At 44.9% G+C, this 47,352-nt stretch carries 48 protein-coding genes and 1 tRNA gene; 29 read left to right on the forward strand and 20 right to left on the reverse strand.

Translation table 11 applies throughout. The features are described from left to right. Nucleotides 1-59: 59 nt before the first annotated feature. From DLD82_RS16485 to DLD82_RS16495, 3 genes are all read right to left on the reverse strand, one after another. Nucleotides 60-1,088, reverse strand: coding sequence for an alpha/beta fold hydrolase (locus tag DLD82_RS16485; protein ID WP_109942229.1), 1,029 nt, complete (start codon nt 1,086-1,088; stop codon nt 60-62). Between the two features lie 173 nt (nt 1,089-1,261). Then, nucleotides 1,262-3,028, reverse strand: a complete 1,767-nt coding sequence (locus DLD82_RS16490; RefSeq protein ID WP_109942230.1) for a ribosome biogenesis/translation initiation ATPase RLI — start codon at nt 3,026-3,028, stop codon at nt 1,262-1,264. Between the two features lie 6 nt (nt 3,029-3,034). Next, entirely contained in the window at nt 3,035-3,403 is a 369-nt protein-coding gene (locus DLD82_RS16495; protein ID WP_109942231.1) for an EMC6-like membrane protein, read from the reverse strand. A gap of 55 nt (nt 3,404-3,458) precedes the next feature. Here DLD82_RS16495 and rqcH point away from each other — a divergent pair, with 55 nt between their 5' ends. The 3 genes from rqcH (at nt 3,459) to DLD82_RS16510 (ending at nt 8,602) form a co-directional block, all read left to right on the forward strand. After that, complete coding sequence (gene rqcH, locus DLD82_RS16500) at nt 3,459-5,339, forward strand: ribosome rescue protein RqcH (RefSeq protein WP_109942232.1); 1,881 nt, start codon at nt 3,459-3,461, stop codon at nt 5,337-5,339. Beyond that, a complete protein-coding gene (locus tag DLD82_RS16505) occupies nt 5,336-6,361 on the forward strand; it encodes an mRNA surveillance protein pelota (RefSeq protein ID WP_109942233.1) in 1,026 nt (341 codons plus the stop codon). Before rqcH ends, DLD82_RS16505 begins: the two co-directional genes overlap by 4 nt. Before the next feature lie 111 nt (nt 6,362-6,472). Then, nucleotides 6,473-8,602 (forward strand): PAS domain-containing protein, encoded by a 2,130-nt coding sequence (locus DLD82_RS16510; RefSeq protein ID WP_109942234.1) that lies wholly within the window; start codon nt 6,473-6,475, stop codon nt 8,600-8,602. Nucleotides 8,603-8,615: 13 nt separating this feature from the next. Here the strand turns inward: DLD82_RS16510 and DLD82_RS16515 are convergent, their stop codons facing one another. Together DLD82_RS16515 and DLD82_RS16520 are read right to left on the reverse strand one after the other, a co-directional pair. Continuing rightward, on the reverse strand, nt 8,616-9,410 hold the full coding sequence (locus DLD82_RS16515; RefSeq protein WP_109942235.1) for an exodeoxyribonuclease III: 795 nt from the start codon (nt 9,408-9,410) through the stop codon (nt 8,616-8,618). A gap of 9 nt (nt 9,411-9,419) precedes the next feature. Then, nucleotides 9,420-10,142 (reverse strand): sugar phosphate isomerase/epimerase family protein, encoded by a 723-nt coding sequence (locus DLD82_RS16520; RefSeq protein ID WP_109942236.1) that lies wholly within the window; start codon nt 10,140-10,142, stop codon nt 9,420-9,422. Nucleotides 10,143-10,278: 136 nt separating this feature from the next. Between DLD82_RS16520 and DLD82_RS16525 the strand changes: the two genes are divergently transcribed. Beyond that, a complete protein-coding gene (locus tag DLD82_RS16525; RefSeq protein ID WP_109942275.1) occupies nt 10,279-10,470 on the forward strand; it encodes a DUF1858 domain-containing protein in 192 nt (63 codons plus the stop codon). Nucleotides 10,471-10,513: 43 nt separating this feature from the next. Here DLD82_RS16525 and mch read toward each other — a convergent pair whose 3' ends face one another. The 4 genes from mch to DLD82_RS16545 all read right to left on the reverse strand — a co-directional run bounded on the left by mch (nt 10,514) and on the right by DLD82_RS16545 (nt 14,855). After that, nucleotides 10,514-11,461, reverse strand: coding sequence for a methenyltetrahydromethanopterin cyclohydrolase (gene mch / locus DLD82_RS16530; protein WP_109942237.1), 948 nt, complete (start codon nt 11,459-11,461; stop codon nt 10,514-10,516). Nucleotides 11,462-11,539: 78 nt separating this feature from the next. Continuing rightward, nucleotides 11,540-12,664: an ORC1-type DNA replication protein gene (locus DLD82_RS16535; protein WP_109942238.1), complete on the reverse strand. Its 1,125-nt coding sequence runs from the start codon at nt 12,662-12,664 to the stop codon at nt 11,540-11,542. A 104-nt stretch (nt 12,665-12,768) separates the two neighbouring features. After that, nucleotides 12,769-13,926, reverse strand: a complete 1,158-nt coding sequence (locus DLD82_RS16540; RefSeq protein ID WP_109942239.1) for a cofactor-independent phosphoglycerate mutase — start codon at nt 13,924-13,926, stop codon at nt 12,769-12,771. Then, complete coding sequence (locus DLD82_RS16545; RefSeq protein ID WP_109942240.1) at nt 13,923-14,855, reverse strand: NAD-dependent epimerase/dehydratase family protein; 933 nt, start codon at nt 14,853-14,855, stop codon at nt 13,923-13,925. Before DLD82_RS16545 ends, DLD82_RS16540 begins: the two co-directional genes overlap by 4 nt. 43 nt (nt 14,856-14,898) lie before the next feature. Between DLD82_RS16545 and DLD82_RS16550 the strand changes: the two genes are divergently transcribed. The 11 genes from DLD82_RS16550 to DLD82_RS16600 all read left to right on the forward strand — a co-directional run bounded on the left by DLD82_RS16550 (nt 14,899) and on the right by DLD82_RS16600 (nt 23,638). After that, nucleotides 14,899-15,774 carry a methanogenesis marker 12 protein gene (locus DLD82_RS16550; RefSeq protein WP_109942241.1) on the forward strand — a complete coding sequence of 292 codons (876 nt, stop codon included), beginning with the start codon at nt 14,899-14,901 and terminating at the stop codon, nt 15,772-15,774. Between the two features lie 40 nt (nt 15,775-15,814). Further along, nucleotides 15,815-16,357: a pyruvate ferredoxin oxidoreductase subunit gamma gene (locus DLD82_RS16555; RefSeq protein ID WP_109942242.1), complete on the forward strand. Its 543-nt coding sequence runs from the start codon at nt 15,815-15,817 to the stop codon at nt 16,355-16,357. A gap of 2 nt (nt 16,358-16,359) precedes the next feature. Continuing rightward, nucleotides 16,360-16,617, forward strand: a complete 258-nt coding sequence (locus DLD82_RS16560; protein WP_109942243.1) for a 4Fe-4S binding protein — start codon at nt 16,360-16,362, stop codon at nt 16,615-16,617. Beyond that, nucleotides 16,617-17,777, forward strand: a complete 1,161-nt coding sequence (locus DLD82_RS16565; RefSeq protein ID WP_109942244.1) for a transketolase C-terminal domain-containing protein — start codon at nt 16,617-16,619, stop codon at nt 17,775-17,777. The genes DLD82_RS16560 and DLD82_RS16565 overlap by 1 nt, the downstream gene beginning before the upstream one ends. Nucleotide 17,778: 1 nt before the next feature. After that, on the forward strand, nt 17,779-18,666 hold the full coding sequence (locus DLD82_RS16570; RefSeq protein WP_109942245.1) for a thiamine pyrophosphate-dependent enzyme: 888 nt from the start codon (nt 17,779-17,781) through the stop codon (nt 18,664-18,666). A gap of 138 nt (nt 18,667-18,804) precedes the next feature. Further along, a complete protein-coding gene (locus DLD82_RS16575) occupies nt 18,805-20,757 on the forward strand; it encodes a histidine kinase dimerization/phosphoacceptor domain -containing protein (RefSeq protein WP_109942246.1) in 1,953 nt (650 codons plus the stop codon). 19 nt (nt 20,758-20,776) lie between these two features. Further along, the gene (locus tag DLD82_RS16580; protein WP_109942247.1) at nt 20,777-21,496 is read left to right on the forward strand and encodes a response regulator; all 720 of its coding nucleotides are present in this window, start codon (nt 20,777-20,779) and stop codon (nt 21,494-21,496) included. Further along, the gene (locus DLD82_RS16585) at nt 21,483-21,905 is read left to right on the forward strand and encodes a GNAT family N-acetyltransferase (protein ID WP_245920485.1); all 423 of its coding nucleotides are present in this window, start codon (nt 21,483-21,485) and stop codon (nt 21,903-21,905) included. The genes DLD82_RS16580 and DLD82_RS16585 overlap by 14 nt, the downstream gene beginning before the upstream one ends. 41 nt (nt 21,906-21,946) lie before the next feature. Continuing rightward, complete coding sequence (locus DLD82_RS16590; RefSeq protein WP_109942249.1) at nt 21,947-22,954, forward strand: DUF1848 domain-containing protein; 1,008 nt, start codon at nt 21,947-21,949, stop codon at nt 22,952-22,954. Further along, complete coding sequence (locus tag DLD82_RS16595; RefSeq protein ID WP_109942250.1) at nt 22,951-23,316, forward strand: type II toxin-antitoxin system MqsA family antitoxin; 366 nt, start codon at nt 22,951-22,953, stop codon at nt 23,314-23,316. Before DLD82_RS16590 ends, DLD82_RS16595 begins: the two co-directional genes overlap by 4 nt. Nucleotides 23,317-23,359: 43 nt before the next feature. Next, entirely contained in the window at nt 23,360-23,638 is a 279-nt protein-coding gene (locus DLD82_RS16600; protein WP_109942251.1) for an AN1-type zinc finger domain-containing protein, read from the forward strand. Here DLD82_RS16600 and DLD82_RS16605 read toward each other — a convergent pair. Genes DLD82_RS16605 through DLD82_RS16620 form a run of 4 tightly spaced genes read right to left on the reverse strand, consistent with a single transcriptional unit; the run spans nt 23,630 to nt 27,573 of the window. After that, nucleotides 23,630-24,586, reverse strand: a complete 957-nt coding sequence (locus DLD82_RS16605; protein ID WP_109942252.1) for an ADP-ribosylglycohydrolase family protein — start codon at nt 24,584-24,586, stop codon at nt 23,630-23,632. The two genes, DLD82_RS16600 and DLD82_RS16605, sit on opposite strands and share 9 nt — an antisense overlap. A gap of 9 nt (nt 24,587-24,595) precedes the next feature. Continuing rightward, complete coding sequence (locus DLD82_RS16610) at nt 24,596-25,333, reverse strand: ABC transporter ATP-binding protein (RefSeq protein ID WP_109942253.1); 738 nt, start codon at nt 25,331-25,333, stop codon at nt 24,596-24,598. Nucleotides 25,334-25,379: 46 nt separating this feature from the next. Next, nucleotides 25,380-25,784, reverse strand: a complete 405-nt coding sequence (locus DLD82_RS16615; RefSeq protein ID WP_109942254.1) for a pyridoxamine 5'-phosphate oxidase family protein — start codon at nt 25,782-25,784, stop codon at nt 25,380-25,382. Between the two features lie 52 nt (nt 25,785-25,836). Then, nucleotides 25,837-27,573, reverse strand: coding sequence for a PAS domain-containing sensor histidine kinase (locus DLD82_RS16620; protein WP_109942255.1), 1,737 nt, complete (start codon nt 27,571-27,573; stop codon nt 25,837-25,839). A gap of 63 nt (nt 27,574-27,636) precedes the next feature. Between DLD82_RS16620 and DLD82_RS16625 the strand changes: the two genes are divergently transcribed. Further along, the gene (locus DLD82_RS16625) at nt 27,637-29,043 is read left to right on the forward strand and encodes an MFS transporter (RefSeq protein WP_146199843.1); all 1,407 of its coding nucleotides are present in this window, start codon (nt 27,637-27,639) and stop codon (nt 29,041-29,043) included. Further along, complete coding sequence (locus DLD82_RS16630; protein WP_109942257.1) at nt 29,040-29,252, forward strand: hypothetical protein; 213 nt, start codon at nt 29,040-29,042, stop codon at nt 29,250-29,252. Before DLD82_RS16625 ends, DLD82_RS16630 begins: the two co-directional genes overlap by 4 nt. An 11-nt stretch (nt 29,253-29,263) precedes the next feature. Here DLD82_RS16630 and pyk read toward each other — a convergent pair whose 3' ends face one another. After that, nucleotides 29,264-30,715, reverse strand: a complete 1,452-nt coding sequence (gene pyk / locus DLD82_RS16635; protein WP_109942258.1) for a pyruvate kinase — start codon at nt 30,713-30,715, stop codon at nt 29,264-29,266. Nucleotides 30,716-30,829: 114 nt separating this feature from the next. Here pyk and DLD82_RS16640 point away from each other — a divergent pair, with 114 nt between their 5' ends. From DLD82_RS16640 to DLD82_RS16665, 6 genes are all read left to right on the forward strand, one after another. Next, on the forward strand, nt 30,830-31,516 hold the full coding sequence (locus tag DLD82_RS16640) for a metal-dependent transcriptional regulator (protein WP_109942259.1): 687 nt from the start codon (nt 30,830-30,832) through the stop codon (nt 31,514-31,516). Beyond that, nucleotides 31,513-33,369, forward strand: a complete 1,857-nt coding sequence (gene feoB / locus DLD82_RS16645; protein ID WP_109942260.1) for a ferrous iron transport protein B — start codon at nt 31,513-31,515, stop codon at nt 33,367-33,369. The genes DLD82_RS16640 and feoB overlap by 4 nt, the downstream gene beginning before the upstream one ends. A gap of 37 nt (nt 33,370-33,406) precedes the next feature. Continuing rightward, nucleotides 33,407-34,825, forward strand: coding sequence for an aldehyde dehydrogenase family protein (locus DLD82_RS16650; protein WP_109942261.1), 1,419 nt, complete (start codon nt 33,407-33,409; stop codon nt 34,823-34,825). 109 nt (nt 34,826-34,934) lie between these two features. Beyond that, nucleotides 34,935-35,969, forward strand: a complete 1,035-nt coding sequence (locus DLD82_RS16655; RefSeq protein ID WP_109942262.1) for a hypothetical protein — start codon at nt 34,935-34,937, stop codon at nt 35,967-35,969. 56 nt (nt 35,970-36,025) lie between these two features. Continuing rightward, complete coding sequence (locus DLD82_RS16660; protein ID WP_109942263.1) at nt 36,026-36,955, forward strand: CAP domain-containing protein; 930 nt, start codon at nt 36,026-36,028, stop codon at nt 36,953-36,955. Between the two features lie 60 nt (nt 36,956-37,015). Further along, nucleotides 37,016-38,080 carry a sensor histidine kinase gene (locus tag DLD82_RS16665; protein ID WP_219968495.1) on the forward strand — a complete coding sequence of 355 codons (1,065 nt, stop codon included), beginning with the start codon at nt 37,016-37,018 and terminating at the stop codon, nt 38,078-38,080. Here the strand turns inward: DLD82_RS16665 and DLD82_RS16670 are convergent, their stop codons facing one another. Then, the gene (locus tag DLD82_RS16670) at nt 38,081-38,761 is read right to left on the reverse strand and encodes an HAD family hydrolase (protein ID WP_109942265.1); all 681 of its coding nucleotides are present in this window, start codon (nt 38,759-38,761) and stop codon (nt 38,081-38,083) included. Nucleotides 38,762-38,978: 217 nt separating this feature from the next. Between DLD82_RS16670 and DLD82_RS16675 the strand changes: the two genes are divergently transcribed. The 6 genes from DLD82_RS16675 (at nt 38,979) to DLD82_RS16700 (ending at nt 43,575) form a co-directional block, all read left to right on the forward strand. Continuing rightward, nucleotides 38,979-39,626, forward strand: a complete 648-nt coding sequence (locus DLD82_RS16675) for a helix-turn-helix domain-containing protein (protein WP_181391499.1) — start codon at nt 38,979-38,981, stop codon at nt 39,624-39,626. A 119-nt stretch (nt 39,627-39,745) separates the two neighbouring features. Beyond that, a complete protein-coding gene (locus tag DLD82_RS16680; protein WP_181391500.1) occupies nt 39,746-40,198 on the forward strand; it encodes a hypothetical protein in 453 nt (150 codons plus the stop codon). 52 nt (nt 40,199-40,250) lie between these two features. Further along, nucleotides 40,251-40,324 (forward strand) — tRNA-Val (locus DLD82_RS16685). 106 nt (nt 40,325-40,430) lie between these two features. Continuing rightward, nucleotides 40,431-40,955, forward strand: coding sequence for a tetratricopeptide repeat protein (locus DLD82_RS16690; RefSeq protein WP_109942268.1), 525 nt, complete (start codon nt 40,431-40,433; stop codon nt 40,953-40,955). 143 nt (nt 40,956-41,098) lie between these two features. Beyond that, complete coding sequence (locus tag DLD82_RS16695) at nt 41,099-41,788, forward strand: hypothetical protein (protein WP_146199844.1); 690 nt, start codon at nt 41,099-41,101, stop codon at nt 41,786-41,788. 263 nt (nt 41,789-42,051) lie between these two features. Continuing rightward, nucleotides 42,052-43,575 carry an AAA family ATPase gene (locus tag DLD82_RS16700; protein WP_245920486.1) on the forward strand — a complete coding sequence of 508 codons (1,524 nt, stop codon included), beginning with the start codon at nt 42,052-42,054 and terminating at the stop codon, nt 43,573-43,575. 201 nt (nt 43,576-43,776) lie between these two features. Here the strand turns inward: DLD82_RS16700 and DLD82_RS16705 are convergent, their stop codons facing one another. The 5 genes from DLD82_RS16705 to DLD82_RS16725 all read right to left on the reverse strand — a co-directional run bounded on the left by DLD82_RS16705 (nt 43,777) and on the right by DLD82_RS16725 (nt 46,697). Beyond that, a complete protein-coding gene (locus DLD82_RS16705; protein ID WP_109942271.1) occupies nt 43,777-43,992 on the reverse strand; it encodes a hypothetical protein in 216 nt (71 codons plus the stop codon). A 177-nt stretch (nt 43,993-44,169) separates the two neighbouring features. After that, nucleotides 44,170-44,454, reverse strand: a complete 285-nt coding sequence (locus tag DLD82_RS16710; protein ID WP_109942272.1) for a hypothetical protein — start codon at nt 44,452-44,454, stop codon at nt 44,170-44,172. Nucleotides 44,455-45,037: 583 nt separating this feature from the next. After that, a complete protein-coding gene (locus DLD82_RS16715; RefSeq protein ID WP_109942273.1) occupies nt 45,038-45,409 on the reverse strand; it encodes a HEPN domain-containing protein in 372 nt (123 codons plus the stop codon). Further along, nucleotides 45,396-45,725 carry a nucleotidyltransferase domain-containing protein gene (locus tag DLD82_RS16720; protein WP_245920487.1) on the reverse strand — a complete coding sequence of 110 codons (330 nt, stop codon included), beginning with the start codon at nt 45,723-45,725 and terminating at the stop codon, nt 45,396-45,398. The genes DLD82_RS16715 and DLD82_RS16720 overlap by 14 nt, the downstream gene beginning before the upstream one ends. A gap of 579 nt (nt 45,726-46,304) precedes the next feature. Continuing rightward, nucleotides 46,305-46,697, reverse strand: coding sequence for a type II toxin-antitoxin system VapC family toxin (locus tag DLD82_RS16725; protein ID WP_181391501.1), 393 nt, complete (start codon nt 46,695-46,697; stop codon nt 46,305-46,307). Between the last annotated feature and the right edge of the window lie 655 nt (nt 46,698-47,352).

Here is a 47,352-nt window from a genome sequence, read left to right on the forward strand (position 1 = left end):
GACTGGAGGTTACAGTTTTTCATGAGTTAAGCATGAGGCGGAGCCTCATGGGTGTTTTTTTATGATATCCCTTCTAAAAACTCTCCGATAATCCCGGATATCTCCTCAGGCTCCACAAAAATCATCCCATGTCCCAGTCCTTTCCTGATTTCGAGAGTAGCATTCGGAATGAGGTTAGCGATCATCATTGAATTCTCCGGAGGTATGACAATATCCTGGTCCCCGGAGATGACGAGGGTTCTGCTTTGGATAGCAGGCAGGTCAGCATACACACCCTCCCATGAGAGAAAGGCACGGTACTGGTCTTGCACTGTAGTGGGATCTGCGACCTCTCCAAAATCCACAAACCAGGTCAGAGGGTCCGGATGGGTGTTCCGGAATTCCTCCGTAAGGAGAAGTCTTCCGGCCCTATCAAGCGCTTCTTCCGGGTTTTTTGGTGTCTGACCCATCTCTTCAATCACCGAGTTTTTCGCAGGCACTTTTTGAGCACCCCCGCAATCGGTGCTTATGAGAACGAGATTCTCTACCGAATCGGGATACATTTTCACATATTCAAGGGCAACCATCCCTCCCATTGAGTACCCGATGATATCAACCGGGAGAGGAGAGCATCTCCCTTTATCAAGCATTGTCCGGTTGTCAGAATATAATCCATTGTTAGTAACTCCACATCCATCTTGATCTTTTGCCAGTTGAGAAATCACATCATGCAGATCCATAGCTGCTTGCGAAATACTGAATGGAACATCCGGGTTTTGGACCCCTGATATTCCCCGGTGGTTGTAGACGATGACTGTGTGGTTTCGTGCAAGATTCAATATCATCTGGTGCGGCCATTCATCGATGGTCATCCCGTACCCCAGGATAAAGATTACCGGAGGGCCTTGTCCATGAATGGTATACCGAAGGGGAATGCCGTCCCTTGTTATTACAAATGATGATTCATTCATGGTAGAAGAGAAATTATTCTTATCAAAAGAATTTTCCAAGTTAGTTTCGTGGGTAATATTGTTATCGATACAACCTGACATACAGATGAAGATGATGTATGATACAATGAAGAGAATAGTGATGATAACTTTTTTCATGGAGAATTATCAATCTGAATAATAATTTATTAATTCTTCCGATATAGAAAAAAATGAGAATAATTACCCTGTCTGATGTTCACGAATATGGGGTGTTATTATTATCTGTTCTGGATACTATCAAAAATTTAGTCAAACAGATAAAAGAAGCGAAAAAAATAAACTGAATATTTTTATTCAACATCCTGATAGTAATATTCTCCTTTGCTCTTCTGTTCACGATCCAGGTATGATTCAGGCTTATTTATTCTCGGCCTGCCACTCATATCTCTCCGGAAGGTCACACCGAGTTGTGAGAGGAACATATTCATCCCGGTCCTCATGTCAAAGGGTCCTTTGGCTTCTCCTCTGACACCCGGATCACCATCAAAGACCAGGAGTCGTTCGCTGATGATATCAATCACATAGATATCATGATCAATAACCAGGATTGCTGCTTCTTTTCCTTCGACCTGGTTTCTGAATACCTTGGTTAGTCTGACCCGCTGCTCTACATCCAGGTGGGCACTTGGTTCATCAAGCACATAGAGATCGGCAGGCTGCGAAAGACATGCAGCGATAGCGACCCTTTGCAGTTCTCCGCCGGAAAGGGTATTTACCGGAAGCTGCAGGATTGGAGCCAGTGTCAGCCCCTCAATAATATCATGCTGGTACTGGGGTGAATCAAAGTTTCTGGCAATCTGCCTAAGGAAAAATTCTACAGTGTCTGAACTCTCCGCTTTCAGATACTGAGGTTTATATGAAATTCTGACGGAAGTTTCCATGGCTCCGGAATCAGGTTTTTCAACGCCTGCCAGGAGTTTTGCAAAGGTTGATTTTCCAATACCATTCTGACCAACAATACCGATTACTTCACCTGCAAAAATTTCTCCGGGCAGAACGGTAAGTGAGAACCGGTCAAAGGAACGTTTCATCTCAGGGATTACAAGAAGCGGGCTTCGTTCTGCGCCATCCTTGTGAGCCCTGACTTCAAATGTCACCTGGTAATCTCTGAACCTGACATTCTCTTCCGGAAGGAATCCGTCAAGATACTGGTTTATTCCAATCCTGACTCCCTTGGGCCTGGTAATGATACCAAATACGGCCGGCTTTCCATATGCAACATGCACGGTATCGGCAAGCATATCCAGGATCGCAATGTCGTGCTCGATGAGAACCACCGGCTTTTCATTTGCAAGTTCCCTGATAGCCTTTGCTGCAGCCATCCTTTGGTAAATATCAAGATACGGGGTTACTTCATCAAGGAAGTAAAAGTCTGCATTTCGTGCGAGTGCTGCAGCAAGAGCCACCCTTTGTAGTTCTCCACCGGAGAGGTTTTTAATATCCTGGTCAAGGATCTGCCTGATTGAGAGAATATCGAGGTATTTATCTAATGATCCCCGTTCATCAGTTGTTTTCAGGAGGTCCCAGACATTTCCCTGGAATACTTTCGGGATAACGTCAATGTATTGTGGTTTGACCGAAGCTTTGATGGAACCTTTCGATAATCGCTGCAGGTAATCAAACAGTTCGGTTCCGGTATATTTCTTTAAGATCTCCTCCCATCGAACTTCTTCGGTAAAAATTCCAATGTTCGGACTTATCTGTCCGGAAAGGATCTTCATTGAGGTGGATTTTCCTATACCGTTTGCCCCGATAACGCCGGTGACTTTTCCCTCGACAGGTGCCGGAAGACCGTATAGAACAAAAGTGTTCGGACCATACCGGTGGGTCGGATATTCAAGTTCCTCCGGTAGAGTGATGATATCTATTGCTTCAAAGGGACATTTTTTTACACAGATGCCGCATCCGACACAGAGTTCTTCAGATATGACTGCTTTTCCATTTTCATCAAGGTGAACCGTCTCATCACCGGTTCGAACCCTCGGACAATAGAGAATACATTCAGTTCCACATTTGCGTGAATGACAGAGATCTTTATGTACGACGGCTATTCGCATGGTCTATCAGAACGTGATGGTAGTTTCGGAAAGCAGGATAGTCCAGGATACGTACCAGAACGCAAATGTCATAAAACCCTGGTAAAACCAGTCTTTTTTCTCCAGTTTTGCAGTATCAATTCTGATGAGCATGAACACATGTTTCTGGATTACTATTGCCGCGAGCATCACAAGGATGGGAAAGAGGAAGGTGTTCCCTGCCCCGGCTGTGGATGCTGCCTGTTCAGTAAAATAGCAAATAATTCCGGCGATACACCCTGCACCGATTGCGATGAGCGTGCGCGTAATGCGCTTTGTATATTCTGCCGCTTCATCAACGGGGGCAGGTGCGGGTTTTTCTTCTTCAGGAATATTGGGGACCGGTTCTTCTGTCATTAGGGCACCAGTTGTCTTATTTTTTTAGTCATGAGGCCATATCTAATTTGGTATTATGGCAACTGCACAGGGGATGAGTGGACTTGACCTCATCACGGTAACTGACGAGATTACACGGCTGCTCCCCCTCTGGGTTCATAAAATATACCTGGATGAAAAACGGCTCTGTGTTATCAGGCTCAATAGTAAAGAGCAGGGAAAAAGCAATCTTCTGATAGAACCAGGAAGGCGGCTCCATCTGATTCCTGTTCTTCCGGAAATGCCGCAGATTCCTCCGGCCTTTGCAATGTTTCTCCGGAAGTACTTGGGTGGCGGAAGAGTTACTGCTATCCGACAGCAGGGACTTCAGAGAACGGTAATTATTGACATCCAGAAATCCGAGCAGCTCTTTCACCTTATCGCGGAAATTTTTGATGAAGGAAATATCATTCTCTGCGGGGAAGATATGAAAATCATCCAGCCACTGACCAGGCAGCGGTTCAAAGACCGGGATGTTCTTCCTGGGTCTGATTACGTGTTCCCCCCGCCTGATGTCAGTATGATAACCGCGAATGAGTTTGCTGAGCGGCTGTCTGCCGATGATCGCGATATTGTCAGGTCACTTGCAGTCGGTTCATTTCTTGGCGGACGGTACGCAGAATACATATGTACACAAACCGGCGTTGACAAGGAAACTCTTGCAAAAGACACCAATGCCTCTGAGATATATGTTGCCATTCATAATCTGCTGAATAGTGCACGAATTCCCGTTTCGGTTCTTGCAAAGAGCGGGTGTCATCCGGTAGCAACGGGTGATGAACCAAAAGCACCCTATGACCTTTTTAATGATGCCCTTGCAGCATTTTATCCCATTGCTCCTCCGGCCAAAAAACGCGAAGAGAAGGTACGCGAATCCAGAGAAGACCGGATTCGCCACCAGCAGGAAGAAGCGATAAAGAAATTTGAGAAAAATATTACCAGAAATGAAGAACTTGCCGCAATAATTTATGAAAATTACGGATTTGTCACTGAAATAATCACTACTCTTTCAAAAGCTGCAGAAAACCACTCATGGCAGGAGATTACCGACATTTTACAGAAAGATAACTCTGGTGCAGGAAACAATATAATCCGGGTATTTCCTGCTGATGCAGCGGTTGAACTTTCTCTCTCACATCCGGTGAAAATTTTTGTTCACGATAGCATTGACCAGAATGCCGGCAGGTACTATGACCAGGTGAAGAAGTTTAAGAAGAAACTTGCTGGTGCAAAAGCAGCGATGGAACGTGAAGTTCATCAGGCCAGGCATAAGAAAGTTTTGTACCAGCGTCCCAAAAAACGGTGGTTTGACCGGTTCCGCTGGTTTTATACCTCAGATCAGGTGCTTGTGATTGGTGGCAGAGACGCCGGACAGAACGAGGAACTTATCCGGAAATATCTGGAAGGGGGAGATACCTTTGTTCATGCCGATGTCCACGGAGCCAGTGTCGTTGTGGTGAAAGGAAAGACCAGTGCCATGGATGAGGTAGCACAGTTTGCAGCAGCATATTCCGGAGCATGGCGTGCAGGGTTTGCCTCTGCTGATGTCTATGCTGCCCGTCCGGATCAGGTTTCAAAAACTGCCGAGTCAGGAGAGTATCTCTCACGAGGTTCATTCGTAGTCAGAGGAGAGCGTCAGTGGTTTCACGATGTCCCTCTGGCTGTAACGATAGGTCTTATGAAAACTCCGCAAACCCGAATCATCGGGGGACCTTCCTTGACCATACCGAAGGCATGCGAGCTTTACGTAACATTAAAGCCTGGAACTTTTGAACCTAATGATATTGCAAAAAAAGTTGTCCGGGCTTTACGAGACAGACTCTCACCAGATGATCAGAAGGCTCTTAAGTTTGCTCTTAATACCGAGGCCGTTGCAGGATTTGTTCCTCCCGGAGGGTCTGACCTGGTGGAAGGATGAAAGCAGAAATAGGGGAATTACAACGTTCATACGGAGAAATTCATCTCTTTCCGGAAAATTCTGATGATCTCTGGCACCTGCATCATCTCATCAACCCCGGTTGTCTGGTTTTTGCAACAACCCTCCGGAGTGTTGAAGGGACGCAGGATAAAATTCGTCCGGAAAAACAGGAAAAAAGACCGGTACGGCTTGGTATCCGGGTTGAGGATGTTGAATTCCATGAATACTCCATCCGTCTTCGTGTTTTTGGAGTGATTGAGTCCGGGGTGGATACCGGATCACACCACACTCTTAACCTGGAGCCCGGATTTGAAATATCAGTTATAAAGGCATGGTCTGCAAACGATCTTGAACGGATCGAACGGGCGGTAAAAGGATCGAACGCCGAGGCTATTCATATTCTGGTTATCGAAGAAGGAGAAGCAGAACTCTACCGGGTTCACAGTTTTGGACCAAAGCAGATATGGTCACTTGCTGCAGGCAGCGGAAAAACTGCAGAGCTGAGCAGCCGTGAGGTTTTTTCAGAGACGGTAATCTCGCAGATATCTGCAATAACAGGCCCGCTTGTCATAGCAGGACCGGGTTTTGTAAAAGAAGAAATAATTGCAAAATACAGAAGGAATAATCCTTCAAGAACTGCCCCGCTTGTTATTGGAGATACCCGTACCGGGGGGAGGCGGGCAGTTCAGGAAATTATCGGACAGGGCATTTTAGAAAAGCTGAACGGGGATCTGCAGCTGGCAAGAGAAGTCACCTGTCTTGATGAACTTATGAGAAGGATAGGCAAAGATGAACCGGTGGCTTATGGTTCTGCCGATGTCAGGGAAGCTATCTCATGTGGGGCCGTTCAGACGCTGTTAGTTACCGACTCACTTCTCCGGGAACCGGAGATTGCAGGGATTATCCGTCAGGCTGAAGAGATGCGTTCGGAAGTTGTCATCTTTTCTTCCAGGTTTGAACCAGGTGAACGACTTTCAGGTCTTGGCGGTGTTGCAGCTCTTCTCAGGTATAATATCCGGTAAACCCGGAATACCGGTTTTCTGGCTAACAAGAACATGGGGATGTACTGATTCCGGTGAGCGTAAGATGTATAAACCGGTTGATGTTTAACCCGGCATTTCTAATATATCTGTATGCGTCGGCTGGTGACAGGTAACGATGACCAGAATCGCTGGATTTGTTTCATACTGGCTATTACTATCATTGTTTTTTCAATCGTCTGGTATGCTTTGTCCAGGGATATTCATGTTGTCATATCTCACCTGCTCTATATTCCGGTTATTTTAGCCTGTTACCGGTTTCCCATCCCAGGTCTTATTTTCACTCTCGTAATAATTGGTGGTTATCTGGGTTTTGAAGCGAATATTTCTGATAATTACCAGATTACTCTTGACGCTCTCTTACGCGGGGTAATGATCTTCATCATCGGCGGGGTTGTAACCTACCTTTCATTGTATCTCCGGTTTCGGGAGAAAAGTTATCTGCGCCTTCTTTCCAATGTCGATACCGGGGTTCTGGTAACAAATAAGGATGGCATCATCCTGTACGCAAATCCCTATGCTCATGGTGTACTGGACCGCAGAGACAGTAGTGTTGTCGGGATGTCACTTGAAAATTTTGCACAGGATAAAAAAGAGCTGGCCGATTATCTCTTGTCATGCCTCTCATCTGATACCCGTGCATCTGTCACAGAATTAAACCTGAAAAGAAAAGACGGTTTTTTTGTTCCGGTTATGATTGTTGGGTATTGTGAAAAGCAGGAGGACGTCATTCTCACCATCACTGATCTTTCTGAAGAGAAATGGATGGCCCATGAACTGGCTACCGGAAAGGTGGTCCTAAAAACACTTCTTGATGCCATTTCTGAAGGAGTATTCCTGTCTGATACCTTTGGAAAAATTATCAGTATTAATAAATCATGTCGGGAAATTGCCGGATGGGAAGAGGGCATGGATATCAGTCAGAAGACCGGATTTTTCGAAGACCGTGTCTATGAGGAACTAAAAAAGGCTGTTTCCCGGTGTGTTCTTGAAAAAATTCCCCTGACTCTCTATCTGGATTCTGATACCAGTCCATCTAATCGTTACTATGAATTAATCCTGACTCCGGTTCCTGATGATGGGGGTGCAACAACCCGGGTTGCCGGAGTCATCCATGATATCACTGATCAGGAAAATTACCTGAACAAGATAAAGGAACGAGAGGAGTATCTTCGCCTGGTTCTGGACGGCCTTCCACTTGCAACGATTGTAATCGATCCTTCACACAAGGTCATGTCTGTAAACCAGGCACTTTCCATGCTTTTTGAACAGGATGTTCTGAACCTCATTGGAACATCTGATCATGGCAATCTTCTTTATCCGGCAAAAGAACGTCCCATGCTTGCAGACCTTCTGGTGAATGAGGATGTGGACATTTTGCTTGAAGAAAATTATGGGGGTCTTTTTTCATCTTCTCCAACCGTGCCCGGAGCATACGAAGTCATTGATTTTTATCCTCACATCGGTGATGAGGGTAAATGGATCCGGAGCACTGCAGCCCGGCTGGTTGATGAAAACGGGGTGACTATTGGTGCAATTGAGACATTTGAAGATTTTTCAACCCAGAAACAGGCAGAAGAAATAATCCGGATAAGCGAGGAACGGTTTAAGATTGCATCTCATATCGCAACAGATCTCATATTTGAATATGAACAGGTCACTGACAGGATTTCCTGGTTTGGAGATATCGACAAATGGCTTGGCCTTGAATCACCCGGAAGGGTTAGTACTCTTACCGGCTGGGTCACGCTTATCCATCAGGATGATGTCGACCGTATCAGGAATTCATTTATCCAGCATGTTCTCTCCGGAGATCCAATCAGTGAAGAACTTCGGATAAAACACCGGAATGGTCAGTACCAGACCTGGGTGATAAAAGCAGTTGCACTCTATAATGCCCAGTTCCAGCAGATAAAAACGATTGGAGTTGTATCAGACATCAGTGAGATGCGGGCAAATGAGGAGGCAAAAAAGAAAGCTCTTGTTGCCATAGAAAAATATATCGAGCAGTTTGCAATCCTTGGTGATCATATCCGAAATCCTCTGCAGGTGATTGCCGGGTATAATGATCTTCAGAGTGGAGAATACAAGGAAAAAATAGCACTCCAGATATCCCATGTGAACCGGATTGTTGATCAGCTTGACAGGGGATGGATTGAATCAGAAAGTATCAGGGATTTTCTTCGCAGGCATTATGGTATTTCAGAAAACGAAAAATTCTAAGGTGTTCTGATATCTATGGAAATTTTAACGTCAGGGTTACCGGACAGTGATCAGAACCTCCTATATCACTGCGAATTCCTGCCATTGAAATATTGTCTCGCAATTTTGAACTGACAAAGAAGTAGTCGATTCTCCATCCGACATTTCTCATTCTCGCCCTGGTTTTATAATCCCACCAGCTGTACTGGTTTCCTTCCTTTGAAAAAAGTCTGAAACTGTCAATAAATCCGGCCGCGATAACCTTATCAATCCAGTCCCGTTCAATCTGCAAAAATCCGGATACCTGTTCATTCTCTTTTGGTCGTGCAAGGTCTAAGGGCATGTGAGCGGTATTGACATCCCCACAGAAAATAACCTTTTCACCTTTATCTTCTATCTCGAGAATTTTCTTCAGGAATGCATCATAAAATTTTAGTTTAAATGATAGTCTCTCTTCTGATGCACCGCCATTTGGAAAATAGACGTTCAGAAGGGTGAATTCAGGGTATCGTGCAGTAATTATTCTGCCTTCCCTGTCAAACTCAGGTTCAAGGCCACCAAACTCCAATGAATCCGGTTCAGTTTTTGTATAGATGGCAACCCCGCTGTATCCTTTCCGTTCAGCTGGGTTGATGTAAAAAAAGTAACCGGGGATTCGCGATACTGCAGGTGTCAGGGTTTTGACATCCGCTTTTGTCTCCTGCAGACAGAGGATATCCGGATTTTCTTTTGATAAAAATTCATGAAACGGGACACCGGGAAGGACTTCTTTTCCACTGACTGCCCGGATGCCATTGACATTCCACGAGAAAAGATGAAGCTCTTTCATGTTATCCGATTATCCGATTCCAAATCTCCTGAGAGCAATCAGGGTGTTATGAGCTGACCTGAATGAAGGAACATCAATGATACCCCGTGCTCCGTTAGCAAACATCCCTGTAGCAACCTGGTCAAAATGTATGGACCCCCGTCCGATTTCCAAGTGTTCCTCTGAAAACTCCCTGCAGTCATACAGGTAAAAAGCCCTGCTGGCCGCCTCATGCAAAAATTTCGGAAGACATCCGTTTACATGGGCATGACCGATATCAAGAGCAAGCGGGATCTGGGACATACGATTCAGATCTTCTGGATGTCGGACCATGTTTCCTGAATAACGTCCCATATTCCTGAACAGGAATCGTATCCCGTATTCATCCGCCGATCGAAGGAGGTCAGTACATGACCGTGCAAGTTGCCGTTTTGCATGTAAGAGATCAGATCCTGCTGACACAAATCCCGGATCCACGACAACTTCAGCATTTATCTCTGATGCCAGTTGAAACCGTTCATTGATAACGGAAACAGCAGCCTGCCGTACTGGTTCCAGAATGCTGGCCAGGTTAATATCCCGGTGTGGCAGCCTTATCATGTACTGATATGGGAATGATTCAAGGAGGCTAACCGCTGGAATCCGGTGAGCACCCATGTCAACTATCTCTACCCCCCTGGTTAGTGAACCAAGGCTTTCAAGAGCAATTTCTAGCGGTGTATCCCGCATACAGGTTGTGGAAATCCAGAGCATAGTATCATCAAACTGAATTATTGAGGTTCTTTTCTGGTATACATATAAGGAAGGCTTTATCGGTTATAATGTGTTCCGGAATGTCTATGGAGAAAATCCATATCCTTTATACGTCCCCCTCTGTAACATATGTGATATGGCATTGTCCAAAGATTCTACAATTCTTGAAGTACTGCAGGAAAACCCTGATGCAGCAGCAATATTTGCCCGGTTTGGAATGGGGTGTGTAGGTTGTGCAATTAGCAGAGGAGAAACCGTTGCAGAAGCAGCAGCAGCTCATGGAATCCCTCTGGAAGACCTGATTTCCGCTCTTGGAATTCCTGCATAAACTCTTTTTGATCTTTTCGATCTTTTTTTATCGCGAAAAAAAGTTAGATATATCCGAATGATTTTAAGGTAACATCCGGGTTTACTTCACCGACGTGGTACACTTTACCCTCGGCTAATTCATTAATGGTAACTTCTGCAGGGGAGAAAAGTGATGTGTCAATCTGGTAAAAGTCAAAGTTTGCCTCTTTGAAAATTTCATAGAATGGCTTTCCATATCCTTTTGACTTGTTACTCGGGATCTTTTCAAGGTAGTCCTTGATCTCGGGGGCTTTCATAGTCAGGTTTATCTGGCCGTGATAAATGGTTGCATCATTGGTAGTTCCCATTGCCTTGGTGGCATCAGCCTTTACCGGTGGAATTGGAGCTGATCCAATTGCTGCAGAGATCTTGGTGGTGTCAAATCCAAGTTCATTGAGTTTGTAGATGGCGGTCTCAACACACCGGCCACAAACCTGAATGGAGCCTACAAGGGATGCTGTGGGTGCAACAACTGCACAGAGGTTCTCAACATCTATGCCACAGTCTTTTGCAATCTTATCCATGACCTCACCATTTGGAAGGTGGTCTGATTCAAGGGCAATGACTGCATCATCGCTTTCATCTTCGTATCCGATAACTTCGAAGGTGTGCTTGGGTTTTAAGGCAAGGGCACGTGCCGGACCGGATCCCATCGCAAAATAATTCCCTACCTTGACGGTCCACCCTGCCTTTTGTGCTCCAAGACAGGAGATGGCCGGATAATCGGTGCATACCTCAATGAACGGCAAGGGGACGTGCTTTATCTGACCCATACGGAAGTTTACTTCACCAAGGCCGCCCATACAAATTTCTGTGAATGCCCGTCCTGCTGCGTATCCGCCCGGAACTGAAACTCCACAATCAACGATTTTCGCGCCATTATCAAGTTCATGGTAGGCGACATTGAAATCTTCAGAATAGTTTGCTAAATTATCGAATATCTCAAGAGCTAATTCATTTACGCTAATCATGTTCGAACCCCCGTAGAGTACCTTATCATCTCTGATGCACGGGTATTGAATTCTTCGTTTTGCTTTACAAACTGATTTTTATAGATATAATTTGATTTTATCAGGATCGTAGCGAAGGTTAATAAGACGTGTCCTTCCCCTTCCATCCCTGAATTGAAGGTTTATGAGTCGTAGATTGTCCAGTTTTCTGAGCGCTTCATAATATACCGTATAGCCGAGTTTGAGTTTCTTTTTTACAATGAGGTATACTTCACCCGAAGTGAGCTGTTCATCACTTTGGGATAATTCTATCAATATCTTCAGGAGCTCTTTCTCCTCGCGGCGCAGGGATAGTACGGAATATTTCAGATGCAAAAACCGTGAGATCTTATATGCTTCATGGATATGTTCCTGACTTATCTCACGCATGGCGTCTTTCTCAGCATTCATCGTCGCCCGTTTTATCATATCAATGCCCACCCGCATATCTCCGGTGCGGAGGGTATGATCAACGACCACTTCCAGAAGTGCCTCTGAGAGGACTCCCGGATAAAGCCCCTGCATGACCCGCTCTTTTAGGATCTGGAATGTTTCATCATGAGAATAAGGGGGGAAATAGACCTCTGTTGGGGAAAACACAGAAGTAACCCTGACATCAAGTTCCCGTGACAGGTCGACATCCATGTCAGAGATGATGACCATGACCCCTATCCTGGTGCCCGGATATGTTTCATGGGATCTAAGAAGCAGATAGAGAACTTTATTCAGTTCATTCTCAAAGAGGAGATAGTTTGCATCGTCAAGAGCAACAAGAAGAACACGGTCCTCAGCAAGCAGTATTTCAGCAATGGAATCCAGAACCCGTTTATATGAATTTCCTGCAGCTGATGGATTGTGTCCTTTTATCTGTCTGTATATCTGGGAAAGGATCATGAAACGGGAATTTTCCACCTGACAGTTGATGTGAATGGGAATCATTTTTGATGGGATGTCCCTGATGTCAGAGAAGATCTTCCTGACCGAGGTTGTCTTCCCTGTTCCGGGTGTTCCCTTAAGGAGAGCGTTGAGAGGCCGGGATCCTTTTATTCCCGGACGAAGGAGAAAGGCGAGTTCCCGCATCTGGCCCTCGCGGTAATTGAACTGGTCCGGGATATAATCTATCTCAAAAATATCCGGGTCCCGAAACAGCGTCTCATCCCACATCAACATGTTTTTCAGGGTCATCCGGTTATCCTTTTTTTATATTATGATAAATTGCAATGGTCACAGCTTTCAGTTCATAAGTTCAGGTGAAAACTCAAAAACATTTCGCTATTTACGAAAAAAGACTATGAGATAAGGAGGGGAATAAGAGACGGGCCCTGCAGTAGTCCATACATTCCTGTTTTTCCTTCCTGCTCTGAGAATCTGGATGTGGTATCCTTATCCTTTCCCAGAATCGCAAAGGGAACCGGTTCTGCCGTATGGGTCTTTAGTCTGATTGGGGTTGGATGGTCCGGGAGCACGGTTATTCGTCCGGAAAACCCTTTTATGATGGTGCCAATCATCTCGTCCACCCGCTCTATTGCAAGAATCTTCTCTTTCAGGTCTCCCATGTGACCTGCCTCATCCGGTGCTTCCACATGAACAAATAAAAAGTCCAGGTGTTTCAATGCTTCAATGGCATATCTGGCCTTTGCCTGGTAGTCGGTGTCGATAAATCCGGTAGCACCCGGAACCCTGACAATCTCCATTCCTGCATAGATTCCGATACCGTTCAGGAGATCTACCGCTGATATAATCCCTCCGGAGAGCCCGGTTAATTCTATAAATGGCTTTATTGCAGGACGCATTCCTCCGGACCAGGGCCAGATGGTTGTAGCCGGATTTTTTCCCTGGTCGAGCCTTGCAAGGTTGACCGGATGGTGAGCAAAAACCTCCTCACTTATCTTCATGGCCTTAAGGAGTATTCCGGCATCAGGGCCGTCAGGCAGGTATGATGCGACAGGTTCCCCGGTAATATCGTGTGGGGGTGTGGAGGTGCATCCTTTACCCCCGTCAATGGTGAGAAGATTCCGGTAACTGATTCCGGGGTGAAAGACCATGCCGGAGAGTTTTTCATTCAGGCTTTTGAGTAATGCCGCTCCTTCTTCGCTGGTGATATGCCCGGCATTAAAGTCCTCCAGTATTTCATTCCTGACGGTGACAAGGTTACACCGATAGGCAATCTCTTCCGGACCAAGTGAAATACCCATGCTGGCAGCTTCAAGAGCTCCTCTCCCGGTGTAGCAGGTAGTCGGGTCATACCCGAGAACAGAAAGATTTGCAACGTCACTACCTGGGGTAAAGCCATCAGGAACCGTTTTTAACAGCCCCATCGCACCTTCCCTGGCGATATAATCCATATTCGGAGTATGAGCAGCTTCCAGGGGTGTTTTTCCGGAGAGTTCTGCGATTGGTTCATCTGCCATTCCATCCCCGAGGATAATGCAATATTTCTGTCTCATGACGACTCCAGGGCAGCCCGTACTGCAACCCTGACACTCTCGCGGCTTGAGATCTGTGGGATATATCCCGATTCTTTTAGTTTGGTAACATCAAGCTGCATCTTTGGAACATCGCCGACCCAGCCCCTGCTTCCCCCGGTATATCTGTACTTTGGGTTTAGTCCCATCTCGCTGGTGAGAATGTCTGCTATCTCGGTGACTGATATCCAGTCTTCAGAACCGACATTAAAGGTATTTACGGTATTTGTTGAATGAGAGGCGGCATACAATATTGCCCGGATACATTCGGTAATCTCAAGGTACGACTTAGTCTGTTTCCCATCACCGAGTATCTCCAGTTCATTTGGATTTTCACGGAGTTTTCTGATGAAATCGGTAATTACTCCATGACCTGATCTGGCACCGATGATATTTGCAAACCGGAATATCCAGGCCTTCATAGAAAAACTGTGAGCATATGCAGAAATGAGCGCTTCACAGGCAAGCTTTGCTGCACCATAGACCGAAACCGGTTCCATCGGGGTGTAGGATTCCGGGGTGGGAATTGCCGTTGCTTCCCCGTATACCGTTGATGTTGAGGTGAAGACGATCTCTGGCACACCATATTTTCGCATCGCTTCAAGAACCCGGTGTGTTGCAATGATGGTATTATTCAGTTGTTTATCTGGCGATACCGCACTTTCCCTGACATCCGGATCTGCTGCAAGATGGTAGACCCGTCCTGCTCCGGCAAGGTGGTGCTGCCAGCTATCTGACAGGAGATCTGCGCTTACAAGGGTCACTTTTTTAGAATCAAGGTGATCCCTGATAGAATTAATATCGCCAGAAACAAGGGAGTCAATGACAATTACGTCGTCACCGGCACTGACCAGATGGTCCACCAGGTGCGACCCGATAAACCCGGCCCCGCCGGTCACTATACTGCGCATCCATATTCATATCCCTCTCCATCTACCTAAATGTATAATAGCAATGTTTGTTGGTATAGATCACGGAACCACTGCCATGCGTTTTGCCGGAGGAGGACGACTTTTTAAAATCCCCCGGGCTGAAGCGGTTTCGTTCTCTCTCTCTGACCTTGATTCATTGACTCAGGGAGAAAAAATCGAGGGTTTTGCCATTACGTATTCAATGGGTGACAATTTTTCAGACATTACTTCTATTCATAATCTGAAAAACCGTGGTCTTATCAGCCAGGAGGGTGCAGGTGAACATACCGGAGGGGGCACCCGGGTTTTTGATGTGGTGAAGGAGAGTCGCATTCCGGCAATTGCAATCCCCGGACTGCACCGTGGTTCACCCACCGACCCACGATTCAAGGTATATTCACACCAGGCGAGCCCGGAAAAGATCGGTCTTGCCTATGAAGTCGCTGCACGCCTTGGTCCGGACTTTATCGTTTCAGATATCAGTTCCAATACCGTATCTCTGCTTATTCGTGATGGAGTAATCATCGGCGGGTTTGACGCCTGTGTTTTTGCTCCTGGCTGGGTGCATGGTGCCCTTGACCTTGACGCCATCCGTGCCATTGATGCAGGAGTGATAACTGCAAATGATGCGTTTCTCAGGGCTGGAGTGCGGGACAATCTTGATGAACCCATTCAAATGTCTACACTGGCGATGTTTGCAGCGATGGAATGTGCCTCTCTTCGGATTTTAGCGCCAGATGTTCCGATCGCATTGTGCGGAAGCCGGGCAGCTCTGGTTTCTGGTGAAATATCCTCTCTTCTTGGGTGTGATGTCCTGATCCTTGATGAATGGACCGCTGCAAATGGCCTATCCAGGATTGCAACGGATGTATTTTCCAAAAATATTAACAATATACTCGGCATTCCTGTCAGACTGTAATTTTATATGATTAATCGTGTAAAATATTCTGGGAATTTTCTTGAGAGAGTTACGGATCCATGGGAGAGGTGGTCAGGGCTCAGTGACTGCAGCTGAGCTGATTGCCGTTGCTGCCTTTAAAAGCGGAGTATTCTCGCAGGCTTTTCCGGCATTTGGTGTCGAAAGAAGGGGTGCACCGGTTCAGGCATTTGTCAGATTTTCAGATGAAAAAGTACGGCTTCGAAGTCAGGTCTATGAGCCGGATTATGTGATTGTGCAGGACAGCTCCCTGATTAAAGATGTTGATGTTTTTTCCGGCCTGAAAAAGGGTGGAATCATCATCATCAATACCAGTGGAGAAATAAGCGGCAACATTCCGGACGGTGTCAGATACATACCGATTGATGCAACCAGGCTTGCGCTTGAGATATTGGGTGTTCCGATTACAAACACAACGCTGATGGGAGCATTTGCGGCAGCATCAGGTGAAATCAGTCTTGATGCACTGGAAGAAGCCGTCCGGGAGCGTTTCTCCGGTTCACTTGCCGATAAAAATGTCGCAGCATCAAGGGCCGCGTATGAAATGGTTAAAGGGGGTGTCTGAATATGGCACTTCGAATCGGGTGCGCATCTGCCCCCGGCCAGGCCAGGGATAATAAGACCGGGTCATGGCGGGTTTTCAAACCGATCTTTGACCATGAAAAATGTACATCCTGTGGGATGTGTCAGCTTATCTGTCCTGAAGGATGTGTCCTGACGGATGATGGGAAGTTTATTCCTGACTATGATTTTTGTAAAGGATGCGGGCTCTGTGCCTATGAATGCCCGGCAAAAGCCATCACCATGGAAACGGAGGAGAAATAATGAAAGCTATCCTTGAAGGCTCTCATGCAATCGCTGAGGCAGTTCGACTGGCAAAGCCGGAAGTTATATCTGCTTACCCTATTACTCCACAGACACATATTGTAGAGCGCCTTGCTGAAATGGTGGCAAATGGTGAACTCGAGAGTGAATATATCTGCGTGGAAAGTGAATTTTCAGCACTTTCTGCAGCTCTTGGTGCATCCTGTGCCGGTTCCCGTGTCTATTCTGCAACATCTTCCCAGGGACTATTGTTCATGGCTGAAGTCTGTTTTAATGTAGCCGGAATGAGGCAGCCGATTGTTATGTCCATTGCAAACCGGGCAGTGAGTGCTCCGCTTTCTATCTGGAATGACCAGCAGGATTCCATTGCGCTTCGGGATGCAGGATGGATTCAACTCTATGCCGAGGATGTACAGGAGAGTTTTGATCTGCATCTCCTTGCGTACCGTGCCTGTGAGGATCACCGGGTTCTGCTTCCGGCCTTTGTCTGTTTTGACGGATTTATCATCTCTCATACCTATGAACCGGTGGATATTCCGGAAGAAAAGGAGGTGCAGGCATATCTCCCACCCTATAATCCGCTAAACAAACTGGATGCAGACGATCCCCTGAGCATGGGCATGTATGCCACACCGGATTATTACATGGAGTTCAGATATGAGATGGACCGGGCAATGGACCGTTCTCTTGCAGTTCTGAAAGAGGCCGGAAAAGAGTTCAAAAAAATATTTGGTCGTGACTACAGCGAACTTATCGAATCTTACAAACTTGAGGATGCAGAAGTTGCCATAGTGGCTCTTGGCTCTATTTGTGGTACCATCAAGGATGCCGTGGACGAGATGCGGGCAGAAGGTAAAAAAGTCGGACTATTAAAGATCCGTGCCCTTCGTCCTTTCCCTGCAGAAGACATTAAAAAAGCCCTCTCCGGAATTAAGAAGGTAGGAATATTTGAAAAGAATATCTCAATCGGTTCCCGGATGAAAGGTGCTGTCGGATATGAAGTCAAGGATGCAATTAATGATTCATCCGTTCAGGTCCTGAGTTATGTTGCCGGACTTGGCGGTCGTGATATCCGCATCCGTGATATCAAGAAAATAACTGAGGAAATTGAAAAAGGTAAAGGCGATTGCTTCTATGGTATCCGGGAGGAGTTGATCTGAAATGGCAGACAAAAGCCTTGAAATGGTAGAGTGTGGTCACCGTGCCTGTGGCGGGTGTGGTCCTGCATTGGCAGCTCGCCTTATCCTTAAAGGGGCCGGCGAGCGGACTATTATCTGTGCCGCAACCGGATGCATGGAGGTATTCTCAACTCCCTATCCCCAGACTGCCTGGAAAGTTCCCTGGGTCCATTCACTCTTCCAGAACAGTGCAGCAGTCGCTTCTGGTATTGAAGCATCCCTGAAAAGACAGGGACGGGATGAACATGTTATCTGTATCTGTGGTGATGGAGCAACCTTTGATATCGGTGTGCTTTGCATCAGTGGAGCATTTGAACGTGGACACAATATCACGTACATCTGTTATGATAATGAGGCGTACATGAACACTGGTATCCAGCGTTCCGGTGCAACGCCGTTTGATGCAAGCACCACCACCTCACCTGCCGGAAAGAATAGCCTTGGAAACAGCCGGCCAAAAAAGGACATGCCTCAGATCCTTGCAGCTCATGGTGCACCCTATGTTGCAACCTGTTCGATTGCCTACCCCAATGATATCATCAAAAAGGTTGAGCGTGCGGTAAATATTGATGGTCCATGTTATATTCAGATCCATACTCCGTGTTGTACCGGATGGGGTTTTGACGGATCAAAGACCATTGAACTTGGAAAACTTGCCATTGAAACCGGACTCTGGGTAAACTTTGAGATTGTCAATGGCAAACTTGAGAAAGTGAAAAAAGTGAAACGAAAACCGGTCGAAGATTATCTAAAGGTCCAGAAACGGTTTGCCCATCTCTTTAAACCGTCTCTCAATACTACAGAGATTGCTAAGATCCAGGCGATTGCCGATGCAAATGCAGAAAAATACGGCATTGATCTGAAGATTTAATCTCTTTTTTAAGGTTTTAGTATTAGCCATGACCTGATGGAAAGGGGCTGATAATTCCTGAAAATGTTTCTGACCGGATGTCACGATAAAAGGTTAGGTATTTATAGCGAACAGGAATAATCATAGCATTCTATTCGGGTGGTCACAATAATACCTGTCCTCTTTGTCGATGACAACAGGGAACTCAGTAATATTTTCCAATTTTACCTGGAAGAGACAGGTCTTTTCACCGTACATGTATGTCTGGACGGAGAAGATGCCCTCCGGTATATTGCAGAAAATCCTGTTGAGGCCGTCATTTCTGATTTTGATATGCCTGATATGGATGGAATTACCCTTCTTCGGCATATTCGTTCAACTCATCCTCGTCTGCCCTTTATCATGCTTACAGGTAATGACAGCAAGGAGACTGCAATAGAGGCACTAAATGCTGGTGCTGATTTTTACCAGAATAAGGCAGAAGATCTCGAGATACAGGTCCTTGATCTCTCCCACAAATTGAAAATCCTTGTTGAAAAGGCACAGGCAGAACTGGCCATACAAAAAAAAGATAAAATTCTCGAGGTCATCAGCAAAACTGCCGGCCAACTTCTTAAGGGGTGTGATTTTTATTCTGAAATGGAAAAAACACTTCGTGAAGTCGGTCCGCTTACGGGTGCCAAAGGAGCTTTCATCGGCAATCCCGTTTTACAGGAAAATGAACTCCAAGGAGTTCCTCCTGAAGTTATTGTCTGGTGGGATGATGAAAAGGAGAAGGAAAACGGCTTATCCGGAAAACCTTTACTCACCCTTTTATCTGAACTTGTAAGAGCATTCTCTTCCGGAAAGGAGAAATCCGGTCAGTTGATGCATTGCCGGTCTGATGATGCTGATCCGGCGGTCAGAAGATCAATGGAGTATCTTTCCGTTACCTCGGCAATTTTCTTTCCGGTATTTGTCGGAACAGAACGATGGGGATATCTTTCATTCCTTTTTGAAGGAATAAAACAGATTCCGGCAGAACCGGAACGATATGCCCTGACCATGATGGCTGAACTGGCAGGGGCTGCACGATACCGGGCATACATGGAGGAATACTTTAAGAATCCGGTGGAAAAATCTCTTGTCGGAGTATTTCTCATCCGAAGTAAGCGGTTCATCTACATCAATCCTCGTTTTTCGATGATATTTGGAATACCTCGGGAAGAGATAATCCGGACAAAAAGCCTTCCTGGTCTTTTAGATGAGAACGACAGTTCCAGGGTTCTAAAAGTAATGCAGGAGATCTGTGCGGGGAGTATAGAATCCGGACATCTGGAAGTTACTGCCAAAAGCAGGGATGGTTCCCGCATTTTTCTTGAACTCTATCTCACCGTATTCAGGCACAACAGTTCATCATTTATTATAGGGAACTGTCTGGATATTACCCAGCGAAAAGAGGCTGAAGAACAGGTCCGGGTAAGTGAAGAACTCCTGAAACAGAATATGATGAGTTCTCTTGAGGAAAAAGAGACTCTTCTTCGGGAGATTCATCACCGGGTAAAGAATAATATGCAGATTATTGCAAGTCTTCTTCGCCTGTCCAGTTTTGAGAGTAAAAACCCGGAGGTTCACGATATCATTCGTGACTGCAGGAACCGAATCTTTTCAATGGCAGCTATCCATGAGAAACTCTACCAGACAGATAAATTAACCGCTGTTCCTCTCGGGAGTTATATCCGGGATATTGGCAGCAGGATAATTCATGAGTTTGAAATGGATACCGGACAGATAACCTATGATGTTATTGAGGGTGAACCGGTCCTGGTGGATATCAGCATTGGCATTCCTGTCGGTCTCATGATTAATGAATTAATAACAAACAGTATCAAGCATGCATTTCCACAAAATCATTCAGGGACGATAGAGATTGAGATAAGCCTGGCAAACGCATCCTGTCACCTCCGGTATCGTGACAATGGAATAGGTCTGCCGGTAGATTTCTCCCCAAATCTGCAGGATTCATTAGGTATTGAACTCATTAGAAATCTGACTCATCAGATTCAGGGGACTGTTTCGTTTGAATCAGAAAATGGCATGATATGTAATCTAATCTTTCCGCTTACCCCTTAACAAAAGAATCCGGAGGAATATGACGAAGGCACGTAGCATATTGGTTGTAGAAGATGAAATGGTCATCTCAATGGAACTTGCAGGGACTCTGAAACGATTAGGGTACCAGATTGCAGGACAACTGATCAGCGGAGAAGAGGCAATAGCCAGGGCCGGAGAACTCTCTCCTGACCTCATCCTGATGGATATCAGACTGAAAGGAGAGATTGATGGTATTGAAGCAGCAAAGCAAATCGGTGAGTTATATGATATTCCGGTTGTGTTCCTGACCGCTCATTCGGATGATACAACCCTTCACCGTGCAATTGCCATACAACCTTCCGGATACCTTATTAAACCATTCAACGACCGGGAATTATATTCAACCATTGAACTGTCTCTGTATAAGCACGACCTCCGGCTTCGTCTTCGTCCATCCGGAATCATCGAGACCGGATTTTCAGAAATTCCTGATGATGTTCCCTGTCTTTTTGTCTCCCGTGATTTTATGATTCTCGCTGCAACAAAGGCTGCAGGAATACTCTTTTCTGCTCCGGTCAGTTCAATGATTGCGACAAAACTTGATTCGTGGATATGTCTCTCTTCCGGTAAAGCAATTACATCTCCAGAGACAGTGCAGGTAAAAACAAAAGATAATCACCGTGTTCCGGTCACTATCAACCTTGGGTTCTTACAAGATCAGAAAACCCGGACAAATGGATTTCTACTCTTTTTTTCCCGGAGGGATGAGCCTGCCTGAGTCATGTTCGATTATGCAGGTACACGAGTGCCATCATGAGGAAATGCGTCTTCTTCTTCGCTGTGGTGAGTGGTGGGAGGATTACTGGGATGATTCTGTTCTCTCTGTAATTGTGGAGAAAAGTTTTGCATTTGTTGTGGCAACAGACAGCGACAACCGGTGGATTGGAATGGGAAGGGTCATCTCAGACGGGGTTTCAGATGCATATCTGCAGGATATCGTGGTCCTTCCTGAATGGCGGGAAAAAGGCATTGGCACTGCCATGGTGAAAAAACTAATGGCCCTCTGTCATGATGCAGGGATTGGGTGGATTGGCATCATCGCAAATCCAAATACCGAGTACTTTTACCGCCGGTTCGGGTTTTCCCGGATGGGCGGATATACCCCTATGCGATATGAGGGAGCATGAGAGAACTGATGACTTGTTTCTTCTTATAACTTCATTTCTTTATGCCTGAACGAAAATATCCGCTGTTTACTGATGAAGGAACTCTGGTTCAGGCTGTATGTCCGGTGATCATCTCTGCAAGCAGGTCCACAGATATTCCGGCGTACTATGCAGACTGGTTTACATCTCGGCTTAAAACCGGATATATCAGATGGATAAACAGCTTTAATCCAAACCTGCCATATTATGTTTCATTGCAAAATACCCGTGCAATTGTTTTCTGGACTAAGAACCCTGCTCCTATTTTTCCTTCTCTGGATTACCTGGATGAACTGGGATTATCATATTATTTTCAATATACTCTGAATGATTATGAGAAAGAAGGATTTGAACCAGGGGTTCCTTCATTAGAGGATAGAATAACTTCATTTAAAAATTTATCAGATCGTATCGGAAAAGAACGGGTTATCTGGCGGTTTGATCCGGTTCTGGTTACACCAAATCTTGCTATACCTGAACTATTAAGCAGAATTGAATATATCGGTTCCCGGATCTCTCCCTATACTGAAAAGATGGTGTTCAGCTTTGTTGAGATGAGATACGCGAAGGTGAAAAAAGCAGCATCAGTCTTTCATTTCAGGGCACTATCACCTGAAGAAAAAGAGGAGTTCATCTCCGGAATTATCCGCTTAAACAGGGAATGGCATCTCACCCTTGCATCCTGTGCAGATGAAACAGATTATTCTCCTCTTATAATTCATAACAAATGCATTGATGATGAACTGCTCTTCCGGATTGGAAAGGATGATTCGGAACTTATGAAATATCTTCGGGAAACAAAAAAGGATCATGGGCAGCGTTCTGCCTGTCATTGTATCCGGAGTAAGGATGTCGGACAGTATGACACCTGTCTGCATGGGTGTGTATATTGTTATGCGACAGACCATGAGAAGGCAGTATTGAATTTTTCAAAGCACAAACAGATGCCGGAATCAGACACCATTACCGGTGAGAAACCGGTATGTATGCGACCGGTGAATAATGACATCACAAAGTACATAGATTCATGATAAATTATTCAATTCATGCAGATGAAAAGATGGATTTGCTGGATATCACCGCATCTGAAGTAGAAATGGTTTTGTTAGAGGGAGAAGAGATAATTGTGAATTGCATGTATTGTAAAAATGGTGACCTCAAAGATGATTATATCACAAGATCGTACGAAAAAGATGGGGTAGTAACGGTAATTACTGGTGTTCCTGTAAAGATTTGTGAAATCTGTGGTCATGAATACCTAGATCATGAAACCGTTAAAAAATTAGAAATTATCCGGAAAAAAAGTAGAATGCCTGGACTTTCTATGGCAGTTTTTAATTATTCTACATCTATCCACCATGAAACGAATGAACCGATCCCCATTCATGAGTAAAATATAATATGATGAGATAAAAACCCTCAGATAGTAATAACATATGAACTGTGAAATTTGCGGCGAGGAGATATCCGGAGGATCTGCTTTTACCTGTAATTACTGCGGGGGAGTGTTTTGCCCGAAGCATCGTCTACCGTTCAATCATAACTGTAAAAATATCGCCGAATGGAAAAAAGCAGGTGCTCCGGGGAAGAAAACTACCCGATATCAGAAAAAGGCTGCTGTCCCCGGAATCACTGTCCGGAGAAAGAAGGAACTTATCATCGGGGGAGCCATCGTCATCTGTCTGTTGGTGCTTATAGGGATATACTTATTTTAATCCACCCCTGGCCGGAAAATGGGCAGATAACCTATCTCCTGTCTTTATCAGAAATTCTTTTCCATATGGGCCCTCTTCAAGTCCGGATATCAGGTTCCATACCCTGTTATCTTCCCCAATAATTAGTGATGCACCAAGAGCCACGGCTGCCACGGTATCAGTATCTCCTCCAAGGAGAACTGATTCGGTAAGAAGCCTGTAAGGCTCATCTCCGAAACAGAGAAGGAGTGCAAGTATTGATCCAAGAAAGATTCGTGATTCAGTAAAAGGAACTCCATACCCGGCATGTTCTTCAAGGATTATTGTCCGGTCAGGCACCGTGAGCCGGGCACATCTGTCACAGTATGAAATAATCTCCGGGTTTATCTCACCTACCGCATCCCGTATCCGGTTCCATACGATATCCCATGAGGTATTGTGGTAAATTTTTTCATGAGCGATGAGTGCAACCGCGACAGTTGCGGCGATTGCATCCGGATGACCATGAGTTACTGCTGCACTCAGTATTGAGTTTCGGATGACTTCGTTTCTGTCCGGAAAAAAACCAATGGGTAGTGCCCGCATTGCAGCACCATCTGTCTTTCTCTCCAGACGATCTTCCTGGGATATCCCTGAGAGAAATGAATCCGGGTCCGGGCTAGAGAGCATTTTTTTCGTAACCTTTGAATACCCTGACCGTGGGTCACGATGATATGCAGTCAGAAATGATTGTGCTATTCTCTCTCGAGTGAATGATTCCCCTGACGCCATGAGTTCTGCAAGGGCCAGTGCCTGCTGGGTATCATCGGTGTACCTCCCGGAGATAAAGCCCCTGGTATGCAATAACTCCTGTATCTCAGTGTATGGCCTGTTCTCAAATGGTGCTCCATAACTGTCGCCAGTTGCAATACCAAGAAGCATCCGGGCACCGATGGTATAATCAAAAGAACGAACCGATCCGGATGTCATAAAAAAGGATTATAAAATTTTTGCACAGCTCAGGCACTCTTTATAGCCTTTTTCTTTGATTAGTTTGAGAATCTCGCGGGGATTCCCATGACACTTGAACTCTCCGTTGATCATCACATGGCCCTTATCAACATCAAGGTAATCAAGAATATACCCGGTATGAGTAATCACCAGACCGCTGTTCTTCCGGTCAATAAACCGCTGGTTTTTCTGGAGAAGCCTGGCGATAGACTCGCCCATAAGATGAATATTCTCAAGGTCTACTCCGCTTTCCGGTTCATCAAGCATGATAAAACTTGGATCCTGCACCATCATCTGAAGGATCTCACTTCTCTTGATTTCACCACCGGAAAAACCAAGGTTAATATCCCGTTCAACAAACTCCTCCATGTTCATCCGGGTTACTGCAGCTGTTACAAACTCCGGTTTCTTCTCCGGGTTTATCACATCCAGCATCTTCCCAAGTTTTAGTCCGGGAATAGATGGCGGCCTCTGGAACATGATACCCATCCCGAGTCTTGCACGCTCATGGACCGGCATGTGTGTCACATCAGATCCGTTAAAGCTGATGCTTCCTCTGGTAACATGATATGCATCAAAACCCATAATGGTCATGAGCAGGGTGGATTTTCCTGATCCGTTCGGCCCCATCAGGACATGGGTTTCCCCGGGTTTGATATGCATGGTTATGCCATGGAGGATTTCCTTACCCCCAACTTCTACATGCAGATTATCAATTTTCAGCATATGGTAACGTACCTGTTTATTTTTGGGTTAAAAAAATCAGGGGTTTTCAGAGTAATTTTTTGCCAGCTTCAGCTCCAGGCATGCATTCGAATACATCGGTTATTTTCAGGATGAGAAGTGACTTTACCGAGAGGTTTGGTTTCTTCTCCTGGATCATAGCTTTCAGTTTTGCATGTTCATCCCCGCTGGTTTTAACCGTTACATCGGCCTTTATCTGGAAACAGCCTTTTGCACCCGGACCATAGAGATATAATGCAGCTTTTGGATTTTCAAGAACATTCTGGAGTGATTTCTGCATGAAATTGTCTCCAATCCAGATGGTCTCATCGTCTATCAGAAAAACAGATCCCATGGGGGCAACATTCGGAATCCCCGATTTTGAGGCGGTTGCAAGAGGAAATACCTTCAAAGCCTCAAATGCTTCCTTCATTACCTGCGTTAGTGCAACCATGGTACTTGAATCTATCCGGTATCGTATAATAGTTTAGGTTTTTTATCCCGGCCTATAATGAGTCAGGGAAGATAACCCTGACAACCGCTCCCCCGTCATTTGCAAGTGTCATCGTCCCGGATAGTTCGATAGATAGGTTTTCTATGATAGTAAGACCGCTGCCTCCACTTCCTGACTTGATAACCGAATCAGGAAGGCCTTTTCCGGTATCCTGAACCTGGAATATGTGCCAGTCCTCTTCATGAAGCAGTGAGACCTCTATTCTTCCGGCCTGGCCTGGCTCAAACGCATGGGAAAGTGCATTAAAAACAGCTTCTCCGGTGATAATCCCAAGGGCTGATGCATGTTTCTCTGAAATAATTTCATCGTCCGGACATCTGACCGTAAGATCAATGTCTATGAGTTCTTCTGTGAATTCTTCGGTTATCTGTTCAACTATCCGCCGGATATACCTGGATATATTGATCCCGCCCCCTTTCCCTCCTCCTGTCTCGTAGAGCTGGATGACTGAATCCAGGAATATCTTCCCATAGCGCATGGCAAGTTCCGGATCTGCAGATGTGGAGAGTTGTTTCTGGGCAAAAATATTCCGGACGGTCTGAAGATGACTGACATAAGAATGCCTGGTCTCTCTGGATGGTTCGCTTCTCTCTCCGGTTTCTCCGGAAAGTCCCTGGGCCTGTCCGGAAGAAAACGTCCAGATAATAAGATTTTTATCTCCGCTCTGGATCTCCCTGGCCATGACATGGATGTGTCTTCCCTCAGAATCGGTATCAGTCCCTTCCGCCTGGTTAGCAATGCCAAGACTTTCCCGTAGTTGTTCAATGGTTGCTGTGCTAATTACACCAATATCCCGGAGATCAGATCCGGTCAGTGAAACCGGAGAATCCTGTGTATATTCCCTTGCTGCATGATTTATCTCCTGGATACGCATGTCTTCAGCCGTTGTGATGATTGCAGGTACAGGCATCCGGGTAAACAGGTCATGGTACAGGAGATCCTTTCCTTCTGATACTCCGTTCAGATCGTCTCCCGGTGAAATACTTACTATTGATCCGGAAATGCCCCCCGGTTTAAACATTCTGACTAATAGATAACTGTTTTGTCCGTCCGGGTGGACAAATCCGAATCTGGCACTGCTGGTTCCTGCGGTCAGAATCTGGGACCGGAACTCTTCAAATCTTTTTTGTTCGGTTGGCAGAAGTAACTGAGAAAAGGGAAGTCCGGTTATCGCGGTCTGTTTCATGCCAAGCACTTTTGTAACAGACGGGGTAATATAGGACAAAACTCCGTCATTATCTAAAAGTGCAATGAGTTCCTCAGTATGCGAAAGCAGCTGAAGACATATCTCCGGAGATAGTGCTTCACCGGTTTTTGTATATTCCGGAGTAGCAAGCACCCTGATAATATACCCTTCAATTCCCGAAAGTGACAATGGTCCGGCAAATGATCCGCTTCCGATGATAATTCCCTCTGCAGGAGATCTGTCTTTGACCTGAAGATGTGTCCAGAGAAGAAAAGTTGTCTTTCCGGTCAGTCCTGCCTGGATAGTGCTCCTGGCTTTGTCCCGCTCATCAGGATGAATAAGATCAGGCAGTGATAAAAATCCGGTATCTACCAGTTCTGCCGGTGTATATCCACAAACGGTGCGTGCTCCTTCATCTGCATAGGTAATGGTCAGTGCAGCATCAGCCCTGCACTTAAAACACATTCCTGCAATATTTGCTTGTTCTCCCATAATCCCCCCGATTACTGGTTGACTGAAAAATATTCCAATAAATACAGTCATGTATGAGAATAGACGAGGTATAGTTTTATTGATCCGGGGTCGAAATGAAGAGGGGTCAATAGATTGAAGCAAGAGATAATAAAAAGATATTCTGGTTTGCTTCTCTTGTTATCTCTGACGGTTATGCTGGTGATGGCAGGAGAATCAATGCTTACTGCGGCTCTTGTGGAAATAGAGCATGAATTCTCTGTACCTGGTATTTATGAGTCATGGGTGCTGCCGGTAGTCCTCCTGGTGGGAGCAGTCGCAGCACCGTTTGTAGGCTCTGCAGGGGACCGGTATGGACATAGAAAACTCCTTCTGTTATGTCTCAGCATCTACCTTCTTGGTCTGGTAATGGGTATCCTGGCGCCGGACATCTGGACACTGCTTATCAGTCGTGGTCTTCAGGGTGCGGGAATTGCGGCATTCCCTCTTGCATATGCAATAATCAGGAACCGGATGCCTGAACCTGCTGCTGATGTTGGCATTGGTGTCATCAGTGCCATGTATGGTGCAGGGACATTTATCGGGGTGATAACCGGATCATTTATCACCGAATCATTTTCATGGCGGATGACATATCTGGTCCTCATTCCGGTAGCAATCCTTTTGATAATCCTGGTATCGGTGTTCATCAGGGAGAATGAATCTCACAAAAGGGGAGGGAGCCTTGACTGGGCAGGTTTTTCCTCGTTTTTACTATTCCTGTTCCTTGCACTGGTACTCTTTTCATTACCTGCTGAAGAGAAAATTTCTCTTTTTGCTGCAGGGATAGGATTATCATGCATTCTGACTTTTGCAGTATTTCTCTATGCAGAAAAAACAGCAGTTCATCCTCTCGCTGATCTTCGTCTTCTTCAAAAGCGTCCGGTAACAATCCTCATGATCATGGGATTTCTTACGATACTGGCTTTCATGATGCTGCTTCAGATGATGCCCTATGTTATCAGGCTCCCTACCGGCCTTTCCTTCTCTGCAGAAATTGTCGGTCTGATAATTGTTCCCGGAACCTTGTGTGATATGATGGCAGGGCCACTCACCGGTCGGATGATTCCAAGAATCGGATGCAGGATACCCTGTGTTATCGGATCCCTGATGTTAACCGGAGCAGGAGTAATGCTTTTTGTATCTCCCCTGTCAGTTGAAGGATTGACAGTGGCATGGATGCTTTTTTCATTTGGAATGTCAGTCATCGCCACTGCTACCCTTATCGGGGTTATGGATCATATAAGAGAGGACAGGACTGCTGAAGCAACCGGCATAATCCAGAGTATGCAGACCCTTGGAGGTATGACCGGGCCGGTTGTGACCGGACTTCTCCTTGAAACGTCACAGGTTTCGATGGAACATCTGGGCGAGACCTGGACAGTTCCTACAATAGATACCTATTACCTGGTCTTCCTTTCGGTAATTGTAATCAGTCTCTTCCTGCTCCTGATATCCTGGTTTTTCATGGATAAAAAGAAAAATTCTGGTGAATATGTATGAAATCTGAAAAAAAACTACTATGCCCCTTTGATAAGAAACCATGTATTGAGAATATGTGTGCGGTATGGTCAGAAGAGAGAGGGGTTTGCTCTTTTGCATCAAGCGGCTTTGCGGACCAGCAGAAAAGCACTCTTCCTCAAAAGAAACCTATCGTGACTGAAAAGGCAGATGGAGGTTCTGGAAAATACCGGACTCTTCTTTTTGATTAACAGGGGGAGATTCAGGGGAGTTCTTCTACCTTTATCATATTTGTTCTTCCTTCTTTTCCGGAAAAGTTCCCTGCAATAATTACCAGTTGTTCTTTTGATGAAGCAATCCCGGTCTGTCTGGCAATGGCAATTGAGGTACTGAAGAGTTCATCCGCTGATTCTATCGGTTTTGAAACGACGGGCTGGACTCCCCATCGTAAAAGAAGTCGTCGTGCAACAAGGGGGTCAGGAGTTAGTGCCAGGATTGGTGCTCTTGGTCTGCACCGTGATACCCGTTCAGCAGTAAGTCCGGACCTGGTATATGCAACAATTGCCGGACTACATAGTTCTTCAGCGATATAGCAGGCACGATAACTGATGATATCTTCCACACTTTTTTCGTGCCAGCCTTCACGTTCATTGAGCATCCGGAGGTACGGCAGGTGTTTCTCGGTCTCATTTGCGATTCTGCTCATCATGAAGACCGCCTGACCGGGATTCTTTCCAACCGATGTCTCTGCAGAGAGCATGGTCGCGTCACTTCCATCGACAATAGCATTGGCTACATCGGTCACTTCTGCTCGGGTAGGCCGACCCCTGCTGACCATTGACTCAAGCATTTCTGTCGCGGTAATAACCGGAATCCCTCCAATGTTGCATGTTCGAATGATTCGTTTCTGGATATCCGGAACCTGCTCTATTGGAAGTTCCACTCCGAGATCCCCCCGGGCAACCATCACGCCGTCTGCCTCAGCAATGATCTCCGAAAGCCCTTCTACTGCCCGGACACATTCAATTTTTGCAATTAACGGGATATTATCAATTCCTGCAGAACTCAGGAGGTGGCGGGCAGCCCTGATATCATCAGCTGAACCAACAAAAGAAAGAGCGATATAGTCTGGCTCCATGCTGATACCCCGCCTGAGTGATTCCTGAAACATGGGGCTTGCATAGGGAATACTGGGTCTTCTTCCCGGAATAACAACTCCCATTCCTTCCCTGATGGTGCCTCCGGAAACTACGGTTGTGAGCATCGGAGGGCCTGGTTTTATCACTTGGAGGGTGACCGCACCATCTCCAACCAGAATAGTGTCACCTGCACAGATTGTGGGTATACAATTTTCCGGGTAGACATGGATTGCCCCGGCCATCTTTGTATCCGCTGTTATCTGGATACTGTCACCAGTCCTGACCTCCCGGGGAGGTGACCCATAGAGCACCCTGAGCTTTGGTCCGGGGATGTCAACCAATATGCCAATCTCCCGGTTCATTTCTTTAGCAACAGACCGGACTTTCATAACCGTTTCCCTGTGCCATGATTCTTCTCCATGAGAGAGATTTAGCCGTGCAATGTCCATTCCGGAGGCTATCATCTCTTTAATTATTCGTGGATTATCTGAAGCAGGACCAAGGGTTGCAATTATCTTTGTCCTTCGAAGAATAGATGAAAAAAGAAAATCAGGGGGGTAATGATCACTATTCATTCTGATGAAATATGATCCTGAGGACAATAAAAAAGTATAGTGCTTACCATGTCGTTTGAAGGTTCTGAAAAAAAAATGTGGATGAGTCAAACATTCAATTTTTTAGCAAACTGAATGAGTACAGTATCGAGCACTATAAACCGGTTTATCAATAATTATTTAACGCGAATGGATACTGCTGAACGGGAAGATACCCTGCTTTCACTGATGCGTCTTTTTGAACGAACCAAAGAGAGTTCCTGCTCTTCTGATCTGGCTAATCAGGCCGGGATTCCTGTTCAGAATATGGAGCAATTTCTGTATCTTCTCATTGAATCCGGTGATGTAGAAAAAGATGAAAATGGCCGGTATTTTTTGACCAATAAAGGCCTTCATGCTGCAAAAACTGTGATGCGCAGGCATCATGTCCTTGAAACATTTCTCCAGGAAATGCTGGGGATGGATCATGAAAAGGCACATGAACAGGCCTGCACCATGGAACATCATACATCGGATGATACGATAAACCGGCTCAGGCAATTCCTCCGGAAAGGCCGGGATTGTCCGGGGTCGTGCCAGGTCCATCACCGTCATCATACCTGCACAACTCTTGCCGATTGCAGACAGGGCGAACATGTGACAATTACAGCCATCAAAGGATGCGGACGGGCATTACGACTGGCTGACTTAGGTCTAATTCCCGGACAGGAGGTTCAAGTTCTTGAGCGAATGGCTGATACGATGCTCATCAGGGTGAAAGATTGCGATATTGCCATTAGTCCTGAAATTGCCCGTACAGTCCTGGTCGGGGTGGACCAGTGAAGATTGGGCTTATTGGAAATCCGAATGTTGGAAAATCCCTGATATTCTCCCATCTTACCGGAATTGGTGTTGAGGTTAGTAACTATCCGGGAACTACGGTTGATATCCTCTCCGGTGTATCCTGTATCAACCGCCTTCCGGTGGAGATCACCGATCTTCCGGGTATATATTCTCTTGACGGTGAAAGCGATGAAGAACGACTGGTAAGAGATCTGGTGACTTCCCGGTCATTTGATGTCCTGGTTATGGTTCTTGATGCCGCTCACCTGGAACGAAATCTGTATCTCTTTCTGCAGGTTTTAGAACATCAGGTTCCGATGATTGCAGTTCTGAACATGGCAGATGAGGCAGAAGAGCAGGGAATTTCCATTAATACTCAGGCTTTTTCTGATATCTGCGGGGTTCCCGTGCTCCTTACTGCTGCAACTATCGGAAAAAACCTGCCTGAAATAATTCCTCTTGCTCTGGAAAAAGCGGCAATCGGACATTTTCAGGTCTCATATGACCGGCACATTGAAGCTGCAATCCGGACATTGGGGCGATTATCCGGGGCAGACCGGATATCTGTTCTTCTGGCACTTCAGGGAATTGGAACTGATGTATTACTGCTGGAAGGGGCGGCAACCATCGCCAAAGAGATTGAAGAAGAACACCAGATGCCGGTATCACGAATTCTTGCAGGAAACAGGCATCATGCTGCAACAGAACTCAGCAAGCAGGTCATAACTCGTGCGCCGGTAAAAGAATCGCGCGGACCTGACCGGTGGCTGCTCCGTCCATTCCCCGGAGTCCTGATAATGGCCGGGGTTCTTATCTCATTGCTTTTGTGTGTCTTCATGGTAGGTTCTTTTTTTGAAGAACTCATCGTGGAAGGATTTGATCTCTTTATCATCGAACCACTCAAGGCCGCAGGTTTTGACCCCCTGGTCTATGAGTTGCTCTTCTCCTTTTTTATTGCCATTCAGGCTGGACTTGGTATTGCATTTCCTTTTGTCTTTACGTTCTACCTTCTCATGTCGGTAGTGGAAGATACCGGATACATGAGCCGGATTGCATTCCTTGCCGATCGTATTATGCACCGGTTTGGTCTTCACGGGCAGGCGATAATTCCCATGGTTCTCGGTCTTGGTTGTAATGTTCCGGCGGTTATGGCAATACGCCAGATAGGGACGAAACGTGAGCGGTATATTGCAGCATTTCTGATAACCATGGTTCCGTGTTCTGCAAGGACGGTAATTATTGCCGGAATTGTTGCGGTTTTTGTCGGGATTTATGCTGCACTTTCGATTTATCTGATAATATTCGTACTCATCCTTCTTACCGGAATATTTCTTTCACGGGTGACTACCGGCAGTCAGCTTGGCATGGTCCTGGAAGTTCCTCCCCTTCGTATTCCCTCACCTGGTATGGTTCTTACCCGTGCATGGATTCATATCCGTGAATTTCTTGTGATTGCAATGCCGCTCCTCATCGTCAGCAGTGTAATCCTTGGATTGCTTGGATTTTATGGAATCCTGGATGTCATTGAACTGTATACTGCACCGGTTATGGAAGGACTGCTTGGTCTTCCGACCTTTGCCTCGACGTCACTTCTTTTTGGTATCCTTCGAAAAGAGATGGCATTTGAAACCCTTGTTGTTCTTGCCGGAACTGCAAATCTGACTGAGGTCATGACGACTCTTCAGCTCTATATCTTTGCCCTGGTAAGCACCCTTTTTGTTCCCTGTATCTCAACGATTGCTGTTTTATACCGGGAACAGGGTCTAAAAACAGCGGTCCTGATATCAATTTATACCGTTTTACTCGGACTTGTTGCGGGAATCCTGATTAATTATGTATTCAGGGTCATGTAACTGAAGTGTTTATTCCAGAAGATCGAAAGAGTATAATATGGATTCCCATCCCCTGATTCTTGGTGGAAACTGTAAAAAAACAGCCAATCTTAAAGAGGTACATAATCCCTACACCGGCCAGGTATGTGGCATTGTCTCGATGGCAGGAAGGGATGAAGTTCTTGAAGCGCTCATGATTGCTGAAAAGGGAGCTACAGTGATGGCCCGCCTTCCTTCTCATGCACGGGCTGCAATACTTCATCGACTGGCCGATTTGATGCAGGAAGAGGCTGAAGAACTTACTTCAATCATTATTAAAGAAGGGGGAAAAGTCAGAAAATATGCAGTCGCAGAAGTTTCACGGGCCATCGGAACCATCAGAATATCTGCAGAGGAAGCTGTCCGGATATCCGGGTCCATGGTTCCGATGGATGGGTATCCTGCAGGGGAAGGACACCTGGCATTTTCTATACGTGTTCCTGTTGGGATAGTACTCGCGATAACTCCCTTTAATCTACCGCTAAATCAGATCTGTCATAAAGCAGGGCCTGCAATTGCTGCCGGAAATTCATGTATTATCAAGCCGTCGTCAGCAACTCCGATGACTGCCCTGAAATTTGGCGAACTGTTTCTAAAAGCCGGGCTTCCAAAAGAGGCAATGAGTGTACTTCCCTGCCAGTCTGATATCGCAGAACTGTTAGCGGTTCATAGAAGGATTGGTGCATTAAGTTTCACCGGCAGTCCGGAAGTCGGCTGGCATCTTCGTCAGGTGACCAAAGCCGGAAGGATCACTCTTGAACTGGGAGGCAATGCTGCTGTAATTGTTCATGATGATGCGGATATTAAGACTGCTGCAGGGCGGATTGTTGAGGGCGCATTTTCACATGCCGGTCAGGTGTGTATCTCTGTCCAGCGTGTTTTCGTTCAGCAAAAGGTCTATGATTCTCTTGTCCGGGAGATTGAATCACGGTGTAATGCCCTCAAAATTGATGATCCTGAAAACATCGAAACCGACATCGGTCCGATGATTCATGAAGACAAGGCAAGCCAGGCGCTTTCCCGTATTTCCGAAGCAGTAGCAAAAGGGGCAAAACTGGTCTGTGGGGGGAGATGTGAGGGAGCAGTTCTCTATCCAACAGTCCTTGTTGATACCACTCCTGATATGACCATTAATTGTGACGAGGTTTTTGCCCCGGTTGTAACAGTTACTCCCTATGAAACATTTGAAGAAGCTATTGAGATGGTGAATAATTCAAAATACGGGCTTCAGGCAGGAGTGTTTACCTCAGACATTAAAAGAGCTGTTTATGCGGCCTCCTCAATAGAGTGTGGTGCAGTTGTTATCGGGGACATACCGACGTACAGGATTGACAGTATGCCGTATGGAGGCGTGAAAGCTTCCGGAATCGGAAGAGAGGGCCCTTTTTATGCTATCCGGGAGATGACCGAAGAGAGACTTATAATCATTAAGGCTTGAATTTTTTGCATAAGAAACCAGAGGACATAAATTCCTTTACTGAAATATTCTGGTATATCAGTACTCGGTGAGAACCCGTTCTCCAAATACAATACTGTAGGAAGCATTCATGAAGATTGACAAAAAGTTGTTGTTGATTATTACTTTTGTCGGAGCATTGGTGGTTCTTCTTCTGGTGTTTTTCCTAACCACCGGGTTTTCTCCAGGTATCAAGGATTATATCAGTGCGGTTTATTTTGCAATATGGATAACGGCAGCCATGGGAATGTGGCTGTATGGGATCCAGCCATATTTAGAGGACAGGAAAAAGGCAAAAGAGTCAAAGAAAGCTCCATCGGTGGCACAGAAAGTCGCTCCCATGCCCTCTCCGAAATCCGGTCTTCCCCTTCGTGACAGGATTCGTGAATATGTTACAGAACGACGGAAGGAAGAAGGATTACCTGTTCCTGAACCTCTTCTCCCGTCAAAGGCCGGTGGCGGGGCGGCTCCTGTAAAAACTGCAAAAGGTACGGGTAGTTCCTCTGGTGCTGCGATGGGTGCAGCGGCTGTATCCGGAGCTGTTGCCGGCGGAGCAGCTGCAGCTTCAGTTGGTGAGGGTGACCTGCCCCTGCCTGATGATTTTGACGAGGCCGGTGGCGGAGATGTCTTTGGAGATGAGTTTCCGGAAGAAGAGGGCGGTTCACTTCCGGGTCTTGGTGATGAGGAACTTGGTTCATTTGATGAAGAGGGTGGTGAGCCTTCCCTTCCTGGCCTTGGTGACGAGGATTTCGGGTCATTTGATGAGGGTGAGGGTGGCGAGTCTTCTCTTCCCGGTCTTGGTGATGAAGACCTTGGTTCATTTGATGAGACCGAAGTTGAAGAGGGCCCGTCAGCTGATACTGGTGGTCTTCCTGACTTTGAAGGGGATCTTGAATCAGATATTTCTGAATCTGATATCTCTGATTCAATGGATGATTTCTCCGAAGAAGAGTCCGGCTCTGATACCGATCTCCTGGCAGATGATACCGGTGAAGGTGGGCTCTCCGAAGATGGTCTTCCTGACCTTGATATGCCTCTTGATGATGATATAATGGATGAAGATATGTCCAGCGATGATGAATTTTCAGATATTGAATTTGAAGATATCGAACCTGATGAAACCTGAATAGGGTAAACCCACCACAAACCCCTTTTTCTTATCGCTCATACCTGTGTAAACTGATGAAATCATCTCTCTTCTCTCCTGTTCTCATTATCCGATTATTCCTTATTGGCACCGTTTTTTCCCTCTCGTCTTCTGTGGTATATGCAGGCTCTGTCGGACCTGTTCTTGTGATATCAGATATTTCCGGAGATGAGGATGCTTTTTCAGGGTATCCTTATAACGGCTCAATCACTCTTGAAAATCAGGGAGATCAGACCTCGGGTGTGACAAAAGTTATCGTATTCCTGAAAAATTCTGAAACTGAAAAGAGTTACACCATTTATTCTGATCTCATTGATCCGATAAGGCCCAAAGAAGCCAGAACTCTTGACTTTGTTGGTACTGCAGACGAAGAAATAATTCCGGGAAAATACTACCTGCATGGGTATCTTCCTGAATCATCTATCCGAGAGCTTGATAATACGAAAACACTTGCAAGAAATGTCCATCCGGTTCTGGTCACTCCAAAAGAGCTACCTGATAAGGATGTTCTCTTGCAGGATATCATCACAGCGATAAGTAACCAGACAAATGAGCAGCGGATGGTAAGCGGAATAAGTTCTCTTGAGTGGGATGACTCACTTGCTGAAATTGCCGATGGGTATGCAAAAGAAATTTCTGGTTCAACATTTCTCTCTCATACCGACTCATCCGGCAGGGGACCTTCAGAGCGTGCTGAGGAGGCAGGGTATCCGATAACAAAAGAGATAGAAGGTGGTGTCAGGATCGGGATCTCTGAAAATCTTGCATACATCGGGACCGGGATGGTTGCCGGAGTCGGGTACGTGGATCCGACAGATCCAACCGCCATTGCAAGAGCACTCATGGATGGCTGGATGAAGAGTCCGGGTCACCGTGAAAATATTCTTGATCCCTTATCTGACCGGTTCGGAGTTGGAATATTCTATCATGACGGGTATTACTACGCGGTATCGAATTTCTGGTAATACCATAGTTGGGTTCATATCATAATGTATAAAACGAATCCGGAAGACGCATATAATCAGGTGAACAGAGAAGGCACAAAACCTAAAGAGCCCGTGCATTCGTGGGAACTCCTACTTGAACCCGGAATTTCATGGATTGTCTGGCGCCAGGATAGTGACATTCTTTTCAGTCTTCCAGAAAATAATGGGAATTCTGTATCGGTATCAGAAGTAAAATCAATAGAATCAGTTTTTCCTCCTGACATCGCTTTTGTGGTGCATGAGGAAATCAGCAACGCTCAAGAGATGAATCCGGGACAGACCAGGACTATCTCCCTGGCTCTTCCCGGCTCTGATCATGGGTGGTCCGGAATCCTCTGCAGACTTGTGGATGGAAGGTTTTTTCTTATCTGGTCAGGTCAGGCAGCCGAAGAATATGAACCTGAATTTTGTGATATCAATGAACATATCCGTTCAGAACGAGCGGTCAGAAAGGCGAATGAAAAACTGAATTTTTTTAACGGTATTGTACGCCATGACATTGCCAATCTCATCATGGGTATCACCGGATATCTAGATATTGTTAATGAACTAAATACCGATGAAGAAATCCGTCTTCTGGTCAAAAAAAGCCGGAATCTGAGTGAACGAGTCAGACGGGTCATTGAGCTTACCCGGAGTTACCAGGACTTTGGAACCCGTCCTCCCTCCTATATTGAGGCTGCACAGGTTGTCCTTCGGATATTGCATCGTCGTGAATTCTCAGGTATCATCGAAGCAGAAGTTGAGCTTCAGGATCTGTATGTCTATGTTGACCGGATGTTTGATGAGGTCATATACGAGATTGTCAGAAATAGTATTCAATATGGTGGAAACGGGGTCCGGATCCGGTTTTCTTGTGCTGCAGGTACGGAGGGAATTACCCTTATTATAGAAGATAACGGACCTGGAATCCATCCGGATGAGAAAGTCAGAATCTTTTCCCGGAATTATGCAGACCGGAAGGGATATGGTCTTTATCTGGCGGCAGAGATTCTTGATGTCACCGGGGTAACAATAAAAGAAACCGGAGTCTTTGGAGAGGGAGTACGGTTTGAAATGTTCTTTCCAACCGATACCGCCCATTTTGGAAATAATTTTGTGTGATTATCCCACGATTCCAAGAAGGGGCAGGAGATCAGAAAACCGGTCGATTACGTGCACTGGTTTTTCATTTAGCGAGTCACCAATCCAGTCTCCGTATCTTGCATGCACCGTGGTGTAGCCAAGTTCGTTTCCCGGAATCATTTCCCGGCGAATAGAATCTCCAACAAGCCAGATATCATCTTCCTGAATTTTCAGTTCCCTGATTGCATGAAGGAACGGGGTATGATCAGGTTTTCTTTTCCCGGTAATGTCCGGTGTTATTAGTACCCGAAAATAATCTGCAAGGCCGCATCGGTCAAGTCTTTTCTTTGCCTGTCCGGTGGATGCATCGGTTACGATGGCCATGGGGATGCTTTTTTCATAGAGCGTTATGATAGCCTGGATAACTCCCGGATATGGGGTTACATGAGCAATTTTTGTCTCTTCAAAAAGTTTTACTGCATGGTCTGCCAGTTCCGGAGTAAATACTCCCCTGTCTTTCAGATAATCATGGATATGTAAGGAATCTTCAAATCCACGGACCGGACGTAAAAAATATTGAAAGAGATCTTCAGGGTTGCCTGCGGCGAGGTACCTGATAACTGCGGTGCAGGCTGCATGTTTAGCATCGGTAAAGGTGCAGAGTGTATTGTCAAGGTCAAACAGGATTGCATCCGGCATCTGGCCGGCTGGTTCTTTCATCTTTCTTATTCTTTTTTTCTGATGTGAGATAGGGTTTCCCTGCAGGTCCCTTCGAGAGTCCGAATCATGCGGGTATCCTTCTGTAAGGGTGTGTTATCCTGTCAATATAGGGGATATTATCGGTAAAACCATATTCAAGTATCACTCATATTTTCATTCGCGCAAATATTTGTGGAGGTGTACGAGACTTACCATCTCGGCATATATGAGAAAGGATTTGACAATATCCCTTGATGAAGAACATATTAATGAACTGCTGGAAGTTGCGGAAAAGCAAAATATCACCCTTTCAGCGCTCATTCGCACGATTGTTGCATCATATCTGCAGGCAGTCCGGGATGGGAGAGCCCCGGTCCTTTCGGGCATTTTGTCTGGTGATGAGAATGAAACCCTGGCTGCGGATTCTTCACTTCTATCACAGACGGTAGCATATCATGGGAAGCTTATTGATGAGTTGCAAAAAAGGGTGGTGTTCCTCGAAGGCGGTCTGAAAAAACCAGGAGTTCAGACTTTTCCCAGTAGTCATATACCCGATATTATGACTCTTACCAGTCCGGCTTTAGGTATTGCTTCTGGTACGGGTGTTATTGATACCGATCTCAGGCCGGTATCCGGACTTTCTGATGAGGCTCTGGTCAAGATACCTCTGCAGCCGATAGCTCCGGTGATGGATGCCATGGAGATGGGATCTATGAAGATTCATCCGGAGAAGGAGTATTCACAGACCGAGGCGGCAGTTGCCCTTCGGGTTTCGGTATCCACGATGCGGAAATATATCAAAGATAAGAAGATTCCAGCAAGAAAAGTTGGCAGATCCTGGCTTATCCAGGGTGCAAATATTCTCTCTTTCAATTCAGAGACGTGAGCAAACCAGAGGGTTTTTCTCTGTGTCCTGATAATGTAAAAGGTACCGGGCATCACTCTGGTGTGGGAGGTGGGGCTCTACACCAGAACATGCCCTGGGATGCAGCATGCAGGGGGAGCATGCAGAAACAACCGTATAATCTGTTTCCTGTAGTTTTTTTACTTCTTGTACTTCCGGTTATTTTAACGCCGCCTCAGGTAACGGGTTGCTGTGATGAGATTGTGTCTACCAGAAACATGCTCATACTGGCAGATTATCCGGATGATATGGTGCCTGTACCGGTGATACACCCGGAAGAAGCCAATAAGACAGCGTCACAGGCAGTACCTGCTCCTGAGTCCGGCCCGGTGATGTCGGTTCCAATTCCTGCCGGATTGAAAACTCCTGCGATCTCTCAGGTTTCATTGCTCGCTGACCCGGCACCAACTCCGACTCCATCGATGGCGAAGGGATGGGTTCAGGTCAATCTGGGGACTTCGATTGACAGTCCGGGACAGATGGTTGAAGACAGGCAGCGGTACATGGCTTCCGGGTTATTTAATGTGCATGTGTACCACCAGTTTGCCGGATAAGGGACAATAGATAATGCTTATATTGTTTCAGGTATACTTTGTTAGGCGCAACGGGCTTATGGTCTAGGTGGTTATGACACCGCCTTTACACGGCGGAGGTCGCCGGTTCGAATCCGGCTGGGCCCATCCTTCTTTTAATATCACTTTATTATCCGGGAAAAATAAAATCTCTGATGTAAATCCTGGGATTATGGGTGAGAAGTATTAATTATTCTAAAAATAATTATCCTTAATGAATCCATCGATCTCTTTTTTTCTGGTATTGTTAATCGTATGTCTGTTGGCAGGCGGTGTTCTGGCAGAATCGATGGATAAATATTTTGAAAGTGAATATTTTAAGGAAAAAATAGGGAGTTCTTATATTTATACCCAGATAGATATCGAATCATTGTATCTGGAAGAATTTTCAACTCTTGATAAGTCCATACTGATAGATACCTTAAAAGCGGAAGAACTCAGAAAAAAATTGCCGGAGGGTTGGAGTTTAGGTACCTTTGATGCCAATACGAAAATTCTGGCATCCTATAAAAAGGCGATTCAAAAGGATGAGTCAAATCCAAAAGCGTGGTATAATATGGCAAATGCCCTGAAAAGACTTGAGCGATATACCGAAGCACTTTTTGCAATCAATATGGCGATTCAATTAGATTCTGAATATGCTCATGCATGGAGTAATAAGGGGGCTATTCTGAAATCTATGGGTAAGCTTCAGGAATCGAATGAGGCATTTGCAAAAGCCAGCGAACTGGAAGAATAATAATTGATTATCCGGATATTTTCAATCTCATTTTTTTCACTCGGCAGATATCAGATTGTTCGTTATTGAAAAGCTCACAGTCCCCAAGGAGATATTTAATGTATCAAAACTCCGCATCTATTGAGACAGGTGTACTAACCCATATGAAACTCACACAAATAACCGGAATATTTCTCATTATATGTCTGTTCCTGGTAACAATCACAACGGCAGAAAGCGATAACCCAGCAAAAGATTTTACCGGAACATGGACTGATGCAAATTATACCTTTACCATTGTTCAGGAAGGATCAGACATTATATTGACCGGAATTCCGGTCGATGAGGAATCGTATTTTCCAATGAAACTTACCGGAATGGAATCAGACAACAAAACCCGTCTGGTCACCAATAAGAACATGACTGGAACAATGGAAATTGAGATGTCTGAAGATCAGATGGAACTTTTCGGAATCCAGACCTTTGATCCGGTCAATCCATTAGAAACGCCATTTATCATTGACTACAACTCCACCCGGAATGGGACAGAAGTACAGAGCGATGCGGTCTGGTCCGGGGAATGGATTGTGGACAATATGGTTATGACGCTCTTTCAGACCGGTGAAGAGATATCCGGGTTTTTTAATGTTATCAATGAGCCGGAGTCGAAAGTGTATGTGAACGGATCTGTCTCTGATGATGGAAGAAATATCTCACTTAACTGGACTTTTGCAGAATATGTGAACTTTACCCTGTCAGATGACGGTATGAATCTTATCGACGAAGCATGCATGAATGGAGAGGGGAAAGAGGGTTATCTCTGTTTGAATCTTCAAAAGCAGGTACAGGAGTGAGATCTGAGAAATATCCGGAGTCCGGATAGAAATTTACCGATACAGGGGTAATTCAGGTCTTTGATATCCTCTGTGAGTTTTGGCAGAAAAAATCAACGAGTATCAAGGTTGGTTGAAAAATTTCATCCAACTCTCGTTGCTGGCTTTTAACCGATTAATCTATAATAAAAGATATCATCACACATATCTCATTACTGAATACGATGCGGTTTTTCAACACTGCCGGACCTATTAACTGCCAGGATCATTATTGCCTGCCCCCATTGTCTCGTTTCGATCTCAATGAAATTCTCTCTTTAATTGACCAAAAAAAATACTTTGTTCTTCATGCACCACGGCAGACCGGGAAGACCTCATGTCTCTTAGCCCTTCGTGATTCTCTGAACCAGCAAGGAAGATATGCTGTCCTCTATGTTAATGTTGAAATGGGACAGACAGCCAGAGGAGATGTCAGCAGGGGGATGAAGGCAATCCTCAGTGAGCTAACCTATCAGGCAGAACGGACATTGGGGGAGAGCACATTCCAGAACAGGATATCGGAGATTATTACAGAATCCGGAGAAGATACCGCACTGAAGAGCGTTTTGTCCGGCCTGTGTCAAAGACTGAATCTGCCTCTTGTTCTCTGTATTGATGAAGTTGATGCTCTCGTTGGTGATACGCTGATCTCACTTCTCCGTCAGATACGGGCCGGATATGCTGACAGGCCGACCGGGTTTCCAGTCTCAATAATTCTCTGCGGTGTACGTGATGTCCGAGATTACCGCATCCACTCGGACCGGCAGCAGGAGATAATCACCGGGGGAAGTGCCTTTAACATTAAAGCCGAATCACTCCGGCTTGGTAATTTTTCTGAAGAAGAGACAAGGACTCTTCTCATGCAACATACCTCAGAAACTGGTCAGGTGTTTGAGACGGAGGCTCTGTCAGCCATATGGAATTTGACAAAAGGACAGCCCTGGTTGGTGAATGCTCTTGCATATGAAGCCTGTTTTAAACTGGAACAGGGAAAAGATCGGAAAAATTCCATAACTCATAATCTGATCATAGAAGCCAAAGAACAACTTATTCGCAGGCGTGATACTCATCTCGACCAACTTGCAGATAAACTCAAAGAAGAGCGGGTTCGAAGGGTTATCGAACCGATGCTCACAGGTGAGGTCTTTGAACAGGATTTCAGATCTGATGATGTCGGATATCTGGTTGATCTAGGTCTTATTACTCAGGAGTTGAACGGGGCTATCCGGATTGCAAACCCGATATACCAGGAGATAATACCCCGGGAACTGAGCTGGGGAGCACAGACCGGAATGACTATTGAGACTGCCTGGTATGTTGCTCCGAACGGAAGACTCCTCCTTTCAAAACTTCTTAGTGCATTTGTCCAGTTTTATCGGGAACATTCCGGAAGCTGGCTGGAGATTGCCAAATATAAAGAGGCAGGACCACACCTGCTGCTCCAGGCATTCCTTCAACGGATTGTGAACGGAGGCGGGCAGATAACATGGGAATATGGCCTTGGTATGGGGAGGACTGATCTCTTTATCCTCTGGCATCTCCCGGACGGAGCCGGGCAGCGTTTCGTTATTGAATGTAAGGTGCAGCGGGACTCACGGGAAAGAACGATTGAAATCGGGCTTAATCAGGTCATCAGGTATGCTGATACCTGTGGAGCAGATGAAGTGTACCTTGTTCTCTTTGATCCGGCTGAAAAAACATGGGAAAAGAAGATTTTTACCGAAACAGTGGTGAAAGACGGAATTTCAGTTGAGATATTCGGGATGTAAATAATTATTAAAAAGGTTGGGCTCAATTCCGGATCGAATAATATAATTTTATTGAATTTATCTCTGATTAGTGGCAATGGATAAGCATGCGGTCAGTTCTTTTCCAAATCTAATTCGTTTTATTTTAGGTGACAGAGATATGATTCATTATTCAGATTATTGAAGAGTGGATCTCCTTTCCAGTTGTGTAATTATGTTAGATCACGAATGAAACTCCTGATTTTTGATGAATTCAGCGGGCGTCATTACAATGATATCATCCGGAAAGTGCCTGGTATTTCCTGTAATAAGTGGTACCTTGCTATGATATGCCAGTTCATAAAAAGGCCTGTCAGAAGGGTCAGGAAGGTTTTTCAAAACTGGAGGGGGGACTATCCATAATCCTTCATGTTTAACGAATGAGAGCAGAGCATTCACATCATCCGGAGAAAACCAAACCCGGGCCTTTTCAGAACCACATCGTATTCATGAAAAACCCTGCTGTACAGTATGATTCGAACGGTTCAGGCAATTATCATCCGGACTATTGTTGCAGGATTTCCATGGGGGTTTAAGAGTCCTGAAACCAGAACATTTGTATCAATGACGATGATATCATTCATGAATCATCTCATTTCTGACTTCATGAATTTCTTCATTAATATCAGATAATTTCAGTTTATCTAAACCTGATTTTTTACTTTTCTCCCACATATGCTCAATTGCCTGTTCAGCTCGTAATCTCCGGATAAGGTCAAGTACTTCTTCAGGTTCTCCGTTAATTGAGATTGAAATGACTTTTGGTTTTCCATTCACCGTGATGATGGTATCTTTATCTTCGCCCTCTTTCCATAACAATGCAGGATTTGATTTGAGTTCAGCTGAAGAAATATATCTCATACTCTATCCGATAATTGATCACATAATATATCTTCTTTATCCTCTCTTTTGTGATAATAACCAAAACTTGGGAGTGAATATCATCACGAATCGTATCAATTCTCCTCAAAATTTAATTTTATCAAAAAATTTGGGCCTATTTAGCAATCCAAGAGTCCGTAGCACTTGTAACACTTGTAGCAGTTCCTATGGAGAGGCCCCGGAAATTTTTTTAATGATATTTCTCTCTAATCGGATTAGAAAATTTTTTTCGCCCTCGTTCTTATGTATTGGTATATTAGAAAAAATGATGTAAATCCCATCTCGAAATATCTATATTTCGGTCTGAATATTATAATTTGCATCTATTTGAAAATTACACTTTATAATTAACCGAATTGCTATAGACGATTAAAAAAACCCAGGTGTGTTCATTATAATTGTTACAAGTGTTAAAACTGTTAAAAACGAATAAAATTGCTGTATCGGCTTAATTGGGGCGACATATTCTGATTGAAGGTCATATTATGATTTTATTGGAAGACAAGTTCCGGAAAATATCCTGATGTTACTTTTATTTGATACACTTCAAATGCAATATTACTTAAACTGACTCACTCCACTGAATAATTTCTGTGGCTATCTCTATTGCTTCTTCTGTTTTCAGGGTATCCGGAATTGTATCATCATACCTGGCTTTTACTGCATAGGGATTGAGAAGAGCAATGGTGTCACTTTCTATCGGTAATGATAATGATAGATCCTGAATTAATTCAGTAAGTTCAACAAGGTCATGTATCTTCCGGATGAGGACTCCTTTCTTAATTAGGATAGATTTTAGAGCTTTTTCTACTGTTTGTTGGGCATGAAAACAGATGATTGGAGAAGGGCCATCCATTTCATACAGTAGTTTTGCAGCAAGAAGGTCTGCATGAGCAAGACGGATTAATAATGCACTTTCTTCATCCACACTCATACAGTACCTTTCCTTCAGACAGGGCCCAATATAATACTGTTCCCGGTACCGGGTTTAGGGTTTTCTCCGTAGCATATACCATAATATCAATCCCTACACCAGGAGCTATTCTTCCGGCGGCTTTTCGGAGCCTGACCATTTCCATTCCCTGATGTTTCACAGTATCCTCAATAACCATGATATCAACATCTGAATCCGGTGTCTCTTCTCCACGAGCATATGAACCAAAAAGAATGATTTTTCTGGGATTTGCAGCCTCAATAATCCGTGTCACAACCTTTTGGATATCTTCCATGGTTACTTGTAATTGTTCCATACGTCACTCCGAATTTTATTGAGTACCTTTTAGTCCATGAATCATATTGGAATGGGAGAGGTAATTATCTGTTTTTTTAATTAAAGAATCTAGTCTTCCGGGGGTATTAACTGGTGTAGTATCTTCATGAACAAATAAAAAATCGTTCGAGGTTGTTGGTTAATTGCTTGTGTACTACACACAATTATTAGGGATGTTAATTACAACCGGTATATAGTGATTTTCCATAAATTATCAATGTGTAAATCATGATCACATGAGAAAACCGGTATATTTAGGTTCATAAATACCGAATTTCGATACTCATTTGTAGATGATACCGTGACTGCAATAGATAAAAAATCTTTTTCAGAGCGTGATATCTGCTTGAATCTTCAGAAGCAGGTAAAAGAGTGAGGTCTAGTTTACCTAATTCCAGAGTACTGGTGGAGACAGATACTGGTGTTAATCCAGTCTTTAATATCCTCTATGAGCCGATCAGATTCAGGCGTGCTATTTTTGCAGAAAAAAATCGATTAGTTAAATTTGAAGTGTACTATTATGAGCACAGACAATTTTGAAGAACCTCAAAACAAAAGATTATCCCGGGCTCCAAATCGTAAAACCGGGTATTCTCGAAAAATCGGAATCACGTGTGGCAATATGGTGGATATCATTTTCAATTCCGGATGCAACAACAGAAGCATCAGCAGCCATTAACGGAAATTTGCGGAGAATTTGAACCTGTTTTTTTATCACATTCTCGGAGTAATCAAGCAATTGAATATGAACAGATAACAGGGTATCAACAAGTTCCCAGGTTCTAGAAAAAAATTTTTCTTCTATTTTTTGATGTTTTAAAACATTCAGGGCTTTTATCCTACTAATTGAATTATCATGCTCCATAATCTCTGCAATCATCAGACGATGGATAAACTCATTTAATACGATGGCAGGAATAAATAAAGTTATTTCCTGTTTTATCCCTTTCATTATAAAATTTGTACATTCCTCTCCATACTCTGGATGTGATCTAATGCCCAATAGATGAGAATGTTTGTATCTACCAGACACCATGTATCTGATGGAATATCCTGTAATTTATTCAAAGTCTTCAGATAAGGCAATTTCGTCAATAAGATTTGAGCTATTTAGGTGAATATATCCGCAAAATGTTTGAATTTTCTCAATAAGCGCTCTCTTTTCTTCTTCAGATATTGGGGGTGAATGAGAATGCTGATTGAACACCTGGGGCATAATATGTATCATTCCACTTTACAAAGGATAAGGTTACTGTTATCGATTGAGCAATTTTTTTTGGAAAATGAATGCAGTTGTTCGATATCTGTTGTATTTTTTGTGGATAATTAAATATTAGGGATAGTATGGAATCTGATAGAGGAATAATAAATTTTTCATTTCTATCCTACCTTCTTTGTATCAGGTTCTGATAAGAAAGCATGAATCAAATCTAGGTTTATACCTTCAAATTCTCTCTATCTCTCAAAATAGGCGGATTTAAGTGATTTACTAGACGGGAGTCGCTGGTTCGAATCCGGTTGGGCTCATTAATATCTTCCTTTTCGGCTCATCGCTACTTTGAGTGGGTAATTACAAAACCATAAGGGGAAAATCAAGGGTGGGGGTG

Origin of the sequence: Methanospirillum stamsii, assembly GCF_003173335.1 — an archaeon.
GTDB lineage: Archaea > Halobacteriota > Methanomicrobia > Methanomicrobiales > Methanospirillaceae > Methanospirillum > Methanospirillum stamsii.

Bases quoted from the DNA above. Each gene is read 5' to 3' on its own strand.
- DLD82_RS16595 (WP_109942250.1), top strand. From the start codon at position 22,951: ATGATAAATTATTCAATTCATGCAGATGAAAAGATGGATTTGCTGGAT.
- DLD82_RS16680 (WP_181391500.1), top strand. From the start codon at position 39,746: ATGCAGAAACAACCGTATAATCTGTTTCCTGTAGTTTTTTTACTTCTT.
- DLD82_RS16670 (WP_109942265.1), bottom strand. From the start codon at position 38,761: ATGAAAGAACCAGCCGGCCAGATGCCGGATGCAATCCTGTTTGACCTT.
- DLD82_RS16560 (WP_109942243.1), top strand. From the start codon at position 16,360: ATGGCACTTCGAATCGGGTGCGCATCTGCCCCCGGCCAGGCCAGGGAT.
- mch (WP_109942237.1), bottom strand. From the start codon at position 11,461: ATGATTAGCGTAAATGAATTAGCTCTTGAGATATTCGATAATTTAGCA.
- DLD82_RS16620 (WP_109942255.1), bottom strand. From the start codon at position 27,573: ATGACTGTATTTATTGGAATATTTTTCAGTCAACCAGTAATCGGGGGG.
- DLD82_RS16580 (WP_109942247.1), top strand. From the start codon at position 20,777: ATGACGAAGGCACGTAGCATATTGGTTGTAGAAGATGAAATGGTCATC.
- DLD82_RS16720 (WP_245920487.1), bottom strand. From the start codon at position 45,725: ATGGAACAATTACAAGTAACCATGGAAGATATCCAAAAGGTTGTGACA.
- DLD82_RS16630 (WP_109942257.1), top strand. From the start codon at position 29,040: ATGAAATCTGAAAAAAAACTACTATGCCCCTTTGATAAGAAACCATGT.
- DLD82_RS16525 (WP_109942275.1), top strand. From the start codon at position 10,279: ATGGCATTGTCCAAAGATTCTACAATTCTTGAAGTACTGCAGGAAAAC.
- DLD82_RS16710 (WP_109942272.1), bottom strand. From the start codon at position 44,454: ATGAGATATATTTCTTCAGCTGAACTCAAATCAAATCCTGCATTGTTA.
- DLD82_RS16485 (WP_109942229.1), bottom strand. From the start codon at position 1,088: ATGAAAAAAGTTATCATCACTATTCTCTTCATTGTATCATACATCATC.
- DLD82_RS16505 (WP_109942233.1), top strand. From the start codon at position 5,336: ATGAAAGCAGAAATAGGGGAATTACAACGTTCATACGGAGAAATTCAT.
- DLD82_RS16535 (WP_109942238.1), bottom strand. From the start codon at position 12,664: ATGACCCTGAAAAACATGTTGATGTGGGATGAGACGCTGTTTCGGGAC.
- DLD82_RS16490 (WP_109942230.1), bottom strand. From the start codon at position 3,028: ATGCGAATAGCCGTCGTACATAAAGATCTCTGTCATTCACGCAAATGT.
- DLD82_RS16695 (WP_146199844.1), top strand. From the start codon at position 41,099: ATGAAACTCACACAAATAACCGGAATATTTCTCATTATATGTCTGTTC.
- DLD82_RS16725 (WP_181391501.1), bottom strand. From the start codon at position 46,697: ATGAAAGGGATAAAACAGGAAATAACTTTATTTATTCCTGCCATCGTA.
- DLD82_RS16615 (WP_109942254.1), bottom strand. From the start codon at position 25,784: ATGGTTGCACTAACGCAGGTAATGAAGGAAGCATTTGAGGCTTTGAAG.
- DLD82_RS16545 (WP_109942240.1), bottom strand. From the start codon at position 14,855: ATGCGCAGTATAGTGACCGGCGGGGCCGGGTTTATCGGGTCGCACCTG.
- DLD82_RS16510 (WP_109942234.1), top strand. From the start codon at position 6,473: ATGCGTCGGCTGGTGACAGGTAACGATGACCAGAATCGCTGGATTTGT.
- DLD82_RS16570 (WP_109942245.1), top strand. From the start codon at position 17,779: ATGGCAGACAAAAGCCTTGAAATGGTAGAGTGTGGTCACCGTGCCTGT.
- DLD82_RS16585 (WP_245920485.1), top strand. From the start codon at position 21,483: ATGAGCCTGCCTGAGTCATGTTCGATTATGCAGGTACACGAGTGCCAT.
- DLD82_RS16715 (WP_109942273.1), bottom strand. From the start codon at position 45,409: ATGAGTGTGGATGAAGAAAGTGCATTATTAATCCGTCTTGCTCATGCA.
- DLD82_RS16640 (WP_109942259.1), top strand. From the start codon at position 30,830: ATGAGTACAGTATCGAGCACTATAAACCGGTTTATCAATAATTATTTA.
- DLD82_RS16605 (WP_109942252.1), bottom strand. From the start codon at position 24,586: ATGACATCCGGATCGGTTCGTTCTTTTGATTATACCATCGGTGCCCGG.
- DLD82_RS16590 (WP_109942249.1), top strand. From the start codon at position 21,947: ATGCCTGAACGAAAATATCCGCTGTTTACTGATGAAGGAACTCTGGTT.
- DLD82_RS16610 (WP_109942253.1), bottom strand. From the start codon at position 25,333: ATGCTGAAAATTGATAATCTGCATGTAGAAGTTGGGGGTAAGGAAATC.
- DLD82_RS16550 (WP_109942241.1), top strand. From the start codon at position 14,899: ATGTTTGTTGGTATAGATCACGGAACCACTGCCATGCGTTTTGCCGGA.
- DLD82_RS16495 (WP_109942231.1), bottom strand. From the start codon at position 3,403: ATGACAGAAGAACCGGTCCCCAATATTCCTGAAGAAGAAAAACCCGCA.
- DLD82_RS16540 (WP_109942239.1), bottom strand. From the start codon at position 13,926: ATGAGACAGAAATATTGCATTATCCTCGGGGATGGAATGGCAGATGAA.
- DLD82_RS16660 (WP_109942263.1), top strand. From the start codon at position 36,026: ATGAAATCATCTCTCTTCTCTCCTGTTCTCATTATCCGATTATTCCTT.
- rqcH (WP_109942232.1), top strand. From the start codon at position 3,459: ATGGCAACTGCACAGGGGATGAGTGGACTTGACCTCATCACGGTAACT.
- pyk (WP_109942258.1), bottom strand. From the start codon at position 30,715: ATGAATAGTGATCATTACCCCCCTGATTTTCTTTTTTCATCTATTCTT.
- DLD82_RS16650 (WP_109942261.1), top strand. From the start codon at position 33,407: ATGGATTCCCATCCCCTGATTCTTGGTGGAAACTGTAAAAAAACAGCC.
- DLD82_RS16565 (WP_109942244.1), top strand. From the start codon at position 16,617: ATGAAAGCTATCCTTGAAGGCTCTCATGCAATCGCTGAGGCAGTTCGA.
- DLD82_RS16515 (WP_109942235.1), bottom strand. From the start codon at position 9,410: ATGAAAGAGCTTCATCTTTTCTCGTGGAATGTCAATGGCATCCGGGCA.
- DLD82_RS16520 (WP_109942236.1), bottom strand. From the start codon at position 10,142: ATGCTCTGGATTTCCACAACCTGTATGCGGGATACACCGCTAGAAATT.
- DLD82_RS16655 (WP_109942262.1), top strand. From the start codon at position 34,935: ATGAAGATTGACAAAAAGTTGTTGTTGATTATTACTTTTGTCGGAGCA.
- DLD82_RS16690 (WP_109942268.1), top strand. From the start codon at position 40,431: ATGAATCCATCGATCTCTTTTTTTCTGGTATTGTTAATCGTATGTCTG.
- DLD82_RS16600 (WP_109942251.1), top strand. From the start codon at position 23,360: ATGAACTGTGAAATTTGCGGCGAGGAGATATCCGGAGGATCTGCTTTT.